The 57,671-nt window shown below is 50.3% G+C and carries 51 protein-coding genes (2 of these 51 only partly in view); 23 read left to right on the top strand and 28 right to left on the bottom strand.

Annotated elements, in window-relative coordinates; translation table 11 throughout:
• Positions 1–784, top strand: the final stretch of a protein-coding gene (gene topA, locus ACXAD4_RS13390; protein WP_475242041.1) for a type I DNA topoisomerase. The gene continues 1,862 nt to the left of window position 1, outside the view; only the last 784 of its 2,646 coding nucleotides appear in the window; its start codon lies beyond the left edge, outside the window; its stop codon occupies positions 782–784.
• A 126-nt stretch (positions 785–910) separates the two neighbouring features.
• Here the strand turns inward: topA and miaE are convergent, their stop codons facing one another.
• Complete coding sequence (gene miaE / locus ACXAD4_RS13385; protein WP_475242039.1) at positions 911–1,705, bottom strand: tRNA isopentenyl-2-thiomethyl-A-37 hydroxylase MiaE; 795 nt, start codon at positions 1,703–1,705, stop codon at positions 911–913.
• Positions 1,706–1,863: 158 nt separating this feature from the next.
• Positions 1,864–2,625: a DNA repair protein gene (locus tag ACXAD4_RS13380; RefSeq protein ID WP_475242037.1), complete on the bottom strand. Its 762-nt coding sequence runs from the start codon at positions 2,623–2,625 to the stop codon at positions 1,864–1,866.
• Between the two features lie 318 nt (positions 2,626–2,943).
• Here ACXAD4_RS13380 and cysB point away from each other — a divergent pair, with 318 nt between their 5' ends.
• From cysB to ACXAD4_RS13365, 3 genes are all read left to right on the top strand, one after another.
• The gene (gene cysB / locus ACXAD4_RS13375; protein WP_475242035.1) at positions 2,944–3,918 is read left to right on the top strand and encodes an HTH-type transcriptional regulator CysB; all 975 of its coding nucleotides are present in this window, start codon (positions 2,944–2,946) and stop codon (positions 3,916–3,918) included.
• Between the two features lie 135 nt (positions 3,919–4,053).
• Positions 4,054–5,241: a methyltransferase gene (locus ACXAD4_RS13370; protein WP_475242032.1), complete on the top strand. Its 1,188-nt coding sequence runs from the start codon at positions 4,054–4,056 to the stop codon at positions 5,239–5,241.
• The gene (locus ACXAD4_RS13365) at positions 5,242–5,970 is read left to right on the top strand and encodes a sulfite exporter TauE/SafE family protein (RefSeq protein WP_475242031.1); all 729 of its coding nucleotides are present in this window, start codon (positions 5,242–5,244) and stop codon (positions 5,968–5,970) included.
• A gap of 80 nt (positions 5,971–6,050) precedes the next feature.
• Here the strand turns inward: ACXAD4_RS13365 and ACXAD4_RS13360 are convergent, their stop codons facing one another.
• From ACXAD4_RS13360 to ACXAD4_RS13350, 3 genes are all read right to left on the bottom strand, one after another.
• Positions 6,051–8,030: a putative bifunctional diguanylate cyclase/phosphodiesterase gene (locus ACXAD4_RS13360; RefSeq protein WP_475242029.1), complete on the bottom strand. Its 1,980-nt coding sequence runs from the start codon at positions 8,028–8,030 to the stop codon at positions 6,051–6,053.
• A gap of 181 nt (positions 8,031–8,211) precedes the next feature.
• Positions 8,212–9,129, bottom strand: a complete 918-nt coding sequence (locus ACXAD4_RS13355; protein ID WP_475242027.1) for a DUF3943 domain-containing protein — start codon at positions 9,127–9,129, stop codon at positions 8,212–8,214.
• Between the two features lie 222 nt (positions 9,130–9,351).
• Entirely contained in the window at positions 9,352–10,572 is a 1,221-nt protein-coding gene (locus ACXAD4_RS13350) for an aromatic amino acid transport family protein (protein WP_475242026.1), read from the bottom strand.
• A 445-nt stretch (positions 10,573–11,017) separates the two neighbouring features.
• Here ACXAD4_RS13350 and ACXAD4_RS13345 point away from each other — a divergent pair, with 445 nt between their 5' ends.
• Complete coding sequence (locus ACXAD4_RS13345; protein WP_475242025.1) at positions 11,018–12,241, top strand: CinA family nicotinamide mononucleotide deamidase-related protein; 1,224 nt, start codon at positions 11,018–11,020, stop codon at positions 12,239–12,241.
• A 67-nt stretch (positions 12,242–12,308) separates the two neighbouring features.
• Here the strand turns inward: ACXAD4_RS13345 and asrC are convergent, their stop codons facing one another.
• From asrC to ACXAD4_RS13295, 10 genes are all read right to left on the bottom strand, one after another.
• Positions 12,309–13,325 (bottom strand): sulfite reductase subunit C, encoded by a 1,017-nt coding sequence (asrC, locus tag ACXAD4_RS13340; RefSeq protein ID WP_475242023.1) that lies wholly within the window; start codon positions 13,323–13,325, stop codon positions 12,309–12,311.
• 9 nt (positions 13,326–13,334) lie between these two features.
• Positions 13,335–14,183 carry an anaerobic sulfite reductase subunit AsrB gene (gene asrB, locus ACXAD4_RS13335; protein WP_475242020.1) on the bottom strand — a complete coding sequence of 283 codons (849 nt, stop codon included), beginning with the start codon at positions 14,181–14,183 and terminating at the stop codon, positions 13,335–13,337.
• On the bottom strand, positions 14,176–15,237 hold the full coding sequence (gene asrA / locus ACXAD4_RS13330) for an anaerobic sulfite reductase subunit AsrA (protein ID WP_475242019.1): 1,062 nt from the start codon (positions 15,235–15,237) through the stop codon (positions 14,176–14,178). The genes asrB and asrA overlap by 8 nt, the downstream gene beginning before the upstream one ends.
• Positions 15,237–16,106, bottom strand: coding sequence for a uroporphyrinogen-III C-methyltransferase (cobA, locus tag ACXAD4_RS13325; protein WP_475242017.1), 870 nt, complete (start codon positions 16,104–16,106; stop codon positions 15,237–15,239). The genes asrA and cobA overlap by 1 nt, the downstream gene beginning before the upstream one ends.
• A gap of 425 nt (positions 16,107–16,531) precedes the next feature.
• Positions 16,532–16,819 carry a class I ribonucleotide reductase maintenance protein YfaE gene (gene yfaE, locus ACXAD4_RS13320; protein WP_475242015.1) on the bottom strand — a complete coding sequence of 96 codons (288 nt, stop codon included), beginning with the start codon at positions 16,817–16,819 and terminating at the stop codon, positions 16,532–16,534.
• A complete protein-coding gene (nrdB, locus tag ACXAD4_RS13315) occupies positions 16,816–17,949 on the bottom strand; it encodes a class Ia ribonucleoside-diphosphate reductase subunit beta (protein WP_475242013.1) in 1,134 nt (377 codons plus the stop codon). The genes yfaE and nrdB overlap by 4 nt, the downstream gene beginning before the upstream one ends.
• A 48-nt stretch (positions 17,950–17,997) precedes the next feature.
• A complete protein-coding gene (nrdA, locus tag ACXAD4_RS13310) occupies positions 17,998–20,265 on the bottom strand; it encodes a class 1a ribonucleoside-diphosphate reductase subunit alpha (RefSeq protein ID WP_475242011.1) in 2,268 nt (755 codons plus the stop codon).
• Between the two features lie 404 nt (positions 20,266–20,669).
• Positions 20,670–21,335 carry an HAD family hydrolase gene (locus ACXAD4_RS13305; protein WP_475242009.1) on the bottom strand — a complete coding sequence of 222 codons (666 nt, stop codon included), beginning with the start codon at positions 21,333–21,335 and terminating at the stop codon, positions 20,670–20,672.
• 236 nt (positions 21,336–21,571) lie between these two features.
• Entirely contained in the window at positions 21,572–22,279 is a 708-nt protein-coding gene (ubiG, locus tag ACXAD4_RS13300) for a bifunctional 2-polyprenyl-6-hydroxyphenol methylase/3-demethylubiquinol 3-O-methyltransferase UbiG (RefSeq protein WP_475242008.1), read from the bottom strand.
• Positions 22,280–22,605: 326 nt separating this feature from the next.
• Positions 22,606–22,752, bottom strand: a complete 147-nt coding sequence (locus ACXAD4_RS13295; protein WP_170114916.1) for a hypothetical protein — start codon at positions 22,750–22,752, stop codon at positions 22,606–22,608.
• A gap of 491 nt (positions 22,753–23,243) precedes the next feature.
• Between ACXAD4_RS13295 and gyrA the strand changes: the two genes are divergently transcribed.
• Together gyrA and serC are read left to right on the top strand one after the other, a co-directional pair.
• Positions 23,244–25,877 (top strand): DNA topoisomerase (ATP-hydrolyzing) subunit A, encoded by a 2,634-nt coding sequence (gene gyrA, locus ACXAD4_RS13290; protein ID WP_475242005.1) that lies wholly within the window; start codon positions 23,244–23,246, stop codon positions 25,875–25,877.
• Between the two features lie 198 nt (positions 25,878–26,075).
• Positions 26,076–27,158, top strand: a complete 1,083-nt coding sequence (gene serC, locus ACXAD4_RS13285) for a 3-phosphoserine/phosphohydroxythreonine transaminase (protein WP_475242003.1) — start codon at positions 26,076–26,078, stop codon at positions 27,156–27,158.
• Positions 27,159–27,261: 103 nt separating this feature from the next.
• On the opposite strand, the gene ACXAD4_RS13280 is transcribed toward serC, so the two are convergent.
• The 3 genes from ACXAD4_RS13280 to ACXAD4_RS13270 are packed head-to-tail and all read right to left on the bottom strand — an operon-like array spanning position 27,262 to position 29,714.
• On the bottom strand, positions 27,262–27,810 hold the full coding sequence (locus ACXAD4_RS13280; RefSeq protein ID WP_475242001.1) for a lipocalin family protein: 549 nt from the start codon (positions 27,808–27,810) through the stop codon (positions 27,262–27,264).
• The gene (locus ACXAD4_RS13275; protein WP_475241999.1) at positions 27,785–29,074 is read right to left on the bottom strand and encodes a sensor histidine kinase; all 1,290 of its coding nucleotides are present in this window, start codon (positions 29,072–29,074) and stop codon (positions 27,785–27,787) included. Before ACXAD4_RS13275 ends, ACXAD4_RS13280 begins: the two co-directional genes overlap by 26 nt.
• Positions 29,046–29,714: a response regulator transcription factor gene (locus tag ACXAD4_RS13270; RefSeq protein WP_475241998.1), complete on the bottom strand. Its 669-nt coding sequence runs from the start codon at positions 29,712–29,714 to the stop codon at positions 29,046–29,048. Before ACXAD4_RS13270 ends, ACXAD4_RS13275 begins: the two co-directional genes overlap by 29 nt.
• A gap of 108 nt (positions 29,715–29,822) precedes the next feature.
• On the opposite strand from ACXAD4_RS13270, the gene ACXAD4_RS13265 reads away from it, so the two are divergent.
• The 9 genes from ACXAD4_RS13265 to ACXAD4_RS13225 all read left to right on the top strand — a co-directional run bounded on the left by ACXAD4_RS13265 (position 29,823) and on the right by ACXAD4_RS13225 (position 39,641).
• Positions 29,823–31,091, top strand: coding sequence for a DUF5666 domain-containing protein (locus tag ACXAD4_RS13265; protein ID WP_475241997.1), 1,269 nt, complete (start codon positions 29,823–29,825; stop codon positions 31,089–31,091).
• Positions 31,092–31,245: 154 nt separating this feature from the next.
• Positions 31,246–32,526 (top strand): 3-phosphoshikimate 1-carboxyvinyltransferase, encoded by a 1,281-nt coding sequence (gene aroA, locus ACXAD4_RS13260; RefSeq protein ID WP_475241995.1) that lies wholly within the window; start codon positions 31,246–31,248, stop codon positions 32,524–32,526.
• A gap of 217 nt (positions 32,527–32,743) precedes the next feature.
• On the top strand, positions 32,744–33,427 hold the full coding sequence (gene cmk, locus ACXAD4_RS13255; protein ID WP_475241993.1) for a (d)CMP kinase: 684 nt from the start codon (positions 32,744–32,746) through the stop codon (positions 33,425–33,427).
• Positions 33,428–33,527: 100 nt separating this feature from the next.
• Positions 33,528–35,198, top strand: a complete 1,671-nt coding sequence (rpsA, locus tag ACXAD4_RS13250) for a 30S ribosomal protein S1 (protein WP_475241992.1) — start codon at positions 33,528–33,530, stop codon at positions 35,196–35,198.
• A 72-nt stretch (positions 35,199–35,270) separates the two neighbouring features.
• Positions 35,271–35,561, top strand: coding sequence for an integration host factor subunit beta (gene ihfB / locus ACXAD4_RS13245; RefSeq protein WP_039468048.1), 291 nt, complete (start codon positions 35,271–35,273; stop codon positions 35,559–35,561).
• 205 nt (positions 35,562–35,766) lie between these two features.
• A complete protein-coding gene (locus ACXAD4_RS13240; protein WP_317522160.1) occupies positions 35,767–36,051 on the top strand; it encodes a LapA family protein in 285 nt (94 codons plus the stop codon).
• Positions 36,052–36,057: 6 nt separating this feature from the next.
• Positions 36,058–37,227 (top strand): lipopolysaccharide assembly protein LapB, encoded by a 1,170-nt coding sequence (gene lapB / locus ACXAD4_RS13235; protein WP_475241990.1) that lies wholly within the window; start codon positions 36,058–36,060, stop codon positions 37,225–37,227.
• 311 nt (positions 37,228–37,538) lie between these two features.
• On the top strand, positions 37,539–38,234 hold the full coding sequence (pyrF, locus tag ACXAD4_RS13230; RefSeq protein ID WP_475241989.1) for an orotidine-5'-phosphate decarboxylase: 696 nt from the start codon (positions 37,539–37,541) through the stop codon (positions 38,232–38,234).
• A 141-nt stretch (positions 38,235–38,375) separates the two neighbouring features.
• Positions 38,376–39,641 carry an MgtC/SapB family protein gene (locus ACXAD4_RS13225; protein ID WP_475241987.1) on the top strand — a complete coding sequence of 422 codons (1,266 nt, stop codon included), beginning with the start codon at positions 38,376–38,378 and terminating at the stop codon, positions 39,639–39,641.
• Positions 39,642–39,722: 81 nt separating this feature from the next.
• Here the strand turns inward: ACXAD4_RS13225 and ACXAD4_RS13220 are convergent, their stop codons facing one another.
• The 6 genes from ACXAD4_RS13220 to pspF all read right to left on the bottom strand — a co-directional run bounded on the left by ACXAD4_RS13220 (position 39,723) and on the right by pspF (position 46,216).
• Complete coding sequence (locus ACXAD4_RS13220) at positions 39,723–40,547, bottom strand: peptide ABC transporter ATP-binding protein (RefSeq protein ID WP_475241986.1); 825 nt, start codon at positions 40,545–40,547, stop codon at positions 39,723–39,725.
• A complete protein-coding gene (locus ACXAD4_RS13215) occupies positions 40,544–41,545 on the bottom strand; it encodes a peptide ABC transporter ATP-binding protein (RefSeq protein WP_107299216.1) in 1,002 nt (333 codons plus the stop codon). The genes ACXAD4_RS13220 and ACXAD4_RS13215 overlap by 4 nt, the downstream gene beginning before the upstream one ends.
• Positions 41,545–42,432 carry a putrescine export ABC transporter permease SapC gene (sapC, locus tag ACXAD4_RS13210; protein ID WP_317522154.1) on the bottom strand — a complete coding sequence of 296 codons (888 nt, stop codon included), beginning with the start codon at positions 42,430–42,432 and terminating at the stop codon, positions 41,545–41,547. The genes ACXAD4_RS13215 and sapC overlap by 1 nt, the downstream gene beginning before the upstream one ends.
• Positions 42,419–43,381 (bottom strand): ABC transporter permease, encoded by a 963-nt coding sequence (locus ACXAD4_RS13205; protein WP_475241984.1) that lies wholly within the window; start codon positions 43,379–43,381, stop codon positions 42,419–42,421. Before ACXAD4_RS13205 ends, sapC begins: the two co-directional genes overlap by 14 nt.
• Before the next feature lies 1 nt (position 43,382).
• Positions 43,383–45,011 carry an ABC transporter substrate-binding protein SapA gene (gene sapA, locus ACXAD4_RS13200; RefSeq protein WP_475241982.1) on the bottom strand — a complete coding sequence of 543 codons (1,629 nt, stop codon included), beginning with the start codon at positions 45,009–45,011 and terminating at the stop codon, positions 43,383–43,385.
• A gap of 182 nt (positions 45,012–45,193) precedes the next feature.
• Positions 45,194–46,216, bottom strand: a complete 1,023-nt coding sequence (gene pspF, locus ACXAD4_RS13195; protein ID WP_475241981.1) for a phage shock protein operon transcriptional activator — start codon at positions 46,214–46,216, stop codon at positions 45,194–45,196.
• A 171-nt stretch (positions 46,217–46,387) separates the two neighbouring features.
• On the opposite strand from pspF, the gene pspA reads away from it, so the two are divergent.
• From pspA to tyrR, 6 genes are all read left to right on the top strand, one after another.
• The gene (gene pspA / locus ACXAD4_RS13190) at positions 46,388–47,053 is read left to right on the top strand and encodes a phage shock protein PspA (RefSeq protein WP_317522150.1); all 666 of its coding nucleotides are present in this window, start codon (positions 46,388–46,390) and stop codon (positions 47,051–47,053) included.
• Between the two features lie 90 nt (positions 47,054–47,143).
• Positions 47,144–47,374, top strand: coding sequence for an envelope stress response membrane protein PspB (gene pspB / locus ACXAD4_RS13185; protein ID WP_475241980.1), 231 nt, complete (start codon positions 47,144–47,146; stop codon positions 47,372–47,374).
• Complete coding sequence (gene pspC, locus ACXAD4_RS13180) at positions 47,371–47,757, top strand: envelope stress response membrane protein PspC (RefSeq protein WP_475241978.1); 387 nt, start codon at positions 47,371–47,373, stop codon at positions 47,755–47,757. The genes pspB and pspC overlap by 4 nt, the downstream gene beginning before the upstream one ends.
• 192 nt (positions 47,758–47,949) lie before the next feature.
• Positions 47,950–49,347 carry a YcjX family GTP-binding protein gene (locus ACXAD4_RS13175; RefSeq protein WP_475241977.1) on the top strand — a complete coding sequence of 466 codons (1,398 nt, stop codon included), beginning with the start codon at positions 47,950–47,952 and terminating at the stop codon, positions 49,345–49,347.
• A complete protein-coding gene (locus ACXAD4_RS13170; RefSeq protein WP_475241975.1) occupies positions 49,344–50,384 on the top strand; it encodes a YcjF family protein in 1,041 nt (346 codons plus the stop codon). The genes ACXAD4_RS13175 and ACXAD4_RS13170 overlap by 4 nt, the downstream gene beginning before the upstream one ends.
• A gap of 163 nt (positions 50,385–50,547) precedes the next feature.
• A complete protein-coding gene (gene tyrR, locus ACXAD4_RS13165; RefSeq protein ID WP_317522145.1) occupies positions 50,548–52,083 on the top strand; it encodes a transcriptional regulator TyrR in 1,536 nt (511 codons plus the stop codon).
• Positions 52,084–52,442: 359 nt separating this feature from the next.
• Here the strand turns inward: tyrR and ACXAD4_RS13160 are convergent, their stop codons facing one another.
• Positions 52,443–52,967 (bottom strand): methylated-DNA--[protein]-cysteine S-methyltransferase, encoded by a 525-nt coding sequence (locus tag ACXAD4_RS13160; RefSeq protein WP_475241974.1) that lies wholly within the window; start codon positions 52,965–52,967, stop codon positions 52,443–52,445.
• A gap of 123 nt (positions 52,968–53,090) precedes the next feature.
• Here ACXAD4_RS13160 and rimJ point away from each other — a divergent pair, with 123 nt between their 5' ends.
• Positions 53,091–53,672 carry a ribosomal protein S5-alanine N-acetyltransferase gene (rimJ, locus tag ACXAD4_RS13155; protein WP_475241972.1) on the top strand — a complete coding sequence of 194 codons (582 nt, stop codon included), beginning with the start codon at positions 53,091–53,093 and terminating at the stop codon, positions 53,670–53,672.
• 92 nt (positions 53,673–53,764) lie between these two features.
• Here rimJ and cydC read toward each other — a convergent pair whose 3' ends face one another.
• From cydC to trxB, 3 genes are all read right to left on the bottom strand, one after another.
• Positions 53,765–55,486 carry a heme ABC transporter ATP-binding protein/permease CydC gene (gene cydC / locus ACXAD4_RS13150; protein ID WP_475241971.1) on the bottom strand — a complete coding sequence of 574 codons (1,722 nt, stop codon included), beginning with the start codon at positions 55,484–55,486 and terminating at the stop codon, positions 53,765–53,767.
• Positions 55,479–57,251, bottom strand: coding sequence for a heme ABC transporter permease/ATP-binding protein CydD (gene cydD, locus ACXAD4_RS13145; protein WP_475241970.1), 1,773 nt, complete (start codon positions 57,249–57,251; stop codon positions 55,479–55,481). The genes cydC and cydD overlap by 8 nt, the downstream gene beginning before the upstream one ends.
• 79 nt (positions 57,252–57,330) lie before the next feature.
• A protein-coding gene (gene trxB / locus ACXAD4_RS13140; protein ID WP_475241968.1) for a thioredoxin-disulfide reductase crosses the window boundary here: on the bottom strand, positions 57,331–57,671 show its end. It continues 622 nt past the right edge of the window; 341 of the gene's 963 nt are visible here — the last part of the coding sequence; the start codon falls outside the window, past its right edge; the stop codon is at positions 57,331–57,333.

The following is a 57,671-nucleotide window of genomic DNA, read 5'->3' as shown; positions in this document are numbered from 1 at the left end:
CCTGGGCTGTTCTGGCTATGCCTTGCCACCGAAGGAGCGTTGTAAGACAACGATCAACTTGGGTGATGAGGAAGGTATCGTCAATGTCTTGGAAGAGGACGTTGAAACCGCCGCCCTGCGTGCTAAGAAGCGTTGCCCGAAATGTAGCACTGCGATGGACGCTTACCTGATCGATGCGGAGCGTAAACTGCACGTTTGTGGTAACAACCCAAGCTGTGACGGTTACGTAGTCGAGAAAGGCGAGTTTAAGCTGAAAGGCTATGATGGCCCGGTTATCGAATGTGACAAGTGTGGCTCTGATATGGAGCTTAAGAATGGTCGCTTCGGTAAATACATGGGTTGTACCAACGAGACGTGTAAGAATACCCGTAAGATACTGAAGAACGGTGAGATTGCACCACCGAAGGAAGATCCGGTACACCTACCTGAACTGCCTTGTACTCAAGATCCTGATGCCTACTTCGTACTGCGTGATGGCGCGTCTGGCCTGTTTATGGCGGCAAGTACTTTCCCTAAATCGCGCGAAACCCGTGCGCCGTTGGTCGAAGAGCTTGTGCGCTTCAAAGATCGCCTGTCGCCGAAGTTCATGTACCTGACTGAGGCACCGACAGAAGACCCGGATGGCCGTCCGACAGTAGTTCGCTTTAGCCGTAAGACCAAAGAGAACTATGTTCGCTCGGAAATCGAGGGTAAACCATCAGGCTGGACTGGGCTTTACATTGACGGTAAGTGGGAAATTACCGACAAGCGCAAGAAGCCGAAGAAAGAGAAAGCTGAGAAATAAAGAAAAACCGCCGAAAGGCGGTTTTTTTATTCTAAGGAAAGGCGAGATCCTGGTTCCTAGTTCCTGGAAAAAGCAGAGGCTATACCCAGAGTGTGAAATTTCACTTGCTCTAGGATCTAGGATCTATTAAACAGCCTCTGTCTCGAATGCCGGCACACCGCTGTGGAAACGGAAGGTCTCGTCTGGGCTGTTGATCAACTCGGCTTCGCGGGCACCGATGGCTTTGACTCGCTCACTGATATCTTCGCCGGCGATTTGTTCGGCCAGTTTCAGGTAGTCCTGATAATGGCGGGCTTCAGAGCGCAGCAGGGAGATATAGAACTTCTTTAGCTCTTCATCGAGGTAAGGAGCCAACTTGGCAAAGCGCTCGCAGGAGCGGGCTTCGATGTAAGCGCCGATGATCAGCTTGTCGATAAGGGTGCTTGGCTCATGGGTGCGGACAATCTTCATCAGGCCCTTGGCATAGCGTCCTGCATTAAGGCTGGAGTAAGGAATGCCGCGGTTGTCCATGATTTCCAGAACCTGCTCGAAGTGGTGGAATTCTTCTTTGATCAAGCGGACCATTTTGTCGATTAGTTCTTCGCCGTGGGCAAATTCAGCCTTGGGTTTCAGCTTGGCGGCCAGGCCGTTTTTCTTGCCATGGAAGCTGCGGGTATCACGTTCGGTACCATAAACAAACTCCTCGTAAGGCTTAGCCCATTCGAGGAGTGCCTTACCGCTATCGGCATCGACAGCGTATTTGCGGATCAAGAACATCGCAGTCTGACTGGCTTTCAGTTCACAGTTGCAGTGATCGACTAGCAGTGCCGTGAGGTTTTCTGGCTTCCTCGCTTCGTTGATCCAGGCATCGGGCGTGTCACATTGCAGGAACTGTTTGATCGGCTCAAGCAGTGAGTCGATCATCTGTTGGGTTGTATTCATGGGCTAGGTTTTGTTGAGTCTTGTTGTAGATATGTGCCCAGTATAACAATGCTAGCGTGCAAAGTGGTAACCGCTTAATAAAACAAAGGCCACCCGATGGATGGCCTTTGTTTGGTCTTTGGCATTTGCTGTTTTGAGCTTAGTGGCTAGCGGGTGCGTTACCATTTCCGCTTAGGTTGGAACAACACATCTAGCTCGTCTTGTTCCTTCTCAATCATTTGCTGGCGTTGCTGCTCGTTAGTTACGTTTTGGCTGCTGTCGATATCTTTTAGCATCTTCTGCAGTTTCTCACGGGCTTGGTTGGCGTAGTCGTCATTCTTGCTGGCCAATACATCAATGCCTTTTTTCAGCAGCTGTTTTGCAGTACCCAGCTGTCTTTTCATACGGGCTTCATTAGCACGCTTGATGACATTCTCGATATTAATCCTAAGCTGGATACCTTCCAGGCGGGCATTTTCGGTCACGAAGGCCTGGGTAGGCATACGGCCCTTGCTGTGCTCGCTCTTAATAACATTTTTCAGGCGTTTAACTAACTGAAGCATACCAAGCGCCTGTTTGTCAGTGCTTGGTACCTTGAAGCTGGCCACATCGGTTTGTGAGTAGTTCGCCTGCAATTGGTTTATCTGCTCGGTGACATTGGTAATGCGCTGGGGCAACGACTTATCCGAAGGATCGGTTTCTTTCATTCCTTCCAGTGAGAACAGTACCCGTTTGTTCAAACAAACCAGTAGATCTTTACTGTATGGAAGGTGGTGGGCATTACTGATCAACTCTTCGGTCGCATCAATAACAGCGATAAATTTAGCTAATTCCTGCTGCTTTGCGCTTTCCAGCTTCTGTCGGTACTGAATAATGATGTTGTAACCAACAATCAAGATCAGCAGCAGGCTTACCAGGCCAATAATTAGTGGCATGCTCATGGGGTAGGGGACCGTCCGTGCTTACATCAAGCCCTATAAGATACACCATATCGATAATTGGGCATAGACGCGAGATCGCTTTCTAATAGATCAACATCGTGTAAGCGTTGATTTTGTCGCATAAAGTTGCTTGTAACGATAAGAATGCGTGACATTTTGCGGTAATTGTCGATTAACTTGCGAAAATTAGACACCCAAGGCTGGGAAACTGGGTCTATAAGTTATATAACATTATGTTATAAAGCCCTGCGGAGAGCTGAGCAGGGACCACTCCAGGGCCGGAGTAAAGATGATAAAGGACTATCATTAGGCGGAACCATGAAACTACAACAATTAAGATATATCGTTGAGGTTGTAAACCATAACCTAAATGTCTCTGCGACTGCAGAGAGCTTGTACACTTCCCAGCCGGGGATCAGTAAACAAGTCAGGTTATTGGAAGACGAGCTTGGCGTGCAAATTTTTGAGCGCAGCGGTAAGCATTTGACTCAGGTAACGCCGGCAGGGGAGTCAATCGTCAAGATCGCAAGGGACATATTATCCCGAGTGGAAAGTATCAAATCGGTGGCAGGGGAGCATACCCACCCAGAAATGGGCACGCTGAATATTGCCACCACCCATACTCAGGCCCGTTATGCGCTTCCACCTGTGATCCAAGGTTTTACGGCCCGCTACCCTAAAGTGACACTGCACATGCATCAGGGCACGCCAAACCAGCTAGCAGATGCGGTATCCAAAGGGACCACTGACTTCGCCATTGCTACCGAAGCACTGCACTTGTATCAGGATATGATCATGCTGCCTTGTTACCATTGGAATCGCTCGATCGTGGTCAAGGCTGATCATCCATTGGCTCAGAAATCTGAAATTACTATCCATGACTTGGCCGCTTATCCATTGGTCACTTATGTATTTGGCTTTACGGGCCGCTCCGAGCTGGATAGTGCCTTTAATCGCTCAGGCCTGACCCCGCGAATCGTCTTCACGGCCACAGATGCTGATGTGATCAAAACCTATGTACGCCTTGGCATTGGTGTTGGCGTTATTGCCAGTATGGCTATGGACCCTGCAACCGATAGCGACTTGGTGGCGATTGATGCCAGCCACATTTTCGAGGCCAGCACCACCAAGATCGGCTTTAAAAAGGGCACTTTCCTGCGCAGCTACATGTATGACTTCATCAAGCGCTTTGCCCCGCACCTCACTAGGGATGTGGTTGATCAGGCCGTAACGCTGAAAACCAATGCTGAAATCGAGGCGATGTTTGCCAATATGCCGTTACCGGTGAAATAACATCTCTAAGGCTGTCTTCGGGCAGCCTTTGTTCCTCTTGTTAATCTTTCTTATCATGAAATAGTCTCTTTCTGCCTATTTGGCGTGTTTGCGTTTACAATATCGGGGTTTTGCAGATAAACCCAAGAGTAAACCATGCACGCTCCACGCTTTTCCCAACTTGATCGCTTACTGACGGATACCCGTGAGTTTTGGCAGTTTATGCCATTTTCTAGTTCGCCGTCGCAATGGGAGCAGAGCCATCCTGAGCTCACAACGTGGTTGTTGAGTTTGGATGAGCAACAGCTTACCCACATCAAAGAAAATCCGACTGAGTTGGCAATGGCAGTCAGTGAATGGCTCCCTCAGGCGCGTGAGCTACAGGCATTGGCCGATCTTGAAGCGATGCCGCATGTAGAGCGTATTCCTCCTCGCGGGCTAGATACGGGTATCCCCGGAAGAAAGTGGCTGCAATTACAGGCGTTTAACGGTGTACTGCCTGCTTTGCAACTGCCATGGCTAGAATGGTGCGCTGGGAAAGGGTTCTTGGGCCGGGTATTGGCCGCAACCCACAATACACCCGTCACCAGTTTGGAGTGGCAGCAGGCACTGTGTGAAAGCGGTGAAGAAGCGGCCCGAAAGCTGTCTTTGCCGATGACCTTTGTCCACGGTGATGCTTTCTCCCCGGAAAGCGGTAAGTTTATTCTATCCCAGCAGCATGCGGTTGCCCTGCATGCCTGTGGAGATTTGCATGTTTCTTTACTGCAGCGAGTAGCCGATCGCAAAGGACGGGCAGTGAGTGTGTCACCGTGCTGTTACCACCTTATCCGCGAGAAAGCCTATCAGCCGATGTCGGCACTGGCAAAACAAAGTGCCTTGGCGCTTAGCAAACACGATTTACGGCTACCTTTGCAGGAAACAGTGACGGCAGGAAACAGGGTGCGAAACCTACGGTTTGTTGAGGTCAGCTTCCGGCTTGGCTTCGACAGCCTGCAGCGTAGCGTGACCGGGCACGATGTGTACCTGCCGGTACCTAATGTCCAGAAAGCCTTGTTCAATGATGGCTTTGCTGCTTTCTGCCACTGGGCCGCAGAGCAAAAGGGTTTGGTTCTACCGAATAATATTGATTTTGCCTACTGGCAGCAGATTGGTGAGCAGCGGTTTGATTGGGTGGAGCGTTTGGAGTTGCTGCGTCAGCTTTTCCGCCGACCTCTGGAGATGTGGTTGGTGTATGACCGGGCGTGTTTTATGGAAGAAGCCGGCTATGAGGTTACTGTCGGGACATTCTGTGACAAGCCAATCACCCCACGAAATATTATGATTCACGCGGAGTTAAAGGATTAAATGGAAATCAGCACATTAGTGTATTGTGCCATTGCCCTGGCAGCAGGGTGTTTTGTTCAGAGTACCGTAGGATTCGGTATGGCGATTGTTGCTGCGCCGGTGGTGTACTTTTTTGAACCCCGCTTTGTACCCGGAACCATTACTCTGGTGGGGTTGGTCCTGGCATTAATCAATATGTGGCAATACCGTTCGCAGTTGTCTTTTCGTGGCTTGGGGGCGGCATTTATAGGTCGGGTACCCGGCACGATTGCCGCCGGTGGATTGCTGCTATACATCACTGCCGAGTCACTGGCTTTGGTGCTGGGTATCGGGGTGCTGTTGGCTGTTGTGATCAGCCTGTTGAAGGTAAGGATCAAGCCAACCCCGAAAGCTCTGTTTTGGGCGGGGTTTGCTTCTGGTTTGATGGGAACCTCAACCTCCATTGGTGGGCCGCCGATGGCATTGGTGCTGCAGCATGCCGAAGCCAGTAAGCTAAGAGCCAACCTAGCCGGTTATTTTGCCTTTAGTTGCATTCTTTCTTTGGTGGCTCTATCGGCAACGGGCCATTTTAGTTGGTGGCATTTTAAGTACGGTATGATGATCATGCCGGCTCCGATTCTGGCTAGTGTGTTTGCATACCGGATCCAGCATTTAATCAAAGCCGAATGGCTGCGCTATGCGCTGCTGGTGCTGTGTTCTGTTTCTGGCGTTATTGCCATTTGGCAGGGAATGGCACCTAAGTTTGTCTAACAAGAGAAAAGCTAGGTAAAACAAAGGCCAGTCAATGACTGGCCTTATTTGTATCTAATACTGAAGCAACTTAAGTGCGGCTACTCGACGGTTTCCCGGGTGGCTTCCGGAATCGTATTGAGCAAGCTGAAGTTTCGCTCTTCATGTTCATGAGCCGGTAGCGGTCGGCCAAGATAATAACCCTGGCAGAAATCGAAGCCGCATTGCTGCAAATAACGCAGCTGCGCTTCGGTTTCGACCCCTTCTGCCACCACTTTTAGCGCCAGTTTTTCACAGATAGCCTGGGTGGCCTCAATAATGGCCTGGCTGCCCTTGTGTTCACCCTGGACAAAGCTTTGATCCAGTTTAACGGTACTGATTGGCAAATCCTGTAGCTGCGATAGGGACGAGTAACCGGTACCGAAATCATCGAGGTAAAGCTCAAGGCCCAGTGAGGCCAAATCGTCCAGGCATTGCTTGGCTTCATCATACTCCTGCAACATGGTGGACTCGGTCAATTCGAGGGCCAGCTGCGAAGGGGGGATCTGGTAATGTTTCAGCAGCCCTTCGATAGTCGGAGCCAAACTGGACTGTAACTGGGCGCGTGACAGATTGACGCTCATAATGAACGACTTACCGTACTTCTCTCGCCAAAAGGCCAGTTGTTTGCAGGCCGTTTTCAAGATCCATTTACCCAGCGGGACAATCTGGCCGGTTTCTTCTGCCAGCGGGATAAACTCACCCGGTGACACTTGCCCCAGCTCCTCGTCATGCCAGCGGATCAATGCCTCGAAGCCTTTGAGCGATTTTGCTTTCATATCGACAATCGGCTGGTAATAAAGCTCGAACGCTTCTGCTTCTAACGCCAATGTCAGGTGGTGGCGTAGGGTCATTTTGCGATACAGCGCATCGGCCATATCCGGAGAGAAATGATGGCTGCGGTTACGGCCCCTTAGTTTGGCCCTATGCATCGCCATATCAGCCTGGGTCACCAGGGTTTCGATGTCTTTGGCATCGGTTGGATAGTCCGACGTACCGATACTGCAACCAATCGACAGCTCGCCCACTTCTTTTAGGTGGAAAGGGCGATTCAGCGCTTTGATCAGCTGTTTGGCAAACATTGCCGAGTTCTCGATATTGCGGTGCTCTGCTTGAACGATAAACTCATCACCGCCGAATCGGGCCAGCAGCCCCTTGAACTTCACTTCTTCTTGCAGGCGAATAGCAATAGCGCGCAGTAGTTTGTCACCAATGGCGTGACCATAGGTATCATTGACCAGCTTGAACCCGTCGATATCGAGGAACAATAAGCTATATGGATGCTGGCTATGCTGGTTTTCAACAATGGCATTGGTAATACCGCGGCGGTTTAACAGCCCAGTCAAGAAGTCATGCTCAGCGTTATATTTTGCTTTGTGAAGTTGCTCTTTTTCCTGGCTGATGTTGATTAAACTCAACAGCAGCTGGTGTTTATCCGACAGCCATTTGCCATCGATATTCAGCCAATGGTGGCTTTTGCCTGTCCAGCATAGACGCTTGGTTTTCAGTACGCCCTCGGAACGGGCAGTTGTCAGCCATTTGTCAGCTAGGAGGGCGTCACCAAGGAAGCTGGCTAAATCTTGTAGATCTTCGCCAAAAGAGTGGGTAAAAGAGTTGTTGGCGCTGATTAGGCTACCACTTTCATCAAATAGCAAAGCAAGGTTAGAGCTGCCGGAAAACGCCAGTTCTCGGCGAAGGCTGGCTTCTTCTGCGATCACTTCGACCAACATAGCTGTATTGCCATCAGGGCCTGGCATACCCGAAAAATAACATAACGCTTTTTTGATGACATTGTTGGGGGAGAAGTACCACCAGGTTTTGATTTTTTCACCTTGTTGGAAGCGGCTTAGGTAGCCGTCCAGGATGGCGTCAACCGCTTCGGACATGTCGAGGCTAAGATCACGGGCCGTTAGCTCATCCGTACTCTTCGCTTCCCATAGAGATAACGAGGCAGAGTTGGCCCAGAGAATGCGTTTTTGGTGAATATCGAAAATCCAAACAGGGGTCTGTAGGAACTCGTAGAGAGAAAAATTTTGGTTCATCACCAAGGCTTTGTTATTTATTGTGATATTTATCAGATGCTATATCAAAAACGGCGTTTTAAATACGCATACGGGATAAAATCGTGAGGCTTATTCACGATTATTGAAAAAAAAGATGTAATATCTTGAAAAACAGCAAAAAAGGCGATAGAGGTCGCACTTTTTTGCTGTCCTTTTCATTTTACTGCAGAGCCAGTTTCACTTCTAGGCCGACAAATACAGGATCGTATGCGGCACCGGCGTCGAGCGCAAAGTTTGCGGCATCGGTATTGCCGAACCACGGTGTGTAGGACAAGCTGACATCTGTATCGCCTCGCCACCAGTCCGTCACCCAATAATGGATGTGGCCAACAGGGTTGAGGAAGAACAGACTGACATCACCCATGGTTTTCGATCCCATCACCTTACCGCGGTTGGCGGTGATTTCCATTTCGGTTTGGAACATCCACTCACCCACGGCGGCACCAAACAGCGGCGTAACGATAATATCCTGGATAGATGGCACTTCAGCAAAGGCTTCTACGCCGTATTCCCAGAAGAACGTCGACATGGTTGCAGAATACAGGAATGACTCCCACTCGTTAAAGCCTGAGTGACGCGCGGCGGTGTAGTAAACACCACCGAAGTATGGGTGCATAATGTAGTTCAGCCAGTGATCATCCTTATCCCATACCGGCCCTTCCGAGACATTATCCCACCATTTTTTGCCTAGACCTTTCAGGTTTGTATCTTCAGGATCCCAGTTAGTTACATCTTCAGGCAGTAGCGTCATCAAGCCGACAGTGGCGATACTCAAGCCAAAAATGGTGTAGGACTGCTCCAGCAGGTAGTCCCAGTCTTTTTCAGGGGCTACCGATAGGTGTTTTGGCAGTGTCTGGGTGGCTGGCTCGGAAGTAGCTGGTTGCAGCGAAAGGCCTTGATCCATGGCTGTATACTGATAATGGTTGGTTGACCCCAGCGCTTGGCTAGGCTGCGAAGCATAGCTGTTAAGAAACGTTGGCTGTTGGTATGAACCTGTATAGGCATTCTCATTCCATGCGAATGCAGGGGTGCTGACGGCAGTCCCCAGAACAAGTGGTAATAGAAGTGAAGTGCGCAAGATACGCTCCGCAATAGATCAAGGTGGATAGGATAAAAAAGTGCGGGAAGTATCACTGAAATGATTAAAAAATCCTAGTATCTATTCACGAAATCTGTGCAAAAAAATTGTAAAAAATTACCTGTTTATATGAATGAAAATCAAAATTAACAACATTGTTCAAAACGCTGTCTCAAAGAAAAGATAAACGGCAAGCGAAGCGCTTGCCGTTTGTTTTTTGGGTTAACCCACAGCGGGTATCAGGCCTGCCATCTGGAGGAGCTGGGCGGTAATGATGAGAACACCAGCACCGGTTGCCAGTATCAGAGCGGGCTTCCCCCCTGCTACTTGGTAACCATTATTTTGGTCATCACTATTGACTACAATTTGCTTGCGCTGGGCGCTGACCATGGCAACCGGAAGGAAAATGGCCAGAATGACCAGCGCAATGGCAGCGAAACCCAATGCCATGATAAAGCCCTGAGGGTAGAACAAGGCGAAAGCCAGCGGCGGAATGAATGTCATCGCAGCGGTTTGCAAGCGGCCATGTTTCTTATCATTTTGGTTGAAGCTGTCGGCGACAAAATCGAACAGACCCAGACTCACACCCAAGAATGAGGTAGCCAGTGCCAAGTCAGCGAAAACAGAGACGGATTGGCTAACCATTGGGTTATGTAGCATTTCGCTCAATGTGCCAATGAATGAACCTAGGCTGTTGCTTGCCATTAGATCTTGTTGGCTAAGTACCCCTTGGCTAGTCAGCTGCCAAAAAACGTAGATCAATAGCGGCAGGGAAGAGCCGATGATCATCACTTTCTTAAGAGCTTTAATGTCCAAGCCGATGTAGCGCACGATAGAAGGAATACTGCCGTGAAAACCAAACGAGGTAAAGATGACCGGCAGCGCTGAAATGATCAGCCCTTTCTCTACTGGCATATTGACTAGGTAGCCGCCTTCAACATTTGGTGCTAGCAGGCTAAGCATGACCACCAAGGCAATGACTTTCAGGGTAAACAGTACTCGGTTAACCATATCAACCGAATGGGTGCCAATCGCCACAATGCTGGCAATCACCAGGGTAAAAACGACTGTACTGGCTTGTGCTGAGATTTCCAATCCTACCCAGTTGTTCAGTTTGTCGTTGAGCTGACCACCACCACCGGCAATGTAGGCTGCGCAAAGAGAGTACATCAAAAAGCACACCGCAAAATTGGCGAGTAGCTGCCCTTTTTTACCGAGTAGATCATGGGCTAGGGAATTGAGTGTGGCTTGGTGATCGGCGTATTGGTGCACTTCCAGCATCAAGAGTGCGGTGTAGGTCATCAAAGACCAGATTCCAAACATGATCAAAGTGGCTGTGGTAAAGCCAAGTCCGGCCGAGGCCAGAGGAAGGGCCAGCATGCCAGCGCCAATGGTTGTACCGGCGATGATCAGCATACTGCCGAAAGTCTTGTTCATAGACATGGGGTTAGTTGCTCCGAGTAATCAAAAAAAGTTGTGCTCGGGAGGCGGTGTTTGCACCTGTGGTCGCTCCCTATTTGGTTTAGAGGGCCACAATGGCAAAGAGGTGTCAGATAATATTTACACGCTACCTAGCCATTGCGGCTATCGATAGGAAGTCCCTGATTGGTGTTTGCTCATGGTCTGTTCCAATTTTTATAGTGATAAATAGTGGTTTTTGGGCTTTTGATGATGATTGCATCTGGGTGTGAACAATATAGTGATTGTATTTGACTGTCAACTTTTGTGTTTTTTGGTGTAATTTTTTATTTACACTTGGTGCGGGTTATATGTCTTGATGCGATACTGCGTCGCTTTGCGCAGCTGAGATAAAAATAACGTGCTGAAATAGATAGAGATATGCTTGAATAAGCAATAAGAACCGCAGTCGGCTACACGGGGAGAAGATATGCTGAAGGTCGCGATGATTAGTACTGGTGAGGAAGTGCTTCACGGGGATATTACTGACACCAATGCTGCTTGGTTGTCGGCACTGCTGTTTCAGCGGGGCTTTCCTATGTCACGACGGACCACTGTGGGGGATCAGCTTGATATGCTGGCCAAAGAAATCGAGCACTGTAGCCTGACGGCTGATGTGGTAATTGTAAATGGCGGTTTAGGTCCTACCACCGATGACTTGACTGCCCAAGCCGCTGCCATCGCTGCCGATGTTGGTCTGGAGCTGGTCGATGAGTGGGTCGCGGCAATGGAAGAAAAATATGCCAAGCTGGGTCGTGTCATGCCCGAGACCAACCTCAAGCAGGCTATGCTGCCGGAAGGTTCGGAGGTGCTGGACAACCCTATCGGTACCGCTTGTGGCTTTGCCATGCGAATCAACCGGGCCTGGGTGTTTTTTACCCCTGGTGTTCCGAGTGAATTCAAGAAAATGGTCCATGAGCAAATTCTACCGCGGCTGGAAGGAAACTACACCCATACCAACGCCCGCGAATGCATCCGGCTTTATACCTTTGGCCTGTCGGAGTCAGGTATCGGCCAGTCACTGCAATCCATCCGTTTACCCGATGATTTCGAGCTTGGTTACCGCTCTGAAATCCCGTTCATTGAAGTGAAAGTTTTTTGCCCGCAAGGCCATCCTCAAACATCTGCGATGGTGACGGCCATTGCCAGTCAGTTGGGGGACAATCTAGTCGGCCACAACCAACCGTTATTACACACAGTAGGTGAGTTGATTGAGAAAAAGGGATATGGGCTTGCGGTTGCTGAACATTACTCAGGTGGCTTCCTGACCAGCTGGCTCTATGATGATGAGCGTCTTGCGGGGAGTGTGGCACAGTCTTGGGTACTGGGCAGAGACAATACGCCGAAAGCCCATCACCAATCGCCTGTAGAGGCCTCGTTGTCAATGGCCCAGGTGGCCAAAGAGAAAAATCAGGCGGATATTGGTTTGGCAATAGGCACAGAGCAAGACGGTCATGTGGTGGTGGCATTGGTGACACCCGAAGGGGAGTGGGCGCAGCAAGTGTCGACCAAGCGCCGCTATGCTTCGCGTGATTTCCGCTATGTGTTGTCAACGCTCGGCTTGGATATGCTTCGACGCTGGCTTGAAGGTAAACCGGTGTTTGGCCACTCGGAATCACTGCAGCGTGTTAATCACATCGAAAACAGGTACTAGTTGTTACTGTTGATAAAGAAATGGGCTGCCTATATGGCAGCCCATTTTTCAGTATGCTTGGTTTTGTTTATCTTTGTGCGATAGCCTTAACATGCATGTTGGCCACATACTCGTCCTCGGCCCAGTAGATCCGCTCGGCAACCATGGCCTCCGGGTTCAGCTCGACACCTCTGAGTACGCGTTGTTTGAACGCATGGTAGCCTGATCTGTCGATGAGGTGGCCCATGTGCAGGTACACCGGGTTGCCTTCGAGCATTTCTTTCTCAAATTCAAACAGATTGTTCAGTACCTGATGGAGGACGTCTTCGGTCACCCAGTTCATGAACAGCTTGCCGACTCTCGGTGTTTTCTTGGAGGTTCGTCCTCCTAGTTTGACCATGTAGAGCTGTTTTGGATTGCGTTGCCAGGCAAGGGTTGGGCAAGCGAGGACACACTCGCCGCAACCAATGCACTTACTTTCTTCCTTGATAGCTTTACCATTCTCAAGGCTCAGGCAGTCAACTGCGTGGTGTTGGCAGGCGCGAACACATGCCCCACAGCCTATGCAGCGATCGCTGTTGAATTCAATCTTCGCCACCCCGAGTACCCCAAAATCGCACATGTTGGCCTTGGCGCAGTCATTAGGACAGCCGGCAAGAACAATTTTTAGGTGGTAGGGCTGAGGATAGACATGATGCTCCAGTCGCTGGGCGAGGCCGGTGGTATCGGTATTGGCTTTTTGGCAAATCCGGCTGCCTTGGCAGGCGACGATATTCCGCCCGCCGATACTTTGATAACCTGCCTGGGTATCTTCTACATCAATCCCGCACAGATCGACCGTAATGTCCTTGATAAATGGCTCCAGGGCCCGGTTTACCGCTGGAATATCTTGGTATTTAATCCCCGGCATCGCCAGCTTTTGCCGTGTCGTTAAATGGATGACACCGTTACCGAATGTCTCCGCGATATGCTGGGCGGTAGAAAGTAGGTAAGCGGGCATGATCCCTCCCGGGATACGGACACTGATCATGCATTCGCCTCGCTCTTTGGATAGACGGTAGTCACCATTGGCGCGAGCTTTAATAATGTCGATATCGAGACTCATGGTCACTCCTTAGTCAATCATGTGTTGGGCTTGGTCAAAACGAAATACCGGTCCGTCGAGACATACGTATTTTTCGCCAATCCGGCAGTGACCACATTTACCCACCGCGCAGGCCATACGGCGCTCGTAGTCGACCCAGATTTGTTCTTTGCTGAGGCCGCGTTCTAGCAATGCCAGTACCACGAATTTGATCATGATAGGTGGGCCCACTACGATGGCCTGAATGGCATCGGGGACAGAAAAGTCGAGTTGGTCGATATAGTCGGTCACCCGGCCAACACGAAATTGCTCATCGGCCTCACCTTCGTCGAGAGTAACTATCAGGTTCTGCCGCTCACGCCATAACTTGAGGTCTTGTTGGAAAAGAACGGCCTCGCGGTTCTTGAAACCCAGGATCATATCGAGCTGCTTTATTGACTCGGGATGGTGGCAGAAATGCGAGAGTAAGCCTTTGACCGGGGCAACTCCGGTTCCCCCGGCAATAACAATCAGTTGCTTTTGTTTATATTCAGTCATCGGGTAGCCGTTGCCGTGAACACCGCGCATCCATACTTTGTCGCCGGGATGAAGGGCAAACAGCTTATCGGTGACTTTTCCGACTTTCCTGATCAGCAGGTCGACATAGTCATCACCGTAATCTGATACTGAGATCGGAGCTTCGCCAGCAAGCGGCAGTGATACTTCGACAAATTGGCCGTAGTGGGCATCAAAGTCCTTGGCGACTCGGAATGTCCATTCTAGCTCGGTGTGTTTTTCAATCGCCAGGATGTCATAGGCTTTAGGCAACAATGAATTAGCAGCCTCATCGTGGTGCCTGTCATGGCATTGGCAGTGGTGGGTAGAGGCTTGTTCAGTCATGTTGTAGCTCCAGCGCAGCTGAGTTAATGGCGCTTTCTACCACGTCACTCATTTTATTTATGATGTTGGAAAACGAAATGTAGTGCGGGCAGCGATCATCACAGCGGCCGCAGCCTACACACATGTGATCAATACTTTGACGAGCCTTGTAATCATTGACTTTGTGTAAGGCGCGGTAGCGAAGCCGTTCACCGGTTTTTTCTCGGAAATTGTGGCCGCCGGCCATATCGGTGAAGTTGCCAGTCATACAGCTTGCGTGCTGGCGGCGTCGCTCACCGATACGGGCTTCGGTGTTATAGCTGATATCAAATACGCTGTAGCAAGTACAGGTAGGGCATGAAGTGGTGCATCGACCACAGCCGATACAGCGTTTGTCATATTCTTGCCATAGCGGGTTTTCTGTCAGGATTTGCCTGATCTGATCTGGGTTGTCGCAAACTTGGTCCGGGGTGCGCACCTTGACCGGATTACTGGTGACATAGCCCGGCTCGAAGTTACTGTTTGTACCAAGTAGATCAAAGTAAGCCTGCAGGCTTGGATCATTTAGTTTGATGGCTACGCCGTTGTCATCAAACCGCACTGAGGCAGCATAGTTGTCAGTCTTGTTAGTGCCCATCGAGACGCAGAAGCAATTTTCAAAACTGCTTTGGCATTCGAGTAAGATCAGTTTTACTTTCTTGCGAAGGCGGTCGTAGTACCAGTCGCGGTTATTGCCGTTTTTCAAGTACATATGATCAAGTCGCTCTAGTGCATGGATATCACACGATCGGGCAAACAACAGGATAGGTTTGATGTTATCGCTTGGCTGGATGATTTCATCACCGTGGAAGTGAAACAGGGTCTGGGTGATAGGCAATACTGTTTCCTTCGGTGAGAAATGGGACTTTTCCTGCCAGACAATATCAGCGGCATTTTCGATATCCTGATAAATCAGGTTGTCGGTATGGGCGAACCGCCCGCCAAAATGCTCGTAGGCCGGTGCCAGGACGCGATACTCGGCGCGCAGATGCGTCAGCGCCTCATCGAGTTCATCAAGCGTGAGGTATTTAGCCATCAGATAGCTCCTTCAAGTGAATGTTCAAATAGGTGTTCGGTTTGCTGGTGGTTGGAGTGCCATTTGATCTGATTGGCTAAATCGACAGTCTCACCGACGACGATTAACGACGGGGCCGAAGGCTTATGTTTGAGGAGGCAGTTTTCCAGCTCGATGAGGGTGGTACTTAGCTGGTGATGCTGTGGCTGGGTGCCGTGGCTGATAATGGCTATTGGGGTGTTTTCTGCCATGCCATGCAGCATGAGGCTGGAAGCAATCCATGCCGCGCAGTGCAGGCCCATGTAAAACACCAGCGTATGATTGAGGTTAACCAGGCTTTCCCAGTTGATCTGGTACTGCTCGTTGTTGCCGCGGGCTGTCACCGCGGTAAAACCTCGCGAGACACCTCTGTGAGTGAGCGGAATACCGCTGTAAGCGCAGCAACCCAATGCAGCGGTGAGCCCTGGAATGACTTCAAACGGGATGTGTTGCTGTTCAAGGGCTATGGCCTCTTCGCTACCGCGGCCAAAAACAAATGGGTCTCCCCCCTTGAGGCGGCAAATACGTAGTCCTCTTTGCGCCATGGAAACCAGCATTGTGTTGATGCCTTCCTGAGTCGCTGAAGGGTTATTGTAACTTTTGCCTACTTCGATGATGTTGGTGCCAGGCTTGGCATTATGGATGATCGCTTTGGTAACAAGATGGTCATGCAATATGACATCGGCCGACTGGATAGCCTTTAATGCCTTCAGTGTCAGCAGCTCTGGGTCGCCGGGCCCGGCACCGACCAAGGAGACAAAACCTTGTTTGTCACGGTGCAAATTGTTGCGTGAACGGGATGGCCGGATAGGCAATGGGCTAGGGCTTGAGTTGCTATTTCGTAATTGCATAAAGGATATTTCCGAAGCGAGGGTGAACAGCCAAGCTGGTTTATCTACTTGAAAGCTAACGGCTTGAACTTTAACTGCCTGAAATGGTTGCCTAAAAAAACGGGCAAATCTATTTGGACTTTGTGAATAGGTCGTTCAGTAAAAGTGAAAGAAGGTGCATAGGGAGAGGGCGGGTAATTTGACTGGTGCCAAGCAATTGAAAAGAAAAGTTATTTTTGTGAAATGCTAGTCATTCTCAATGAAGAAAAGAACGGTGAATAATCATTGATAGCCCGCAATGTAAGTTTGCTGTAACGATACGGTTGATGGCTGGGTAAGAGGGAGAAAGAGATGGTAGGTGCAGGGCTATGCTACTGATATAGCTAACAATGGAGTAGGGGGTTATAGAGTTTGAGCTGAGAGATACAAGCAGCCCTAAAACGGGTTTACAGGCTAGCTTGTAGATCTTGCTGTTGTAGTTGGTACTCGAATTCGACCTCGACATTGCTCTTGGGGACAGAGCAACAGGCTAAAACTTCATTCGGGGCAATGAAAGCCATTGAGTCTTGCTGATCGACAGCACCAGATTTTAGTTTGCAGCGACAGGCACCGCACATACCGTTACGGCACTGGTATTCAGGTTGAAAGCCTGCTTTTTCCAACTGGTCGAGCAAAGGCTCACGGCTGTTGCCGTGAACCTCAATACCATTAACGCGAATGGCGACTCGACTCATAGTTCGAAGTCACCCAGGTCATCGGCGCTGACATCGTTGTCGATCTGGCCAACCAGGTAAGAACTGATCTCCGCTTCCTGAGGGGCAACCTGAACATTGTCAGATGACAGCCAAGAGTTGATCCAAGGGATAGGGTTCTGTGTCGCGCCAGGGTAGGCGTGCTCCAGGCCTACAGCTGCCATACGTAGGTTGGTAATGTATTCAACGTACTGGCATAGGATGTCTTTGTTCAAACCGATCATCGAGCCATCTTTGAATAGGTACTCAGCCCACTCTTTTTCCTGCTCAGCCGCATCACGGAAGATAGCAAAGCACTCTTCTTTACACTCTTCGGCAATTTCCGCCATTTCAGGATCGTCCTGGCCAGTGCGCAGCAGGTTAAGGATATGCTGGGTACCGGTTAGGTGAAGCGCTTCGTCACGGGCGATAAGTTTGATGATTTTAGCGTTGCCTTCCATCAGCTCACGTTCGGCAAATGCGAACGAACACGCGAAGCTGACATAGAAACGGATAGCTTCCAGTGCATTGACAGACATCATGCAAAGGTAAAGCTTCTTCTTGATGTTACGAAGATTTACTGTGATGGTCTCGCCATTTACCGTGTGTGTACCTTCACCGAAACGGTGGTAGTCATTGGTTGCCGCGATCAGATCATCGTAGTACTTGGAGATATCGCCAGCACGTTTGATGATGTGCTCGTTACCGACGATATCGTCGAATACAATCGCCGGATCGTTAACGATATTACGGATGATATGGGTGTATGAGCGCGAGTGGATTGTCTCGGAGAAAGACCAGGTCTCAATCCAAGTTTCCAGCTCAGGGATAGAAACAATCGGTAGCAGCGCAACGTTCGGGCTACGGCCCTGGATTGAATCCAGCAGCGTCTGGTACTTTAGGTTGCTGATGAAAATGTGGCGCTCATGATCTGGCAGGTTGTTGTAATCAATACGGTCGCCAGACACATCCACTTCTTCTGGACGCCAGAAGAAAGAAAGCTGTTTTTCAATCAGCTTTTCGAAAATCTCAAATTTTTGTTGGTCGTAACGCGCAACGTTAACAGGCTGGCCAAAGAACATTGGCTCTTTTAGTTGGTCGTTATTGGTTTGACAGAAAGTGCTATATGCCATCTTATCCTCAACATCAATGGGAGCCGAAGCTCCCACTGTTTCAAATCATTAAATCTTGCAGCTTGTGCAGTCGTCTGCGCCCACATCGCCCTGGCTATCAGAAGCACCGTCACGGGTGTTGTGGTAGTACAAGGTTTTCACGCCGAGTTTATACGCTGTTAGTAGGTCTTTTAGCAACAGTTTCATAGGCACTTTTCCGCCTGGCTGCTGGCTTGGGTCGTAGTTGGTGTTCGCCGAAATCGCCTGATCGATGAATTTCTGCATGATACCAACTAGTTGCAGGTAACCGTCGTTGCTACCGATATTCCATAGCAGCTCGTAGTTGTCTTTGTACTTGCTGTACTCAGGCACGACCTGCTTCAGGATACCGTCTTTCGATGCTTTAACTGATACGAAGCCACGTGGTGGTTCGATGCCGTTGGTCGCATTCGAGATCTGCGAAGATGTCTCAGATGGCATCAGTGCAGACAGCGTTGAGTTACGCAGGCCGTGGGTCTTGATTTCCTCACGTAGCGCTTCCCAGTCGTAACGTAGCTCGGCAGTACAGACTTTATCGATATCTTTCTTGTAGGTATCGATAGGCAGAATACCCTGGGCGTATGTTGTCTCGTTGAATGCCGGACATGCACCTTGCTCTTTCGCTAGGCCCAAAGACGCTTTCAATAGGTAGTACTGGATCGCTTCGAACGCTTCGTGGGTCAGGTTGTTTGCGCTGCCGTCAGAGTAGCGAACACCGTTCTTCGCTAGGTAGTAAGCGAAGTTAATTACGCCCACACCCAGAGTACGGCGGTTCATCGTTGAACGGTAAGCCGCAGGCAGTGGGTAGTCCTGGTAATCAAGCAGTGCATCAAGCGCACGTACTGTCAGGTCAGCCAACTCTTCAAGATCGTCCAGTGAGTCGATTGCGCCAAGGTTGAACGCAGATAGCGTACACAGGGCAATCTCGCCGTTTTCGTCTTCCACGTTGTTCAGTGGCTTGGTTGGCAGTGCAATTTCCAGACACAGGTTAGACTGGCGGATTGGTGCCACGCTTGGGTCGAACGGGCTGTGAGTATTACAGTGGTCAACGTTCTGAACGTAGATACGACCGGTTGAAGCACGCTCTTGCATCAGTAGCGAGAACAGCTCGATAGCCTTGATGCTCTTGCGCTTGATGCTACTGTCCTGCTCGTATTTCACGTACAGGCGCTCGAATTCGTCTTGGTCTGCGAAGAAAGCATCATATAGACCCGGAACGTCAGACGGTGAGAACAGGCTGATGTTCTCGCCCTTGATCAGGCGGGTGTACATCAGTTTGTTGATCTGTACGCCGTAGTCCATGTGACGGACACGGTTTTCTTCAACACCACGGTTGTTCTTCAGTACCAGCAGGGACTCAACTTCGCCGTGCCACATTGGGTAGAACAACGTCGCCGCACCGCCACGTACACCACCTTGAGAACAGCACTTAACAGCGGTCTGGAAGTACTTGTAGAATGGGATACAACCTGTGTGGAATGCTTCACCACCGCGGATTTCTGAGCCTAGGGCACGGATACGGCCAGCGTTGATACCGATACCGGCACGCTGAGACACGTAACGCACGATAGCGCTTGATGTAGCGTTGATTGAATCCAGGCTGTCGTCACACTCGATCAGAACACATGAGCTGAACTGGCGAGTTGGGGTACGGACACCAGACATAATTGGTGTCGGTAGTGAAACCTTGAACTGGGATACTGCATCGTAGAAGCGCTTGATGTAGTCCATACGGGTGTCGCGTGGGTATTTGCCGAATAGACAAGCGGCGATCATCATGTATAGGAACTGGGCACTTTCGAAGATCTCACCGCTCACACGGTTCTGAACCAAATACTTACCTTCCAGCTGCTTAACGGCAGCGTAAGAGAAGTTCATATCACGCCAGTGATCGATGTAGTTATCCATCAGATCAAATTCTTCTTTGCTGTAGTCTTCCAGCAAATGTTTGTCGTACTTGCCTTTTTCAACAAGATTCGTGACATGGTCATAAAGCTTAGGCGGCTCGAACTGGCCGTAGGCTTTCTTGCGAAGGTGGAAGATAGCAAGACGTGCCGCCAGGTATTGGTAGTCAGGCGTTTCTTCAGAGATCAGATCAGCTGCTGCTTTAATGATGGTCTCGTGAATGTCTTCAGTTTTGATCCCTTCATAGAACTGAATGTGAGATTTGAGCTCGACCTGAGACACCGATACATTTTCTAGGCCTTCAGCGGCCCAAGTGATCACTCGGTGGATTTTGTCTAGATCGATACTTTCTGTGCGTCCATCACGCTTGGTAACAGTGAGCTGTTGATTCATTTTTGGTAGTTTTCCCAGATTTCCATCAATAGCAGTGTTTTTTGTAACTTTTAGCAATAAGGTTAGCAAAGATTGTGATCTTTGTTAGATTTCTGCTTGCCTATTAAAACACTACATATTGGGGTGTTGAGCTTATGGTGTTACAAGATAGTGGTGAGAGGGGGGTAATGCAAGTTGGTAATTTTTAACCAGCTGTGGATAACATGGGGATTCATAAAATTAAGTTAGTGCCCACTAACTGATTTGCGCAGGTATGACAATATCATAGGAAAAATCAAAATTTTTTGAGGTAAAAAAAACCGCCCGTAAAAAAAAATTCCTTGATTTTTTACAGGCGATGGACGTACTGACAAACTTCATATTTTTTGGTTATTTCTTGGTTAGTTAGTGGCACGTAGCTAGGGTTACTCACTACCGACAACCGTTAAGATTTCACTAGGATGGGACAGCACACCCTGTGCGTGCCAGTCTGAAGGGGTGTGGTCATCACCTATGTATCCCCAACCGGCGACATACCCTGCCATATTGGCAGCCTTGGCCGCGATCATGTCTTTTTCGATATCACCGATGTAAATACAATCGCGATGATCAACCCCCATTTGTTGACTAGCATGCAGTAGCGGCTCGGGGTGAGGCTTGGCAACAGCCAGGGTATCCCCACAGACAACGGTTTTGGCTCGCAGCAGTTCAGGAAAGAAGGGGAGCAGCATGTCGGTCAGGAATCCGGGCTTGTTGGTCATGATCCCCCAATGGATCCCTTTTTCTTCTAGTTGTGCCAATAAAGTGGTGACACCTTGATAAAGTGACGTATTGACACAGATTTTGTCTTCGTAATAACGCAGGAACTCTTCTCTGAGCGCCATAATATCGAGATGCTCAGGTATGGTACCAAAACCCGCGGTCAGCAACCCCTTGGCCCCCATGCTGGTGTTGGCCTGAATTTGCTGTTGGTTCAAAGGCGGTTGGTCGTAGTCAGCCAGAACTCGGTTGGCAGCATCGGCCATGTCGGGGGCAGTATCGAGAAGCGTGCCATCCAAATCAAACAGTACTGCTTTTATTTTCATTGCCATATATACATGTCCTTGTACTAAACAGGGGGCTTTAATGAGTATATACGCGGGCTAAAAGGAAAAAGTGATCGTTGGTGTCAATTCCTGCATTTCCTTCGGTGGGATCTTTATGTGGATTGAAATGGAAATGAGTTTAGGATTTTGTTGTTTGCTTTGAGAGCGGATAGACAAAGGCAAGCTAGTTGTTTAAAAGGCTGGGGGATTGGCCCCAGCCTAAAAAGCATGACCTTTATATATCACTGCTTGGTGGTATGGACGATGTAGTTTACATCCACATTGCTGCCTAGCCAGTAGCGGTCGGTTAGCGGGTTATAGTGCAGGCCGGTAATATGGCGGTCTTGCAGTGGGGTGGCATCAATCATACTTAGCAGCTCGGACGGGCGAATGAACTTCTCGTGGTCATGAGTACCCTTGGGTACCAGTTTCATTACTTGCTCGGCGCCGACGATGGCGAACAAGTATGATTTGAAGTTACGGTTCAGGGTCGAGAAGAAGACATGGCCGCCTGGCTTAACCATCTTGGCACAGGAAGCTATCACCGAAGCAGGGTCAGGTACGTGTTCCAGCATTTCCATGCAGGTCACGACATCATAGGTCTCAGGATGCAGTTCGGCGTGTTCTTCGGCAGTGCGCTGGACATACTCAAGTTTGGTGCCGGTTTCCAATGCATGCAGGCGGGCAACCGTCAAAGGCTCTTTGCCCATATCAAGGCCGGTGACATCGGCGCCTTCTACTGCCATGCTCTCGGCCAAGATGCCGCCGCCGCAGCCGACGTCCAGGACTTTTTTGCCAAATAGGCCTTCTGCTCTGTCAATGACATAGTTGAGGCGCAGCGGGTTGATTTGGTGCAGCGGTTTGAACTCACCTTCCAAATCCCACCATCGGGACGCCATTTCTTCGAATTTGCTGATTTCTGCTGGGTCTACATTCAACTGCTTAGTCATGTATCTTTGCCATATTCCTTTTTGATTGCGGCATTATAACCCTAAGCCTCCATTAGGGGCAGGTATTAGCGATAATTTATTGGCTTGTTATGGTGGTGTTGTTGAAAAAGAGTGAATGGGCTCAGATTCGAATTACCGCTGCCGCCCCGGAGATGGAAGAGCGACAGAATGGACAATGCGGTGCCGGAGTGTGAAGGAAGAACAGCGTTGAAAAGGGGAAGTAAAAAGTTTTGCTGGTCCTAAAAACAATTCAGGCTTAGGAGCTGATTGCGTTATCTTCGCATTTCGCTTCTAAGCCTGGTAAACGTTCCGTGTTTGCATAGGATTTACTCAGCTGGTTCTATCATGGCTAGCTGCATCAAATCAGCCTGTGCACCGCCTGTGGTCATTGCAATACCTGCGATGATGAGCATAAGAAGATATTTGCCGCCGATGATGCACACGCCTAATGTAGTGATTACTCTGCCTAACATAATTGACCTCGCTTAACTGTATATATAGTGATTTTTGAAATCTTAGATTTTGTTCTTGCGGGTTAATTGTACCTAAATGCATAAAAGCAAAATTGATAATGATCAGTTTTTTGTTCAGCTTTTGGTCAGTGTTATACAGAAGTGGTGCAATTACGATCTTGCTCAATAATTTACAATTGGTTGCAATTTGTTCGGGTGGGAACCAAAACTAAGAAAAGTAATAAAAAACAAGCTTTGAGCAAAAAACAGGCTGTCAGTAGGGGAATACTGAGATTAGTACTTTCGATTTTTTCCCAATCCGCTAAATTACTCTCAACATAATGGTGAAAGGTGTGCCTATCTGGGCTGAAATATGCTATATTCTCGCACCTTGCACGTATGGTACCAGACGTTATAGATAACGCCTTAGATTGGCTCTCAGCCCGTTTTAGCGCTAACTATGCCGTTTGGTATACGTATACGACAGAAATTACCTGAGGGATATTGGCTCCATGAGCGATCTTGCAAAAGAGATCACGCCCGTAAACATTGAAGAGGAGCTGAAAGGCTCGTATCTCGACTACGCGATGTCAGTTATCGTGGGTCGTGCTCTTCCTGATGTGCGTGATGGCCTTAAGCCGGTACACCGTCGCGTTTTATTCGCGATGAACGTACTGGGCAATGACTGGAATAAAGCATATAAAAAATCTGCCCGTGTGGTTGGTGACGTAATCGGTAAATATCACCCGCACGGTGATAGCGCGGTTTACGACACGATCGTACGTATGGCGCAACCTTTCTCTCTTCGCTACATGCTGGTAGATGGTCAGGGTAACTTCGGTTCGATTGACGGCGACTCCGCCGCGGCAATGCGTTATACCGAAGTGCGTATGGCCAAGATCGCCCATGAACTATTGGCTGATCTGGACAAAGAGACGGTAGATTACGTTCCTAACTATGACGGTACCGAGCAGATCCCTGCGGTACTACCAACCAAGATCCCGAACCTGTTGGTTAACGGTTCGTCGGGTATCGCCGTTGGTATGGCAACGAACATCCCACCTCACAACCTAGGTGAAGTGATCGATGGTTGCTTGGCTTACATCAATGATGAAGACATCACCATTGATCAGCTGATGGAATACATTCCGGGTCCAGACTTCCCGACTGCAGCTATGATCAGTGGCCGTAAGGGTATCGTTGATGCCTATAAGACCGGTCGCGGAAAGATCTACCTGCGCTCGAAAGCGGAAATTGAAGCTGACAAGAATGGTAAAGAGACCATTGTTGTTACTGAAATCCCATACCAGGTCAACAAAGCCCGTCTGATCGAAAAGATCGCCGAGCTAGTAAAAGACAAGAAGGTTGAAGGGATAAGTGCCCTGCGCGACGAATCTGACAAAGACGGTATGCGCATTGTTATCGAATGTAAGCGTGACGCTGTGGGCGAGGTGGTGCTGAACAACCTGTACGCACAGACTCAGCTTCAGACCACATTCGGTATCAACATGGTGGCACTAGATAACGGCCAGCCGAAGACCTTCAACCTGAAAGAGATGTTGAAGTGCTTTGTGAACCACCGCCGTGAAGTGGTGACTCGCCGTACTATCTATGAGCTACGCAAAGCCCGTGAACGTGCCCATATCCTTGAAGGTTTGGCACTGGCACTGGCCAACATCGATGAAATCATCGAGCTGATCAAAAGCGCGCCGACGCCAGCTGAAGCGAAAGCTGGCCTGGTTGCACGCGGCTGGGATCTTGGCAATGTTGCAGCAATGCTTGAGCGTGCAGGCACCGATGCTGCTCGTCCGGAATGGCTGGAAGAGCAATACGGTATCCGTGACGGTCAGTACTACCTGACTGAACAGCAAGCCCAAGCGATTCTAGATCTACGTCTACACAAGTTGACGGGTCTAGAGCACGAGAAGATCCTTGGCGAATACAAAACACTGCTTGAAGAAATCGCTGAGCTGATGCACATCCTTGCAAGTTCTGAGCGTTTAATGGAAGTGATCCGCGAAGAACTTGAACTGGTCAAAGAGCAGTTCAACGATGTTCGCCGCACTGAAATTACTGCAGCGAGCCACGACATCGATTTGGAAGATCTGATCAACCAGGAAGATGTTGTTGTAACCCTTTCTCACGAAGGTTACGTCAAGTACCAGGTTCTGAGCGACTACGAAGCACAGCGTCGTGGTGGTAAAGGTAAAGCGGCAACGCGTATGAAGGATGAAGACTTCATTGAGCGTCTGCTGGTGGCCAATACCCACGATACGATTCTATGTTTCTCGAGCCGCGGCCGTATGTACTGGCTGAAAGTTTACCAGCTACCGCTGGCTAGCCGTACTGCCCGTGGTAAGCCGATTGTGAATATCCTGCCGCTGGAAGAAGGTGAGCGTATTACCGCTATCCTACCAGTGAAGGAATACGCCGCTGACAAGTTTATCTTCATGGCGACTGCAGACGGTACCGTTAAGAAGACCCCGCTGACTGACTTCAGCCGTCCTCGTAGCGCAGGTATCATCGCAGTTAACCTACGTGACGGTGACTCGCTGATCGGTGTGGATATCACCGAAGGCAGCGATGACATCATGCTGTTCTCGAAAGCCGGTAAGGTTGTTCGTTTCTCTGAAGAGCAGGTACGTGGCATGGGCCGTACTGCGGCGGGTGTTCGCGGTATCAAGTTGGCTGAGAGCGACAAGGTTGTTTCCTTGATTGTTCCTCACAACGAAGGTGACGTACTGACAGTAACCGAAAATGGTTACGGTAAGCGAACTGAGCTGGAAGAATACCCAGCGAAGAGCCGTGCGACCCAGGGTGTTGTCTCTATCAAGGTCTCTGAGCGTAACGGTAGCGTAGTTGGTGCTGTTCAGGTTGAAGACGGCGACGAGTTCATGATGATCACCAACGGCGGTACGCTGGTTCGTACTCGTGTGGCAGAAGTGAGCCGTGTCGGCCGTAATACTCAGGGTGTTACCCTGATCCGTACTGCTGAAGACGAGCAGGTTGTTGGTCTGCAGCGTATCGACGAGCCGGAAGAAGACGAGCTTATCGAAGATGCGGAACTGGTCGAAGGTGAAGCTCCAGCAGAGGGCGAAACGCCAGCTGCTGACAGCGAAGCAGACGACTCTTCTGAGCAGGAATAACTAGGTAGTTAGTTACTCTGATAAAAGCGCAGCCTACAGGCTGCGTTTTTTTATGCCTGTAGGCCAGAGCCCTGCCATTCCTCATACTATTTTCTGTTTGCCCCTTTTCAGCACCGTCATAAAGGTGTAAAAACAGACATTGGTCACAGCTTTATGACCACAACTTTATGTTTTTCCAGCAGGAGCTCGTCTTACACCATGGACAACGTTTATAACTTTTGCGCCGGCCCAGCGATGATCCCGGCAGACGTATTGAAAAAGGCCCAACAAGAACTCGTTAATTGGAATGATCTTGGTACCTCGGTGATGGAAATCAGCCACCGTGGCAAGGAGTTCATTGCGGTGGCCAAACAGTCCGAGCAAGACCTGCGCGACCTGCTATCCATCCCAGACAATTACCATGTATTGTTCTGCCACGGTGGTGCCCGTGCTCAGTTTGCCGCAGTACCGATGAACTTGTTGGGTGACGCTAAGAGTGCCGACTATATGGATGGTGGTTACTGGGCGCATAGTGCGGCCGCTGAAGCCGAGAAATACTGCCAGCCGAATGTAGTCGATATCACCTGCGAGCGTGATGGCAAAAAAGCGATCCTGCCGGCTGCCCAGTGGCCGTTGTCTGATGATGCCGCCTTTGTTCATTTCTGCCCGAATGAAACCATCGATGGATTGGAGATCCGCGACCTGCCGGTTACGGACAAGCCTATTGTGGCTGACTTGTCATCGACGATTCTGTCTCGTCCGATTGATGTCTCGAAATATGGTGTGATCTACGCTGGCGCCCAGAAAAATATCGGCCCTGCAGGTTTGACCATTGTTATCGTGCGTGATGATCTGCTGGGCAAGGCACAGTCTATCCTACCAAGTATTCTGGACTATAGTGTCCAGGTGGATAAAGAATCGATGTACAACACGCCACCGACGTTTGCTTGGTACCTAGCTGGTGAAGTCTTCAAATGGCTCAAGGAACTGGGTGGTGTGGAAGCGATGGAGCAGCGCAACGTTGCCAAAGCCAACGTGTTGTATGACTACATTGACCAGTCGGATTTCTACCGTAACGAGGTTCATTCGGACAACCGCTCACTGATGAACGTGCCGTTCCAGCTTAAGAATCCTGAGTTGGATGCCTTGTTCCTAGAGCAAGCAGATGCTGCTGGCTTGAAAGCCCTCAAGGGGCACCGTGCTGTTGGCGGGATGCGCGCTTCGATCTACAACGCAATGCCAATCGAAGGTGTACAAGCGTTGGTTGATTTCATGAAGCAGTTCGAGCAGCAGCATGGTTAAGGTTTATTCCTGAGCCTTAGCACTAGAATGAAAATTTAAAAAACGCAATAAGACATCCATGTCGCTCCGACCCGCCTTCCCTGGCGGGTCGGTTTTTATCTGCTCACTGGTAACGTGACTGCTCCGGGTAGAGCAGCTTGTCGGTTTCAAATCCCGCTTCTTTGGCAATGGCGACATAACGGGAGATTTGTGCCTTATCTAGTTCGGGCTTTCTCGCTAGCAACCACAAATAATCACTGTTGAATCCGCTGACAAGGGCAACGGAATAGTCGGGCTCGAGAAAGAACACCACATAACTGCTGTAGAAGGGGCCGAAGAATGAGACCTTGAGGTGACCTTTGTTTTCGTCATCGACAAATACGGCTCGGCCATCGGCCTGCTGCCATTTTTGCTCTTCGGTATCAAAGCCTCGGTTGATCACCTTTATAGAGCCGTCATCATTAAGGCTATAAACGGCACTGACATCACTGAGTCCACGCTCGAAGCTATGATCCAAGCGGGCGATTTCATACCAGGTTCCCAAGTATTTATCGACACTGAAGGGAGAGACTGGCTCGACGGACTTAGGCATGCCAGTACAGCCTGCCATTACCACCAATAGCCCAACAGAAATTAACCGAAATATCTTAAATCGCGCCAAAATGGTTATCATGTTCCTCGCTCCTTGCGTTGGGGGTAGATGTAAAGGCTAATGTAGTGGTGAACTTTGTGCTGTCGTCAACGGGGGTGAACTGCCACCCCATACGTTCGCAAATTCGTTCAACAATCACTAGCCCGCAACCATATCCTGCATTAAACGTTTCATTACCGTCGTGATAATTGATGATGGTCAGCTTATCCCCGGTAAGCTGGATCTGAATATCGCCTACACTGTAGCTAAAGGCATTTTTGATCAAGTTGTTAATAACAATATTAATGAAGCTCTCAGGGGCGTGAATAGTGCTTGGCGAATCGGTCTCCAACACGAAAGTGGCATCTTGTTTGGCGAAAATCGGAGCCATGGCATCGAGTTGCTGGCGCAGGTTATGCTCTAGCTCAAAATCGCCGAAATGATGCTGATCGATACTCTCTTTGCCCAATAGTAAAAAGGCTTCTGTTAACTCCCGCATTTCTTCGCTGGCTTGTTGTAATCGATTGATCGCTTTTATTGCAACAGGAGGTTGATTGGGCACTTTACCCAGCAATTCCGCTGAACCTTGTATGACCATTATCGGAGTGCGAAGCTCATGGGAAGCAAAGCGGCTGAAATCATGCTCACGTTGAAAAAAGCGTGCAATCTCCACCTTGCTTTCATGCAGGGCTTGTTCAATTTCCCGGGTTTCTTTGTATTCGGTCTCGACCAAAAAGTCCGGTTGGTCCGGGGGCATATTGCGAATTTTGTGCTCGATGGTTTCCAGCGGCCTAGAGACACTTTTTACAAAATACCAGCTGTAGATCAGCACTGCGAGAGAGACTAATCCGCCGAGGCTGAAAGTCATGAAATGCAGGCGAGCTTCATATTCATCGAGATAGTCATCGGCATCGTCCTGGAACACGATATAAAAGAGGCCGTCACCGGATGGGTGCTCGGTGACAATGAAGTGTTTATCTTCTTTGCCCAGTAGGTGCTCGTAGAATCCGGGCTCGGTATAGCTAACGAGCCAAGCCGGCGTGTTTTCTTTACTCCAGTAACTGTAAAACTCTTTTTCATTTGGTAGTTGGGCCTGATCACCAAAGCGCTGGTAATCACGGCTGTAGCGGCTTGCCTCGGTATCGAGCCAATGATGGAGACTGATAATCTCGAGTTCATTTTCGGCGAGGTAGATCACTGACCAGAATAACGTAAACATGATCAGAGTAGGGATGCCGAAGCTCCAGCGAATCTTGCGATAAATACTGGGGTAGGCTTTACGCTTTGAGTCTGTATCCTTGGCCATGAATTGTCTCTAATCGTGTTTCTACAAAGCCTTTATCGATGGCATTTCTCAGGCCATAGACATGACTGCGCAAGGCATCGCTTCCTGGTGCCTCTTCCCCCCAGACGGTATCGATGACTTCTTGCCTTGAAACGATAGCTGGTGCTCTCTTCATCAATAGTGACAGAATTTTAAGTTGGATACGGCTCAGTTTGATGGGGAGGCCGGCGCGCAACACTTCGCCTGTTGTTTGGTTGATGGTGAGATCAGCAAAGGAGAGCACCCCGACATCTTTGCGAGAGCCTCGACAGGCCAGTGCTTGCAGGCGCAGGCAGAGCTCTTCCATGGCAAAGGGCTTGACCAGGTAGTCATCGCCGCCAGCCTGAAACGCAGCGACTTTGTCTTCTAGGCTGTCTTTGGCCGTGAGAAAAAGGATTGGCGTGTCGCAGAAGACCTCTTCGCGGATTTTTTTGACTGCAGAAATGCCATCAATCTTGGGCATCATGATATCCATGATGATGACATCATAGTGGTTCTCTTTGACCAAGGTTATAGCCCCCAGTCCATGGTAGGCACAATCGATGGTGTAACCCTCGAGTTCAAGGTAATCGGCAAGGGTTTCAGCGACATGGTGGTTATCTTCGACAATCAGCACTTTCATAAGGCAGCTTATTTTTTCTCCGACGGCATTTTCTTCACGAATACTTCACGCTGTGGGCTATAAGATACCGCCAGTTTTCAATTATGCACAATTAATCATAGGTAAATTATGAAAAAAATGGCACTGGCTTCTCTGGTTGCAATGGCGTTGGTTGGCTGTGGCGGCGGCTCTGGCTCGGGTGGCTCCGAGGCGGAGAACAAAACAGGTCGTCTAGATGGACAGGTCGCGAATATATCACACAGCGACCAGACCCTGACCGTTAACGGCTATGCGCTGTACAGTGAAGGTGCCCCGGTGATGTATCGTGATGGCGTGACGGTATCTTTCGATCAGGTGGTAAACGGTATGCGCGTTCAGGTTGATGCTGACGATAGCCGGATTGAAACCATGAAGCTGGATCCTTCTCTGACCGGTGTCGTTAGTGCGATTAACGGTAATGAGTTTACGGTTAACGGTATCACCATGACGTTCGCGGGTTTGGCGGGTATCAATGTTGGCGACTGGGTGATGGTGACGACTTACCCTCTTGCGGATGGCTCGGTGGAAGTGGTTGCCGTTCAGAAAGTGCCGGATATCGGTTTTGTTGAAGTAGAGGGCCCGGTATCGCAACTCAATACTAATACTTTTAAGGTTGGTACGGTGACTGTTGATTACAGTAATGCTGATGTTGATGATCGAAAAGAATTAGTCAATGGCGCGTGGGTTGAGGTTTATGGTACGTACGATAAAGAGACCAATACTTTAAAGGCTACTGAGGTTGATGTTGAAGGTGATCATGATTATGACGATACTGAGATCGAAGGTGTTATTTCCTGGGTCAACAATAACCTGACCCAAATCGAGCTCAATGGCCGCCTGCGTATTGAAGTGAATGATGAAACCGAATTTGATGATGGGCGTCGTGAAGATCTGGCTTCTGGCCGCTGGGTTGAGGTCGAAATGGTCCATCGCAATAGCCGTTTGTTGGCGACGGAAATCGAATTCGAAGATGATGGTAGCTCAAAACCAGGTAAAGAGTTCCAGGCTGTGGGTGAAGCGAAATATCTAGATAAAGTGCTCACCATCAATGGTATCGCAATTGAAATCATTGACCAGACTGAGTTTGATGATGATTTAGATGAGAGCAATCTTGATACCAGCTGGGTAGATGTCGAAGGGCGCTACCTGAAAGATGCCGGTGGCCAGGAGCGCTTTGTCGCAATAGAAATCGAACGAGAGGATCGTTTTGATGACGAAATCGAGCTTGAAGGGCCAGTAACAGGCGGCACTATCTGGGGCTATTCTGCCGCGGATAACTCGTTGGCCAAATACGAAGGCCGTTGGGTTGACCTTGATTGCGACTTCGACGGAACCAACCTGTCCCGCTGTGAAGATTAATCGCCATCGCATTGAGTATGAAGAAAAGCGCCTCTGGCGCTTTTTTTCTACCTACGAAAAAATCGTGCTGAACTGATCAAACGGTACTAGCGAACTGAGTCAATATTGGTTAATCTGCTTGAACTGCGACCAAACAGGATTAATGAAATAACAGATGGAAAGTTTAACGTTACAGCCGATCAGTAAGATTAATGGCACCGTGAATCTGCCAGGTTCCAAAAGCGTCTCGAACCGAGCTCTGCTATTGGCGGCGTTAGCAAACGGCACCACCCGACTGACTAACCTCCTTGATAGTGATGATATCCGTCATATGCTAACAGCCCTGACCAAGCTGGGAGTGAGCTATCAGCTGTCTGATGACAAAACCGTTTGTGAAGTAACTGGCCTAGGTGGAGCGTTCAAGCCAACCGAGGCGATGGAACTCTTCTTGGGGAATGCCGGCACCGCGATGCGCCCGTTGGCGGCGGCACTGTGCCTTGGTGATGGCGAGTTCGTCCTGACCGGTGAGCCGCGCATGAAAGAGCGCCCAATCGGCCACTTGGTGGATGCGCTGCGTACCGCAGGTGCAGAAATCACTTACCTTGAGAATGACAACTACCCACCACTTAAGATCAAAGGCACAGGCCTGACAGGTGGCGAAGTGGAAATTGATGGTTCGATTTCGAGTCAGTTCCTCACCGCATTCTTGATGTCGGCGCCGCTAGCCTCGGCAGATACGGTGATCCGCATTAAAGGTGAGCTGGTATCGAAGCCGTATATTGATATCACCCTGCATATCATGGCTCAGTTCGGTGTCGAGGTGGAGAACCGCGATTACCAGGAGTTTGTGGTGAAAGGTAACCAGGCTTACCAGGCACCGGGTGACTTCTTGGTTGAAGGTGATGCTTCATCGGCGTCATACTTCCTAGCGGCGGCAGCGATTAAAGGCGGTGAAGTGAAAGTGACCGGTATTGGCAAGAAGAGTATCCAGGGTGATGTTCAATTTGCTGATGCGCTAGCGGCAATGGGCGCTGAAATCGAGTGGGGCGATGATTATGTGATTGCCCGTCGTGGTGAGCTTAAAGCGGTTGATCTTGATTTTAATCATATCCCAGATGCGGCGATGACGATTGCTACCGCGGCGCTGTTTGCCGAAGGCACTACGTCGATTCGCAATGTTTACAACTGGCGTGTGAAGGAAACTGACCGTCTGGCTGCGATGGCAACTGAACTGCGCAAAGTAGGTGCTGAAGTGGAAGAAGGTGAAGACTACATCACGATTACTCCGCCTGCACAGCTTACCCATGCTGCTATTGATACTTACGATGATCACCGTATGGCAATGTGCTTCTCGCTGGTGGCACTGAGTGATACGCCGGTGACGATTAACGATCCTAAGTGTACCTCCAAGACCTTCCCGGACTACTTCGACAAGCTGGCGATTTTGAGCAACTAATTGGCAAAATCATCAATAGTCGTGACAAACCCGCCACCTGGCGGGTTTTGTTTTTTCCTTCTCAGTATTTGTCCCAAAGCCGGATTACTGATTGGTATCACAACTTTTTTCTCGTATAATATGCCCCCGTTTGAGAGCGGTAATAAGTATCGGTATGTCCCTGCAGGCGTGTCGATGGGTATTACTGCTTAGATTTAAACAAGTTTGGAGATTACCTATGTCTACTCACGCGCCAGTGATCACTGTCGATGGACCAAGCGGTGCCGGCAAAGGCACGCTATGTATGCTGTTGGCAGAAAAACTGGGCTGGAAGCTATTGGACTCTGGTGCCATCTACCGTGTGCTGGCGCTTGCTGCGTTGCACCACGGTGTTGACCTTGAGTCTGAAGACGCACTTGTACCTTTGGCTGCTCACCTGGATGTGCAGTTTGTGGCTGAAGGTGAGTTGGTAAAGGTGATTCTTGAAGGGGAAGACGTATCGGGTGAGCTTCGTAAGGAAGAAACCGGTATGGCGGCCTCTAAGGTGGCTGCATTGCCGCGTGTGCGTGAAGCCTTGCTTCGTCGCCAGCGTGCTTTCAGCGAGGCACCGGGTCTGGTCGCGGACGGCCGTGACATGGGCACCGTGGTGTTCCCTCAGGCAGAAGTCAAGATCTTTCTCGATGCCAGTGCTGAAGAACGTGCGAATCGTCGCATGAACCAGTTGCAACAGAAAGGGTTAGATGTTAACTTTGACCACCTTTTGAAAGAAATTCAGGAACGTGACGACCGAGATCGCAACCGTGCGGTCGCGCCGTTACGTCCCGCGGCTGATGCATTGGTGCTAGACTCTACAGAGATGTCTATCGATCAAGTCATCGAACAGGCATTGGCCCATATTGAAACGAAATTGTCTGTCGAATAATTCGGCATGATGGCGTCGGTGTCACGGATGATAACTGACATTACTACCAACCCCATGCGGTAGGATACCCATGGTTGTTAATCACATTGAAGATTAAATAATGACTGAATCTTTTGCTCTACTTTTTGAAGAGTCTCTAAACGAACTAGAAACACGTCCAGGCGCGATCGTTAAAGGTACTGTTGTAGCTATCGAAAACGGTTACGTACTAGTTGACGCAGGCCTTAAGTCTGAGTCTTCTATCCCTGCTGATGAATTCAAGAACGCTGCTGGCGAAATTGAAATCGAAGTTGGTGCTGAAGTTGACGTTGCACTAGACGCAGTTGAAGACGGCTTTGGTGAGACTAAACTTTCTCGCGAGAAAGCTAAGCGCCACGAAGCTTGGATCGTTCTTGAAAAAGCTTACGAAGACGCTGAAACTGTTGTTGGTATCATCAACGGTAAAGTTAAGGGCGGCTTCACAGTTGAACTTAACGGCATCCGTGCGTTCCTACCAGGTTCTCTAGTAGACGTACGTCCAGTTCGTGACACTGCTCACCTAGAAAACAAAGAGCTAGAGTTCAAAGTAATCAAGCTAGACCAGAAGCGTAACAACGTAGTTGTTTCTCGTCGCGCAGTTATCGAATCTGAAAACAGCGTTGAGCGTGATGAACTTCTTGCTTCTCTACAGGAAGGCATGGAAGTTAAAGGTATCGTTAAGAACCTTACTGACTACGGTGCGTTCGTTGATCTTGGTGGTGTTGACGGTCTTCTACACATCACTGACATGGCTTGGAAGCGCGTTAAACACCCATCTGAAATCGTTAATGTTGGCGACGAGATCAACGTTAAAGTTCTTAAGTTCGACCGTGAGCGTACTCGCGTATCACTAGGTCTTAAGCAGCTAGGCGAAGATCCATGGGTAGCTATCGCTAAGCGTTACCCAGAAGGTACTAAGCTTTCTGGCCGCGTAACTAACCTAACTGACTACGGCTGCTTCGTTGAAATCGAAGAAGGCGTTGAAGGTCTTGTACACGTTTCTGAGATGGATTGGACTAACAAGAACATCCACCCATCTAAAGTTGTTAACGTGGGCGACGAAGTTGAAGTTATGGTTCTTGATATCGACGAAGAACGTCGTCGTATCAGCCTAGGTCTTAAGCAGTGTAAAGCTAACCCATGGCAGTCATTCGCAGAAATGCAAGCTAAGGGCGATCGCGTAACTGGTAAGATCAAGTCTATCACTGACTTCGGTATCTTCATCGGTCTTGAAGGCGGCATCGACGGTCTAGTTCACCTATCTGACATTTCTTGGAATGTTGCAGGTGAAGACGCAGTTCGTGACTTCAAGAAAGGCGACGAAATCTCTGCAGTTGTTCTAGCAGTTGACGCTGAGCGTGAGCGTATCTCTCTAGGTATCAAGCAGATCGAAGAAGACCCATTCAACGGCTACGTTGCAGTTAACAAGAAAGGTGCTCTAGTTACTGGTACTGTTACTGCAGTTGACGCGAAAGGCGCAACTATCGAGCTAGCTGAAGGTGTTGAAGGTTACCTACGTGCTTCTGAAGCATCAGTTGACCGTGTTGAAGACGCAACTCTAGTTCTTTCTGTTGGCGATTCTGTTGAAGCTAAATTCACAGGCGTTGACCGTAAGAACCGCGTAATCAACCTATCTGTTCGCGCTAAAGACGTTGCTGAAGAGCAAGAAGCTATGGCTAACCTGAACAAGCAAGAAGATGCTTCTTTCGGTAACGCAATGGCTGACGCTTTCAAAGCGGCTAAAGGCGAATAATTGAGCTCGGGGGGATCACTTTTCCCCCCAAGCGGTTATACTATTGAGAAACATACTAAAAACGGAGTGTTTATGACAAAGTCTGAATTAATTGAAAGACTATGTAGTCAACAAACACATCTTTCTGCCAAACAGGTAGAAGATGCAATTAAGGAAATCCTTGAGCATATGGCTACGACACTTGCTGAAGGTGACCGTATCGAAATCCGTGGCTTTGGTAGCTTCTCTTTGCATTACCGCGCTCCACGTGTAGGTCGAAACCCGAAAACAGGTGACAAAGTTGAGCTGGACGGCAAGTACGTTCCTCACTTCAAGCCAGGTAAGGAATTGCGCGACCGTGTTAACCAGTCTATTGCTAGTTAAGCACGTTTAGAACAAAAAAACGGCATGCTGTTAAGTATGCCGTTTTTTTATGCGTATTGATCATGGTCTGATGAGGCAAAATCTTGCATAATCAGGCCATACCCATCTGTGCTTATACCAGATGTTTTTTCGGTTTAGGGGCATTGCCTTTACCAGATAGGTATCATCTAAAATCTACATTTCGTTCAAGTGAGAAGGATTCACGATGAAGATACTGACTGTACTCTTACTGGCTGCGTGTTTCTTGGTTACCCTAGCGTTGGGTGCCCAAAATCAGCAGTTGGTTAACTTTGACTTTCTGATCGCCCAGGGAGAACTCCAGCTTTCCACATTGCTGGGTATTGCCTTCGGTTCCGGGTTTGTGATCGGCTGGCTGATCTGTGGCCTGCTATACCTTAAAGCCCGCTTCACCAAAAACCGCCTGAGCAAGAAAGTACAAAAGCAGCAACAAGAATTGGATCAGCTACGCGCCGAGCCAATTAAGGAATAACATTTAATGCTAGAACTGTTGTTCCTGCTATTGCCTATCGCAGCCGCCTACGGCTGGTACATGGGTAACAGGAGCGCTAGTAACAAGCAACAAGAGCAGTCTCATCATATGTCACGTCAGTACGTGACAGGCCTGAACCTGCTGTTGTCGGACCAATCCGACAAAGCAGTGGATGTGTTTATTGAGTTGCTCCAGGTTGATAGTGAAACCATCGATACTCACCTGGCTTTGGGAAATCTGTTCCGGAGCCGGGGAGAAGTTGATCGTGCAATTCGTATCCACCAAAATTTGATTGCCCGCCCCAACCTTACTATCGACCAGCGTAATCTTGCTTTGCAGCAGCTGGCGCAGGACTACATGGCAGCTGGTTTTTTTGACCGCGCCGAGAAGATCTTCGAACAGCTACTGGATGAACCAGACCACCGTAAAGGCGCACTTCAGCAACTTCTGACCATTTATCAACAGACCAGGGAATGGGAAAAGGCCATTAATATTGCCAACCATCTGGTCAAGATGGGCAAGAGTAAGCTCAAGCATGATATCGCCCATTACTGGTGTGAAATGGCGATGCTCGAAATGAGCGCCCAGAACCCGGATAAAGCAAAACAGCTACTGAAGAAGTCGCTATCAGCAGACAAGACCTGTGTTAGAGCCAGTATTATGCTGGCAAAGATCTTGATTGCCGAAGAGGACTTCAAAGCCGCTGCTAAGCAATTGGAGCGTGTGGCCGAGCAAGACATTGAATTCATCGGTGAAGCGCTGCCGCTCTTGTTGCAGTGCTATGAAGCGATGGACAATGAATCTGCTTGGCTCAAGTATCTGCGCTACTGTGTCGAACAGAAGGCAGGCTCGACGGCAGAACTTATGCTAGCCGATGAGATTGCCAAGCGGGAAGGGGCAACCATGGCCCAGACCTTTATGACCCGTCAGTTGCAGAAGAACCCGACTATGAAGGGCTTTTACCAGTTGATGGACTATCATTTGGACGAAGCTGAGGACGGCAGGGCAAAAGACAGTTTGACCACACTGCGTGGCTTGGTTGGAGAGCAGCTTAAAATTAAGCCTCATTACCGTTGTCGCCAATGTGGGTTTGCTACCCATTCCCTGTATTGGCAATGTCCTTCCTGCAAAGGGTGGGGTGCCATTAAGCCAATACGTGGATTGGATGGTGAATAAGCACAAGATGACCGTGTAAATTACATTGAAAAGCCCGCTTGAAGCTCAAGTGGGCTTTTTTTGTAATAAAACTATGCTATTTTGACCTCAAACGAGCTAGTTAAATAATTTAGGTTGAATTTATATAAAGCAAAACACCTTAAAAAATATTCTCCCTATATCAAACGATTGGCTACTTGTATTGAGTGTAACTTTTGGCTGTTTGGTGTGAAATATCAATTAATACTCGATAAAAAACTATTTTGCTGTACAATCCTGAGCGCGCTCAGCAAGCTGGGCTAGTTTGACCTTATAACTAAGCAGGAGATGCCATGTTAGATCCAAAAGTAATTGTCGCTCTCGACTACCCAAGCCAAGACGAAGCGTTAGCCTTTGTTGACCGAATTGAACCGGGAAGTTGCCGATTGAAAGTTGGCAAAGAGATGTTTACTTTTTTTGGCCCTGACTTTGTGCGTAAGCTGCATGAGCGGGGCCATTCTGTATTTCTCGATTTGAAATTCCACGATATCCCGAACACTTGCTCACGCGCTGTGGCGGCAGCGGCCGATCTGGGTGTGTGGATGGTGAACGTACATGCTAGCGGTGGCGAGCGTATGATGACGGCGTCTCGTGAAATCCTTGAGCCGTTTGGCAAAGATCGCCCGTTACTTATCGGTGTGACGGTTCTGACCAGTATGGAAGCCTCAGACCTTCAGGGGATTGGCATCACGGCAGAGCCAAAAGATCATGTTTTGAACCTTGCTCGCCTGACCAAAAACAGTGGTCTTGATGGGGTAGTATGTTCAGCACACGAGTCGACCATGCTGAAGACTGAGCTGGGCAGTGAGTTTAAGCTGGTTACTCCTGGTATTCGTCCTGCAGGCAGCGCTGCTGGCGACCAACGCCGAGTAATGACCCCTGTTGAAGCCGTTCAGGCTGGCTCTGATTACTTGGTGATCGGCCGTCCAATTACCAAAGCCGCTGATCCGGCAGCGGTACTGGCGGAAATCAACAAGACGCTGGCGTAAGCGCCTGCTAACAAATACCAGAGAATACAGGCCCTCATCGAGGGCCTGTTTTTTTATGTCTACCAAAAACGTGACAAACCAAGCAGTTACCTTTTACAGACAGACCTAAACTAAAAAGTGTGGGTCATTGAGGTCACTGACATGGACTCGGAGCTTGCGTTAACTTCCCCCTATATCCGGTTGGGCATCGCCTTGTTGCTTGGTGCCATCATAGGTATCCAACGAGGCTGGGTTGATCGAAACGAAGCGGCCGGGAGCCGCATTGCCGGGATCAGAACCTATTCGCTGGTTGGCTTGCTAGGTGGGATTTGCGGCCTGCTGGCCGAACTGTTTTCTGAGCTTTTTCTGGGCTTATCGTTTGTTGCCCTGACCATAGTATTGACTGTCGCCTACTCGCAACGGCTCAAATGGCAAACCAATCTTAGTATCACTGGCTTGGTGGGCACCTTAATTACCTTCCTCCTCGGCGCGTTGGCGATTGTTGGGGAACCTGCGCTGGCGATCTCTGCTGCGGTGATCACCGCAATTATCCTCGACAACAAACAAGAGCTGCACAATGCATTGCAACGATTGCAGGAGTATGAGCTTGATGCTGCGCTTCGTTTGCTACTTATCTCAGTAGTAATGCTGCCACTGTTGCCCAATGAGCCGATGGGGCCATGGGGAGCGATAAACCCCTATGAGATTTGGTGGATGGTGGTGTTGATTGCCGGGATCTCTTTTGTCGGCTACTTCGCGATGAAAATCGGTGGAGCGCAAAAGGGGATCCTGCTGACATGCCTATTCGCGGGGCTTAGCTCATCGACAGCACTGACTTTGCAATTCTCCCACCTGTCAAAACAGCAGCCCCAGCTCAATGGGTTGCTGGCTAGTGGCATCTTGCTTAGCTGCGGTACCATGTTTCCTCGTATCTTGTTCGTCTGCTCGGTGGTTAACCGGCAACTGATTGAGTTGCTGTGGCTACCTATGCTACTGATGATGCTTGGCTTCTACCTTCCAGCTTGGTGGATATGGCAGCGTAACAAGGCTGAGGGTCAAACCAGTCCTGAAATGAAGCAAAATCCGCTGGCACTGACGTCTGCCCTTGGATTCGGCCTGATTTTGATGTTGATTATTCTGTTGGCCAATGGTCTTCAAGAATGGTTTGGTGATACCGGTACCCTGGCACTGGCTGCGATTTCGGGGATCACCGATGTGGATGCCATCACCCTGGCCCTAGGAAGACAAAGTGCCGGTGGCGAGATGCTTGCCCTTGCTGCGATGGGGATCTTTATTGCCGCAGCCGTTAACAGCTTGGTGAAAATGGGCATGGCTTGGTTCATCGGTGAGCAGGGCTTGCGTAAGTATGTTGCCTTGCCCGTCATTGGTTCGGTATTACTGGGTGGTTTGGCTGTGCTTCTGGTTTGAGGAGCTAGGGTGTTGGGCGGGGTATTGCGTATACAGGTAACAAAAACGGGCATGTCGCCCGTTTTCATGTTACCTGCTTTGTTAGCACTCGATTTTTGGCGTTGCCCGGCTGATCCGGTTGCTTCGGTCATGGGACGGTGCTGAGAAATGGCTATCAAGCAGCTTTTGGGTTAACGCATGTTGCGGGCTGTTGAACACCTCATCCGTTTTACCTTGCTCAACAATTTCGCCATGCTGCATTACAATGATTTTATCCGAGAAGTGCTTAATCACCCCCATATGCTGGGATACGTAGATATATGACAGGCCCATCTCTTCCTGAAGCTCTAGCAACAGGTTGAGGATTTGCGAACGCATCGACATGTCCAGTCCATTCAGCGCTTCGTCGGCGACAATGATACAAGGTTGAAGGATAAGTGCACGGGCGAGCGAGACACGTTGCTTCTGACCGGTAGCCAGCATTTGCGGATAGAAATACGCATGCTCCGGCAGCAAACCGACTCGTTTTAGTGTTTCCATGATCCGGCGCTCACGGGCTTGCGGCGTCATGTTGGTATTTCGCTTCAGCGGCCCCTCAAGGATCTTGCCGATTTGGATCCTAGGGTTAAGCGAGGTGTTGGGATCTTGGAAGATCATCCTGATCAGCTTACAGCGGGTTTGAAAGTCGCGATGTGCCAGCGGCTCGCCGTTTACCCGGATAACGCCTTCGGTCGGCTCGACCACCCCAGCAAGCATACGTGCCAGGGTTGATTTACCCGAGCCGTTTTCACCCATAAAGGCAATAGTTTCGCCTGCTTCTAGGCTGAATGAGACCGGTTTTACGGCCTCAATAGTTCGGCGGCGGAATAGTCCTGAGCGGTAGTGGTAGTCTTTCTTCAGGTTCTCGACTTCAAGTAACGCACTCATTTGGTATTGCTCTCCATGTTCAGAGGGAAGTGGCAGCTGAACTTGTGATTCTTGATTTTTCTGCGTTTCGGTACTTCGACACATTTTCGCTGGGCGTGCGGACAGCGAGGCCCCAATCGGCAGCCAATTGGCAAATGCTGCAGTGGCGGGATAGAGCCCGGCAGAGTTTCCAGTTTGCTCTTGTGGGCAAGCTTGTCGAGGTTGAAGTCCGGCATAGCCCGCAATAATGCTTCGGTATACGGGTGGTGCGGTGACTCCAGCAGCTGCTGGCGATTCGCAGACTCTACGGATTGACCACAGTACATCACGGTGATCCTGTCTGCCCACTGGGTGACGGTAGTCAGATCGTGACTGACCAACAAAATCGTAGTATTGCCAAGCTGATTCATCCGGCTTAGCAGGCGGAAAATCTGTGCCTGAGTGATCGGGTCAAGGTCATTGGTCGGCTCATCGGCAATAAGCAGGCGAGGGCGGTTGGCAATGGCCATGGCGATCATGACCTTCTGACACTCACCGTCGGTCAGCTCGTAAGGGTAGCTGCGCATCACGCGGCGGTGATCTTTAATACCTACTTTGTGCAGCAGGGCAATCGCCTGCTTCTGGCGCCAGTGGAAGCGCTGCCAGAAATAACCGTCGAATGATGATGACGGGATCGCTTCTTCCAATTGCTCACCGACTTTTTCTGACGGATCAAGGCAGGAGGACGGCTCCTGGAAAATCATTGCGATCTCGCGCCCGACTACGCGGCGACGTTCACGTGGTGACAGGGTCAGCAGATCAATGTCTCCCAGACGGAGGCGATCGGCACTCACACGCCAGTTGCTCTTGGTTACCCCGGCAATGGCTTTGGCGACTAGGCTTTTACCCGAGCCGGATTCACCTACCAAACCACGGATCTCACCTTCGTTAATCGTTAGGCTCATGCGGTCTACCGCTTTCACCATGCCCTGTGGTGTATCGATCTCAATAGTCAGGTTTCGAATATCTAATAGTGGCATCAGTCAATCCCCGCGTTAATGGCTTGGCGGAGTCCTTCTCCTACTAAGTTTACTACCAAAACACTGAATGTAATGGCCAGTCCCGGTAAGGTGACGGTCCATGGTGCAAGGTAAATCAGTTCAATGGAGTCGCCCAGCATCGCACCCCATTCCGGCATCGGGGCTTGGGCACCGAGGCCGAGGAAGCCCAGTGCGGCAATATCGAGGATGGCGATGGAAATCGCCCGGGTGAACTCATTGGTCAGCACGGTCAGGATATTGGGTAAAATAGAGTTGTACAGCAGGTAGAAATCGTTGGCGCCATCTAGGCGGGCGGCCATGATGTAGTCTTTTTCTACCTCGTTGTGTACCGCCGTGTAGACCGCACGGATGAATCGTGGGATCAACGCTAACCAGATAGCAAGCAAGATATTGGTCTCTCCCGGTCCCATGTACGCGACAACAATAATGGCCAGCAGTAGGGAAGGAATAGAGAGCACGGTATCAAGCACGTGATTGAGGAAACTGGACTTCAACCCTCGAGTCATACCAGCCAACACACCGATCAGGATACCGATGGCAGCCGATGCCAACGCCACTAAAACTGCGTAACCAAACGTCAGGCGCGAGCCGAGCAGCAAGCGGCTGAGCATATCGCGGCCGAGATCGTCGGTACCGAAGAAGTATTCGACTTTACCTGCAGTATCCCATGACGGTGGCATCAGAAGTTCGCCGACCTGGCTGAACGAATCATAAGGTGTCAGCCAAGGGGCCAGTAGCGTGATCAGGGTGAGTAGCACCAAACACCACAGGCCAAACATGGCTAGGGAGTTGTTTCTGAAATTTTGCCAAGCTCGCTCGAGCTGGGTCGGGATCTTAGTCTCCTGATAGATGTTATTTGATAGCATACCATTCCTTGCGAACCAGTGGATTGACAAAGGCACCGGCCAAGTCAGACAGGATGTTGGCAATCAGAATAAAGCTACCGACGGTGATCACACCGGCCTGGATAGCGACATAGTTCTGGGTTGAGATGGCATCGAGCAACCAGCGCCCGATCCCCGGCCAGTTGAAAATAGACTCAGTCAGCATGGCGAAGGTCATCATGGTCGAAAATTGCATACCCAGTTTCGGGATAATCGGCGGAATGGCGTTTCTCAGTACATGGCGGGTGATGATTTCAAACATCGACAGGCCTTTGGTTTGCGCCACCTTGATAAAGTTCTGCTCCATGACGTCCGATACCGAGGCTCGGGTCAGGCGGATCACTTCGGTGGTCGGTGCCATTGCTAGCACAACAGTTGGTAACACCAAGTGCCTGATGGTATCCATCAAGGCTTCTGCACGGTACGGCTTGTCAGACAGCATCACATCGATAAGTGCTACACCGGTAACGTGGTCAATTTCATACAGTAGGCTGTAGCGACCAGATACAGGTAGCCAGCCTAGCTCCAACGAGAACAGCATGATCAGCAGCATTGCCAGCCAGAACAGCGGGATAGAGTAGCCGACCAGAGTAATCGATGAGATGGCGGTATCAATGTACTTACCGCGCTTGACACCGGCAAGGGTACCAACAGGGATACCGATGATCAGTGATAGCACAAAGGCGAAGAAGCTCAGTTCAAGGGTGGCCGGAAAGACTGCCATGACCTCGTTGACGATAGGCTCGCCCTGGAGGTTCAGCCCCAAGTGACCTGATATCAGGTTGTCGAGATAGATAGCCCAACCGGAGAAAAAGGGTTGGGTACTCCAGAGTGATGCACTATCGAGGCGCAAGATGCTGTAGCCGATCAAGGTTAAGATCAGCAGGGTGATCAGGAAAAGGTTTAGCCTACGGATGGTATAGATAAACATATTAGATCTCGCTCCGGCGGAAGACTGTCGAGAAGGAGCGGGTGCCAAATGGGCTCATCTGCAATCCCTCAAGGGAGCGGTGATGGACCTGGAAGTGGACGCCATGGGCCAGCGGGACAATCGGTACCTCGGTGTCCAAGATATCTTGGGCAAGGTGGTAGTAATTGAGGCGCTGGTTAAGTTTCGGGGTGCGAGAGGCCAGCTCCAGCAGGTTATCAAAGCTGAGGTTGCACCAGTTCGCTACATTCAGGCCGGCTTGCTTGGCATCGCAAGAGAGCAGCGGGCGCAGGAAGTTATCCGGATCGCCGTTGTCTGCTACCCAGCCGGTCAGGATTAAATCACTGTTGAATTTGTCGATGGCACTGAAGCGATTGACTGTATCTTGGGTAATAATGTCGACCTTGACGCCGACCGCATTGAGATCGGCTTGGATTAACTCAGCGGTTTTTCTCGGGCTCGGGTTATACGGGCGAGGCTCAAGCGGTACCCATAGGGTCAGGCTGAGGTTCTTCTCAAAACCAGCTTCTTTGAGCAAGGTACGGGCTTTAACCGGGTCATAGTCCAGCGCCTGGCTGCCGTGGTTATAGGCCCAGGACATCGGCGGCAGGATACTGCGGGCCTTGGTGCCTGTTCCGTAGTAAACCGAATTGAGCAGGTTCTCACGGTTAATGGCATGGTTGATCGCCTTGCGGACCCGGACATCGCTGAGCTCTGGCTGGTTGTTATCCAGTGCCAAGAAAGCCACATTCATGCCGGTTTGGGCATTGAGGTTGAAGTCATCGTCAGCACTGATGATAGGCAGCTGGCTGGCGACCGGCGATGACAATACATCACACTCATTGCTCAGCAATTTAGCCAGTGTTCCGGTACCGCGGCTGGCAATATCGAACACCACCTGCTCCATCGGCGCGGCGCCCAGCCAGTAGCCTTCATGGCGGTTTAGGCGGACAAAGTCATTGGCTTGGTAGCTGTCGAGATAAAACGGCCCGGTACCGACAGGAAGAGAGTCCAATTGATCGGGTTTGCCGGCACGTAGGGTCTGCTCGGCGTACTCCTGCGAGTGGATAACTGCGTAGGTTGTCGCTAAGTTGGACAAAAAGGCGTTATCAGGTCGGCTGAGGGTAAATCTTACCGTAAGCGGGTCAACCACCTCGATATCTTCAATCAGGTTAGCAAAGCCCTGGCTGTCAAACCACGGGTAGCGACCGCCGGATACCGAATGAAAAGGGTGATCAGGCTTGATGACTCGCTTAAAGCTAAACACTACATCCTGAGCATTGAACTGGCGCGTCGGTGTAAACCAATCGGTTGTCTGAAACTCGATTCCTTCTCGCAGGGTAAAGGTATACACCAAGCCATCGTCGCTGATAGTCCAGCCATTGGCCAGTGATGGCAGTGGTTGATGGCTGACAGGATCAAGCAGTAACAGGCGATCGAAGAGTTGCGCAGCCAAGGTATCAGCCGTCAATCCACCGTCGATTAACTGTGGATTAAAGGTGGTTGGCTTATCTTGTCCGCAATAGACGAAGCCGCGGCTGCGAATATCGCTATCCTGCTGCGGGTCATCACTACAGCCAATCAGGCCGGCAAGGCTGACGCACACAAGCAAAAGACGAGTATAGGCGCTCATAGGATAAGGAAATTTTTTGGAAACAAGATTATAAATTTACCATTAACCCACTCTGTCACCAAGCCACCTCACTAAAATACCTGTTATTTCTGGGCTCTTTATGGCCAGAAAGTGTGCAAATTGTGCTTCTATGCCCGACGGCATATCTCGCAGCCCTATCAGTAATAGTGTTTGCGTGGGGCTTACTCGTTGCCAACCAGTTGGTATTTGCGCAGCAGCCCCCTCAGTTGATGGTAGCTCAAGCTGAGTAATTCAGCGGCCTTGCGTTGATTAAACTGTGCTTGTTCAAGGGCCTGCTGCAATATGGCAACCTCCTGATCTTGTTGCCACTGACGGAAATCAAGGGGGAATGCCCAGTCTGCGCTGCTTATCGCGTTTAATGGACTCGTTTCTGACTGGTCTGCGAGTGTGTGTTGCTCATCATCTTGTGCCCAAGGTGGCCTGAACGGGTCGATGATGATGGTATCGACCGGCTCATCTTCCTGGCTATGGCGAAATACCGAGCGTTCCACTACATTTTTCAACTCTCGGATATTGCCCGGCCACGGGTAGCTCTGCAGTTGCTGTTGAGCATGTTGGCTGAAACCGGCAAAAAAGCTGAAGTTGAGCTCGCGGCACATCTTCACTGCGTAGTATTCAGCCAGTGGCAGAATATCTTCCTGACGCTCACGGAGGGGAGGCAGGTGGATGATGTCGAAGGCCAGCCGGTCGAGTAAATCCGAGCGGAATTTTCCGTCAGCAGCCAGTTGCGGCAGGTTTTCGTTGGTCGCGCAGATCAAGCGGACATTGGCTTGGCAGGTTTTGCTGCCGCCTACTCGCTCGTATTCGCCGTATTCAATGACCCTTAGCAGTTTCTCCTGCACACCCATAGGCGCCGTCGCCAACTCATCGAGAAATAAAGTGCCGTTCTCTGCTCGTTCAAAACGCCCTTGGTGACGGCCTTTCGCGCCGGTAAATGAGCCTGCTTCATGGCCGAACAGTTCCGAATCAATTACGCCTTCGCTTAATGCCGCGCAGTTAAGTGAAACCAGTGGTTGGTCCCAGCGGCGGGACAGATAATGCAGGCGTTGGGCAATCAGCTCTTTACCAGTTCCCCGCTCACCGATGATCAGGATAGGGCGATCCAGTGGGGCAAGGCGGGAAGTTTGATCCAGAACCGTGAGAAAAGCCTCTGACTCGCCGATCAGATTATCTGTTTTGCGCATGGTTAATCTCGCTAATAGTTGGCGTAATTAGTTACACCTTAGCAGGCGGGCTGTCGAGGTGTAAAGGTAACTCCATGATATATAAAAGACAAAAAGTTGGCATGCTTGTTGTAATAGTAGATGCAGTCACAGTAATGGGACCGAACGCAAATAAATCTAGGAGATGTAATTATGGGCATTTTTTCTCGCTTTGCTGACATTGTTAACGCCAACGTCAACTCTTTGTTGGATAAGGCTGAAGATCCTCAGAAAATGATCCGTCTTATCATCCAGGAGATGGAAGACACGCTGGTAGAAGTTCGTACTTCTTCAGCGCGTGCTTTGGCTGACAAGAAGGAGCTACAGCGTCGTATTCAGGCTATCGAATCACAAAGCCGTGATTGGCAGGAAAAAGCCACTCTGGCGATTCAGAAAGGCCGTGAAGATCTTGCTCGTGCCGCTTTGATTGAAAAGCAGAAGCTGAACGATGTTGCGCTGACTTTGCACGAAGAATATAAGCTGGTGGAAGAAACCATTGAAAAGTTGGCGGCAGAAGTGGCTGAGTTAGAACGTAAGCTGCAGGAAACCCGAGCTCGCCAGCAGGCGTTGGTAATGCGCCACAAGGCTGCCGATACCCGCCGTGATGTGCGTCGCCAGCTGGATACCGGCAAGGTAGATGAAGCACTATCAAAATTCGAGCAATACGAACGCCGTATCGATGAGATGGAAGCAGAAGCTGACAGCTACAGCATCGGTCGCGGTAAGAATCTGCAAGACGAGTTTGCCGATCTGCAAGCACAAGACGAAATCGAAAAAGAGCTTGAGCGCATGAAAGCCAACCTCAAGGACAAAGAGTAATTCACCTTAATGGATATTGGTTGTTATGATGGCTGTAGCTATTGTGACAATCTAATGAATTGAATCTGCGCGAATTAAAGGAGAAAAATAATGTCTATGGGGTTTATTGTTTGGCCGTTAGTCGTATTCATGATCTTTGTTGCCCCGCTGTGGTTGATCCTCCACTATCGTAGCAAGAAGCACGCAAGTGAAGGGCTGTCTGGTGATGACCAGCAGAAGCTGCAGGAGCTGGTGGCTCGCGCAGAGCAGATGCAAGAGCGGATTGTCACCTTGGAGCGAATTCTGGATGCGGAAGTGCCGCAGTGGAGGCGTAAATCATGAGTAAAACCCTCTATCGCGATCCGAAAAACGGCAAGTTAGGTGGCGTTTGTGCCGGTGTTGCAGAATACTTTGGTATGGAAATCTGGTTGGTGAGGATCCTCACTGTGTCAGCGTTTTTACTTGGGGTAGGCTTCTTCGTCACCGTGGCCTATATTGCAGCCTGTTTCATCCTTGAAAAGATGCCGGAAGAGCGGAGCCAGCAACAGACCATCTTCCGCGAGCATCATGTCAAGCAGAAGCCCTGGCAAGCAGGAAAACCTGCAGGGCAAATTCTGCAGAATGTCGAAGTCGAACTCGACAAAATAGAGCAGGAACTGCGAGATATGGAGTCCTATGTCACTTCCTCGGCCTTTAAGGTGGATCGCGAGTTCCGCAACCTCTAGCGGGCAGGTACGCACGAAAGCAGGCAATCGCCTGCTTTTCTTTTTCCGGCAAGGAACATTTTCTTTTTATAAACAAAGAGTTTGTACCCGGTGATAGGTGAACGTGATGGTTCATCAAGGGTTAATACCGGCCAGCGTATATTTTAGTTATGGGCCGTTTCGTGCTGTGAGTGAATTTTTTCAGGAAAGTTTATGAATCGATTTAGCAATGGATTGAACAAACTGGTGAACCGGAGTTTAGACCGCCATGTCCGTTTGGCGGTGACGGGCCTGTCCCGGGCGGGTAAGACTGCTTTCATTACTTCACTGGTCAATCAGCTTATGCATGTGAGCACCAATCCAAGGTTGCCACTTTTCACCGCTGTCAGGGATGATCAGCTATTGGGCGCCAAGCGGGTGCCGCAAATTGATATGCATGTGCCGAAGTTTGCCTATGAAGAGGGCATGGGCGCTTTGTTATCGGCACCGCCAAGCTGGCCCGAGCCGACCCGAGATGTTAGCCAGACCCGCTTGGCCCTGCGCTACAAGCCGCAGCGTGGGCCGATGAAGCTGCTGCAAGATACTGCCACCTTGTATCTAGATATTGTTGATTACCCTGGTGAGTGGCTATTGGATTTGCCACTGCTGGAATTGGACTTTATGGCGTGGTCGCGCCAGCAAGCCCAAATCTTGAAAGGCAAGCGTGCCGAGCTTGCAGCTGATTGGCTGGTGATGGCCGAGGAGTTTGATCCTCTGGCACCGGCTGATGAGCCGATGATAGAGCGTATCTCGGCGCGATTTACCGAGTACTTGTACAAGTGCAAAGCCGAAGGTGGCCTGCATTGGGTACAGCCGGGGCGTTTTGTATTGCCGGGCGAACTGGCTGGTGCACCGGTACTGCAGTTCTTCCCTATGGTTTGGCTGGAGAAAATCACTGAGCAACAGTGGAATGATGCCAGTGATGAAACCAACCTCGGTATGCTAAAGAGCCGCTACCGCTATTATCAGCAGCACGTGGTGAAGGCATTTTATAAAGAGCATTTTTCCAAGTTTGACCGCCAGATCATCCTGGTTGACTGCTTGCAGCCGCTCAATGCCGGGCCTGAGTCTTTCAATGATATGCGTCAGGCTCTGGATCAGTTAATGCAGAGCTTCCGTTACGGCCGCAGCTCGATGCTAAAGCGTCTGTTCTCGCCACGAATAGATAAGGTGCTGTTTGCCGCGACCAAGGCAGATCATGTTACGCCGGAGCAGCACCCCAACCTAGTCAGTTTGCTGCAGCAACTGGTGAACGAAGCATGGCAGACCGCGTCGTTCGAGGGGATCAAGATGGATTGTGTCAGTCTGTCGTCAATTCAGGCCACCGAGCCGGGCTTTGTTGACTACCATGGCCGTCAGGTTCCCGCACTGAGGGGGCATCAGCTTGACGGGCAAGCCAAAACCTTGTTTCCCGGTGAAGTACCGCGCCGATTGCCGAATGATGCCTTTTGGCAGCAGTCAGGCTTTGATTTTATTAATTTCCGTCCGCTTGAAATGCAAAGCGACGAGCCATTGCCGCATATCCGAATGGATAAGGCGATGGAGTATCTGCTAGGGGACAAACTGCAATGAGTGAGCCGCTGAAAAGTAAAATTGTCTTTGATGAACCGGTCAAACCCGAGCCGGCTTCCGCCGAAGTAGAGTTGACCTCCCAGCTCCAGTTTGCCGAGCAGGAAAAGAGCTTTTTGCCAGAGGCGACAGACAACGACCAAGCCGAGGTCGAAGTTGAACTCGATAGGGCACTGCGTGGCAAGCCTAAACGCCGCGCAGGTTGGCTAAAGGGTTTGTTGGTCGCAGGTGCTGCAATGGTGGGCTGGCAGACGGTAGATTACGTCGTGACGGCCTATCAGGGGGGGGACTGGTTGGCCCTTGGTTGGAGTGTGATTGTTGCCGGTATTGCCGGCGCCGGTATTACCGCGCTGGGCCGTGAGCTACTGAGCCTTCGCCGCTTAAAGCAGCGCCAGAGCGAGCGCGAACAGGCGCAGGCATTGCTCGAAGCTGACGGTATCGGCCAGGCCAAGGCGTTTTGTACCAAGCTGGCGAAACAGGGCAAGATCATGGAGGAGCATGCTGGCTATGACAAGTGGCTCAGCTCTTTGGCGGCCACCCATAATGACCGTGAAGTGATGCAACTATACGACCGTATGGTATTGGGCCAGCAAGATAAGCTTGCACGTAAATTGGTGGCGAAGTACGCCAGCGAAGCCGCTGTGATGGTCGCGGTCAGCCCACTTGCCTTGGCTGATATGCTGCTGGTGGCCTGGCGTAACTTCCGCTTGATTGACCAGATCTCCAAAGTGTATGGCGTTGAGCTGGGTTATTGGTCGCGGATCAAATTGGTGAAACTGGTGTTGGCCAACATGGCTGTAGCCGGTGCCAGTGAGGTGATTGCCGATAGCGGAATGGATATGCTGTCGATGGACTTGGCGGGAAGAATGTCTACCCGGGTTGCGCAAGGTGTCGGGGTAGGTTTGTTGACTGGCCGTTTGGGGCTCAAGGCGATCAGCTTAATGCGGCCAATGCCGTGGCAGCCTGAGCAGCAGCCTAAACTGAGTGAAATCCGCAAGGATCTGTTGAGCAGGTTGACCCATAAGGAACGCCAAGACTAAGACGAAGATAAAACATGAAGGCCCATTACGGGCCTTTATTTTTCTGGCGATGGATTGATAGTGCGCAACCTCTCAGGTACGGACGTCAATGACTTGACTCCACTACGGGTAAAGCGCAAACTTCTTGTGTCAACAATTCCTGACACCTTGGAAGATAATAAATATGAGGCTACAAGTCTTTTGTGAAGACCGACTTGGCATGACCCGAGAGTTGCTGGATATCCTTGCGAGCCGGCAAATTGACTTGCGGGGCATTGAAATTGACCGGGTTGGGATTATTTACCTGAATTGCCCTGAAATTGAATTCGAGCAGTTCAGCCAGTTGATGTCGCAGATCCGCCAATTGGACGGGGTAACAGATGTCAGAAAGATCCAGTTCATGCCGAGTGAGCGTGAACATAAAGAACTAAAAGCATTGCTGGAAGCCTTACCTGATCCGTTTTTCTCTGTTAGCTTGCAAGGCAAGATTGACCTCGCCAATGATGCTGCAGAGGTACTGCTTGGCAAAAGCCGAGAAGAGATTGTCGGTGAACATATTCAGACCTTTGTTGGTTTCAATATTCACAATTGGCTCGAGAAAGAGAAGGCGAGCCGTCGCAGTGAACTGGTGGTGTTGTCCGGCCTTGATTACATGATGGAAATCATGCCGGTGTATGTCACCGACGAGACCGAGGAGCAGGTACTGGCCAGTGCGGTTATCTTGCTGAAATCCCTATCGGAAGCCAAGATGCCATTGGCGATGCGCCAGCTCAGCGGCGATAACGGTTTCGAGCACCTCGTGGGCCAGTCATCTCGCTTCAAGCAGTTGGTTTCCCAGGCCAAGAAGCTGGCGATGCTGGATGCACCGCTGCTTATCCAGGGTGAAACCGGTACGGGTAAGGAAATGCTGGCGCGAGCCTGTCATCAACGCTCGCTGCGCCGCGATAACCCGTTCTTGCTGGTTAACTGTATGTCGATGCCAGACAACGCGGCAGAAACTGAACTGTTCGGTATGGCCGCAACAGCCACCGAGCCGGGTAAGAAAGGTATCTTCGAGCAGGCCGATGGTGGTATCGCCTTCCTGTACGAAGTAGGCGAGATGTCCGAACATCTGCAAATCAAACTGCTTCGCTTCCTACAGGACGGTACATTCCGTCGTGTCGGCGAAGAGAAGGAAATGAAGGTTGATGTGCGGGTGATTTGCTCGACCCAGAAGAAGTTACCTGAACTGGTCGCGACAGGGCAATTTAGGGAAGATCTCTACTATCGCCTCAATGTTCTGGCGTTGAACGTACCGCCGCTTCGCGAGCGAACCGCTGATATTGTGCCTCTCGCTGATCTGTTCCTGAGCCAGTTTGCCCAGGAGTTGCAGCAGCCTAAGCCGTCTATCTCGCCAGAGGTCGCCCAGTATCTGAGTCAGTATGCGTGGCCGGGTAATATTCGCCAACTGCGCAATGTCCTGTTCCGCGCGATGACGCAGCTGGAGGGGACGGAAATCAGCGTGGATGATATCCAGTTGCCGGAAAACGAGTCGGCAACGGTGATCAGCGAGGAAACCTTGGATGGCTCGCTGGATGAAATCATGAAGCGCTATGAGTCGGGGATCCTCAACAGCCTCTACCGTAGCTACCCGTCAACCCGTAAGCTGGCGAAAAGGTTAGGTGTCTCGCACACCGCCGTTGCTAATAAGCTACGTGAGTATGGGATCGGAAAACACTAAGTTGCCGATTTAGTAATTGATATAATGTCAAAGGGAGCCTGAGTGCTTCCTTTGTCTTTTTTAGGTCCTATGGTACTGAGGTCCTATGGTTTGAAGAGCGGCAATGTGGTGCTATGGCACTAAGGTTCTATGGGGTAAAAGCGGAATTCTGGAAATTAGCAACACTGCCGTTTTTAAGTAGTAGGCTTTGATTCTTATATGGATATTTGATTTAGAATCATAGCTTGACCGTGAAGTTTCGCTCGGGGAGTATCCCCACAGAACCACAGAACCACAGAACCACAGAACCACAGAACCACAGAACCACAGAACCACAGAACCACAGAACCACAGAACCACAGAACCACAGAACCACTCAATTACTTCAACAACTTCAGCTTCCCTTGCTCCAGCTCTCTAAGCTGGCAGATCAGGTCTTGGCCATAGCGGCAGCTTTGCTGCGCTTCTACTTCGGTGGCGACTCGGTGGCACGGGATGATAATCGGGATAGGGTTGACGTTTTTGGCCATGCCGATGGCGAGGACGGCAGTCGAATGCTCGATGTGGGTGGCGATTTGTTGGTAAGAGCGATGGCTGTTGTAGGGAATTTCGCTAATGGCTTGCCACACTTGTTGCTGGAAGTCGGTACCGGGAGGTGCGAGGGGAATGGTGAATTGTTTTCTTTTTCCGTCGAGGTATTCAGCTAGCTGGATGATATAAGGAGCCATGAAGTCCGGGTCATGTTCCCAGTTGCTGTCGGGAGAAAATCCGCCACTGGCGATAGTTAGTTGTCTTAATCCCTGCTCGTCTGCTAATAAGTATATCTTTCCCAATACCGTATCAAGGTGGTCGTAATACATAATCATCACTGTGTTGGTTAGCGTCAAACGCGGCGCGGCTATCACAATGATAGCTCAAACATAGGGGCAAATCTTTGTCCTGAAATAAGTTTATCGTCCGGGTGTATTCATCGTTGATTGGCTGTGCTAACGTTTCAACATCGCATGTAGCATAAGGATGATGTGCTGTTGTTTCATTCTATTATCAGCCGGGCAACGTCAATCGATATTGGCGATGCGACTGTCCGGCTTATTACCACCAAAGATGTGGCGGCCATTACCGCATACTACCAACGTAACAGGGCGTTCCTTCAGCCTTGGGAGCCGTTGCGTGAAGAAGCTTTTTTTACCGAAACCGGGTGGCATCGTCGCCTTGAGCAACTGATGCAGTTACACAAGCATAAAATGGCTTACTACTTTGTGATCCAACAAAAAGGCAGTGACGAGATATGCGGTGTGGTCAATTACAGTAACCTCGTACGGCATCCATTCCATGCTTGCCATGTTGGTTATTCGCTGGATCAGGATTGCCAGGGGCAGGGCTTAATGAGCAGATCGCTGGCTGCTGCCAACCGCTGGATGTTCGAGGATCAGAGTTTCCACCGTATTATGGCGGCTTATATGCCGCGCAATGCCAAGAGTGCTGCGGTACTGGAAAAATGCGGTTTTGAGATTGAGGGAGAGGCGAAGGACTATTTGCTGATCAACGGTAAGTGGGAAGACCATATTCTGACCGCTTGTATCAATGAAGACTGGACGATGCCGATTTAATTCCAAGCTATCGATGAGTCATGTCGCAAACAAAAAACGAGAGCCAAGTGGCTCTCGTTTTGGTTATAGGCATATCCAATGCCAAGTAATGGCTAGATACGCTGCCAAAGCTCGGTGTAGCGACCATTTTGGCCCAGCAGGGCTTGGTGCTTGCCTTGCTCGATGATCTCGCCTTCATCCATCAAGCAGATGTGATCCATTTGCTCTAGGCCAACCAGTCGGTGGGTAATGAACAGTACCGTCTTGTCTTTGGCGTGTTCCAGCAACAAGCTCATGATCTGCTGCTCGGTACGGCGATCAAGACCTTCGGTCGGCTCATCCATCAATAGGATTGGCGCATCATGCAGCAGCGCACGGGCGATACCTATACGGCGGCGTTCACCACCAGAAATCTGGCGGCCACCTTCGCCGAGCCATGTATCCAAACCTTTGCCTTCCAGCAGGGCTTCAAGGCCAACTTTCTCAAGCACTTCGCAGAATTCCTCATCAGATCCAGCTGGTTTGGCAAGCAGCAGGTTTTCTCGTAGGGAACCGTTGAAAACATCAACGCGCTGGCTGACGACAGTAATGGCCTTGCGCAAAGGAGCTTCCTGCCACTGTGGTAGCGAGACACCATCGAGGGTGATCTGCCCTTGCTGCGGATCCCAGTTACGGGTGATGAGCTGCAATAAGGTCGACTTACCACAGCCCGTTCTGCCAAGTAACGCAACCTTCTCACCAGCACCGATAGTCAAAGAGATATTCTTCAGTACCGGCTCATCACTACCGTAGTAGGTGTAGCTGATGTTCTGGATATCCAGCGCCCCTTTTGCCTCGGCACTATGGCCGTTGGCATCAAACGGGGTATCTGGCGTTGCTTCAATGATTTCATTGAGGCGGCGGGCTGACGTCAGGGTTTGACCTAGATACTGGAATGCGCCAGCTACAGGCATCATCAACTCGAAGCTGGCCATGGTTGCGAAAGCCACCATAGCCACAAATGGGTCCGGTGCTTGGCCCGCAATACCATCGGCAGCCATCCAGGTGATCAACACCAGAGTCCAACCGGTTGCCGCCATTAAGATGGCATTGGCAAGGCCGGTCAGGTTAGCCATCTTGCGCTGGGCATTCAGTAGTGATTGTTGCTCATCAAGGGCAGCTTGATAGTAGCGGTCCTCGGCATTGAACAGTAATAGTTCGGCATTGCCCTGGATCCAATCGAGCATCTTCACCCGGTAGTTGGCCTTGGCCATAGTCAGGGTTTCACCGTTGGCTTTACCCAGGCGATAGAAGATGATCGGTAGGATCAACATCAGGGAAAGCAAAATGGCACCCAAAGTCAGGCCGATTGTTGGGTCGAACCAAGCCAAGAAACCGGTAATTGCCAACAGGCCAATAATGCCAATCAGTAATGGGCTGACAAGGCGCAGGTAGACGTGGTCCATAGCATCAACATCAGCCACCAAGCGATTAAGCAGGTCAGCATCACGCAAGTTGGTCTGGCGACCCGGGATCAACGGTGTCAGCTTGCGGAAGAAGAACAAGCGTAAATCCGCCAACAGCTTGAAGGTCGCATTGTGGCTGACCACACGCTCACCCCAGCGTCCTGCGGTTCGGGCAATTGAGAAGCCACGCACGCCAGCACCCGGCAACATGTAGTTGAAGGTTTCGCGGGCAATTGTCAGGCCAGCTACCGCAGAAGCGGCAATAAACCAGCCTGATAGGGTCAATAGGCTCATGGCAGCCAGTAGGGTACCTAACCCCAACAGCATACCCAGTGTTAGACCAAACCAGTGTTTACGGTATAGCTTGAGATAAGGGATTAAATCACGCATCGAGATCCCTCTTGTCGGTATGGGCTAGCATATCAGCCAGCAGGCCTTGCTGGCGGATCTGTTCGAAAGGACCATTCTGGACCAACTTACCATTTTCCATCACCAAGACACGGTCCATGGCGGCTAGTTGATCTAGGCGGTGGCTGACCATTAGGGTGGTTTGGCCATTAACCGCATTTTTCAAACTTTCTAGTACCAAATGTTCAGAGTTGGCATCAAGGCTGGCTGTTGGCTCATCCAGGATCCAGAAGGCACCACTTTGCAGCATGGCACGGGCGACGGCGATACGCTGCGCCTGGCCAACTGACAGACCACCGGAACGGTCTCCAACCTGATGCTGGTAACCTTTCTCCAGACGCTGGATAAATTCATCAGCATAGGCTTGCTGCGAGACTTGCTTGATGTGCTCGTCGGTTGCCAAAGGATTGCCCAGCGTGATGTTGTCGCGGACTGTGCCGTGCAGCAGCAGTGGATTTTGTCCCACCCAGCTGATTGCCTGGCGCCATTGGCTATGGTCAAGCTCGCTAAGCTCAGTACCGTTGATTTTCAAACTGCCACGGTAAGGTAGGAAACCCAATAGGGCATTAAGCAGACTGGTTTTACCGGCACCGCTTGGGCCAACTAGTGCCACTTGCTCATGGGCATTGATAGTGAAGTTCAGTGGGCCTGCCAAGACTTGGCCTTGCGGGCTCAGTACTTCCAACTGCTCGGCACTGATGGAGATAGTCTCCGGCGAGTCTAGGTTGGTTTGGCCTTGGCTCATACCATCGACTTCGCTATCGAGAAACTCAACAATGGACTCCGCCGCACCGATTGCTTGTGCTTTGGCATGGTAAAAGGTACCCAAATCGCGCAGTGGCTGGTAGAACTCCGGTGCCAGTACCAAGATGAACAGACCGGTAAACAGGCTGATAGGTACGCCGTAGTGGCCGAAATTCAGCTCACCAATGAATGAGAAACCAAAGTAAACCGCCACGATTGCGACTGAGATTGCCGAGAAGAACTCCAATACTGCCGATGACAGGAAGGCCATACGCAATACTTCCATAGTGCGCTTGCGCAATACATGGGAAGCGGCGTGAAGGTTTTCTGCTTCGGCTTCAGCGCGGTTGAACAAACGCAGGGTCGACAGGCCTTGCAGGCGGTCATAGAAGTGACCGGACAGGCGTTGCAGAGCCTTGAAGTTACGGCGGTTGGCATCAGCAGCACCCAGGCCGACCAGTGCCATAAACATAGGAACCAGCGGTGCGGTGATGAGGAAGATCAGACCGGCAGCCCAGTTCAGCGGGAAAACGGCAAACAGGATCACCAAAGGAACCAGTACCGCAATCGACATCTGTGGGATATAGCGGGAGAAGAAGTCTTGCATCTCCTCTACCTGCTCAAGTACCAGGCTGGCCCAGACGCCTGCAGGCTTGCCTTTGATATAGGCCGGGCCTAACTGTTGTAAGCGTTGCAGGATCAGCTGGCGGATATGTAGCCGGATTTGCTCGCCGCAGCGGTAGCCAAAAATCTCGCGGCCCCAGCTACAGGCTGCACGCAGGCCGACGACGACGAACAGGCCGACGAAACTAGAAACCAGCTGGTATTTATCTGTGTGTTCAATAATGAGTTGGTGCAGGATATGGGCAAGCAAAGCCGCTTGGCCAACGAGTAGCAACCCCGACAAGAACCCCAGGCCGACACTGAGCATGAGCCAGCGCTTGGCAAGCTTACTCTGTGATTTCAACCATTTGGTTAAATCGCGTTGTAATTGTTTATCCATATTAAATTCTTGAGCCGCTAAGGGCAGCCGGCTTAAAGGTGAAGGCTAAAAAGGCCACCTTGAAAGGTGGCCATAAGTATTATTTTTGTTCTTCTAGCGCGTCAAGGAAGCGCTCGGCATCAAGGGCTGCCATACAGCCTGTACCTGCAGATGTAATGGCCTGACGGTAGGTATGATCCATAACATCACCCGCCGCGAAGATACCTTCGACGCTGGTTTGGGTGGCATTACCTTCGGTACCTGATTGTACTTTGATGTAGCCGTTGCTCATTTCAAGCTGGCCTTCAAAAATACCCGTGTTTGGCTGGTGGCCGATTGCGATGAATGCACCCATTACGTCCAGAGTCTCAGTCGCATCAGATTGGGTATCTTTGATACGTACGGCTGTTACACCCATTTCGTCACCCAGTACCTCATCCA

Source organism: Photobacterium sp. AWH4_225, assembly GCF_056158405.1.
This window is presented reverse-complemented; position numbering and strand designations above follow the sequence as displayed.

Bases quoted from the DNA above. Each gene is read 5' to 3' on its own strand.
- ACXAD4_RS13240 (WP_317522160.1), top strand. From the start codon at position 35,767: ATGAAGATACTGACTGTACTCTTACTGGCTGCGTGTTTCTTGGTTACC.
- cysB (WP_475242035.1), top strand. From the start codon at position 2,944: ATGAAACTACAACAATTAAGATATATCGTTGAGGTTGTAAACCATAAC.
- ACXAD4_RS13225 (WP_475241987.1), top strand. From the start codon at position 38,376: ATGGACTCGGAGCTTGCGTTAACTTCCCCCTATATCCGGTTGGGCATC.
- ACXAD4_RS13345 (WP_475242025.1), top strand. From the start codon at position 11,018: ATGCTGAAGGTCGCGATGATTAGTACTGGTGAGGAAGTGCTTCACGGG.
- cydD (WP_475241970.1), bottom strand. From the start codon at position 57,251: ATGGATAAACAATTACAACGCGATTTAACCAAATGGTTGAAATCACAG.
- ACXAD4_RS13170 (WP_475241975.1), top strand. From the start codon at position 49,344: ATGAGTGAGCCGCTGAAAAGTAAAATTGTCTTTGATGAACCGGTCAAA.
- asrC (WP_475242023.1), bottom strand. From the start codon at position 13,325: ATGAGTCTCGATATCGACATTATTAAAGCTCGCGCCAATGGTGACTAC.
- ACXAD4_RS13275 (WP_475241999.1), bottom strand. From the start codon at position 29,074: ATGGCCAAGGATACAGACTCAAAGCGTAAAGCCTACCCCAGTATTTAT.
- rpsA (WP_475241992.1), top strand. From the start codon at position 33,528: ATGACTGAATCTTTTGCTCTACTTTTTGAAGAGTCTCTAAACGAACTA.
- pyrF (WP_475241989.1), top strand. From the start codon at position 37,539: ATGTTAGATCCAAAAGTAATTGTCGCTCTCGACTACCCAAGCCAAGAC.
- cydC (WP_475241971.1), bottom strand. From the start codon at position 55,486: ATGCGTGATTTAATCCCTTATCTCAAGCTATACCGTAAACACTGGTTT.
- ACXAD4_RS13205 (WP_475241984.1), bottom strand. From the start codon at position 43,381: ATGTTTATCTATACCATCCGTAGGCTAAACCTTTTCCTGATCACCCTG.
- pspB (WP_475241980.1), top strand. From the start codon at position 47,144: ATGTCTATGGGGTTTATTGTTTGGCCGTTAGTCGTATTCATGATCTTT.
- nrdA (WP_475242011.1), bottom strand. From the start codon at position 20,265: ATGAATCAACAGCTCACTGTTACCAAGCGTGATGGACGCACAGAAAGT.
- lapB (WP_475241990.1), top strand. From the start codon at position 36,058: ATGCTAGAACTGTTGTTCCTGCTATTGCCTATCGCAGCCGCCTACGGC.
- ACXAD4_RS13215 (WP_107299216.1), bottom strand. From the start codon at position 41,545: ATGCCACTATTAGATATTCGAAACCTGACTATTGAGATCGATACACCA.
- ACXAD4_RS13370 (WP_475242032.1), top strand. From the start codon at position 4,054: ATGCACGCTCCACGCTTTTCCCAACTTGATCGCTTACTGACGGATACC.
- ubiG (WP_475242008.1), bottom strand. From the start codon at position 22,279: ATGACTAAGCAGTTGAATGTAGACCCAGCAGAAATCAGCAAATTCGAA.
- nrdB (WP_475242013.1), bottom strand. From the start codon at position 17,949: ATGGCATATAGCACTTTCTGTCAAACCAATAACGACCAACTAAAAGAG.
- ACXAD4_RS13295 (WP_170114916.1), bottom strand. From the start codon at position 22,752: ATGTTAGGCAGAGTAATCACTACATTAGGCGTGTGCATCATCGGCGGC.
- pspC (WP_475241978.1), top strand. From the start codon at position 47,371: ATGAGTAAAACCCTCTATCGCGATCCGAAAAACGGCAAGTTAGGTGGC.
- sapA (WP_475241982.1), bottom strand. From the start codon at position 45,011: ATGAGCGCCTATACTCGTCTTTTGCTTGTGTGCGTCAGCCTTGCCGGC.
- ACXAD4_RS13280 (WP_475242001.1), bottom strand. From the start codon at position 27,810: ATGATAACCATTTTGGCGCGATTTAAGATATTTCGGTTAATTTCTGTT.
- miaE (WP_475242039.1), bottom strand. From the start codon at position 1,705: ATGAATACAACCCAACAGATGATCGACTCACTGCTTGAGCCGATCAAA.
- cobA (WP_475242017.1), bottom strand. From the start codon at position 16,106: ATGCAATTACGAAATAGCAACTCAAGCCCTAGCCCATTGCCTATCCGG.
- ACXAD4_RS13220 (WP_475241986.1), bottom strand. From the start codon at position 40,547: ATGAGTGCGTTACTTGAAGTCGAGAACCTGAAGAAAGACTACCACTAC.
- ACXAD4_RS13350 (WP_475242026.1), bottom strand. From the start codon at position 10,572: ATGTCTATGAACAAGACTTTCGGCAGTATGCTGATCATCGCCGGTACA.
- tyrR (WP_317522145.1), top strand. From the start codon at position 50,548: ATGAGGCTACAAGTCTTTTGTGAAGACCGACTTGGCATGACCCGAGAG.
- ACXAD4_RS13380 (WP_475242037.1), bottom strand. From the start codon at position 2,625: ATGAGCATGCCACTAATTATTGGCCTGGTAAGCCTGCTGCTGATCTTG.
- cmk (WP_475241993.1), top strand. From the start codon at position 32,744: ATGTCTACTCACGCGCCAGTGATCACTGTCGATGGACCAAGCGGTGCC.
- ACXAD4_RS13270 (WP_475241998.1), bottom strand. From the start codon at position 29,714: ATGAAAGTGCTGATTGTCGAAGATAACCACCATGTCGCTGAAACCCTT.
- pspF (WP_475241981.1), bottom strand. From the start codon at position 46,216: ATGCGCAAAACAGATAATCTGATCGGCGAGTCAGAGGCTTTTCTCACG.
- ACXAD4_RS13365 (WP_475242031.1), top strand. From the start codon at position 5,242: ATGGAAATCAGCACATTAGTGTATTGTGCCATTGCCCTGGCAGCAGGG.
- serC (WP_475242003.1), top strand. From the start codon at position 26,076: ATGGACAACGTTTATAACTTTTGCGCCGGCCCAGCGATGATCCCGGCA.
- sapC (WP_317522154.1), bottom strand. From the start codon at position 42,432: ATGCTATCAAATAACATCTATCAGGAGACTAAGATCCCGACCCAGCTC.
- ACXAD4_RS13360 (WP_475242029.1), bottom strand. From the start codon at position 8,030: ATGAACCAAAATTTTTCTCTCTACGAGTTCCTACAGACCCCTGTTTGG.
- asrB (WP_475242020.1), bottom strand. From the start codon at position 14,183: ATGACTGAACAAGCCTCTACCCACCACTGCCAATGCCATGACAGGCAC.
- ACXAD4_RS13305 (WP_475242009.1), bottom strand. From the start codon at position 21,335: ATGGCAATGAAAATAAAAGCAGTACTGTTTGATTTGGATGGCACGCTT.
- aroA (WP_475241995.1), top strand. From the start codon at position 31,246: ATGGAAAGTTTAACGTTACAGCCGATCAGTAAGATTAATGGCACCGTG.
- ACXAD4_RS13175 (WP_475241977.1), top strand. From the start codon at position 47,950: ATGAATCGATTTAGCAATGGATTGAACAAACTGGTGAACCGGAGTTTA.
- ihfB (WP_039468048.1), top strand. From the start codon at position 35,271: ATGACAAAGTCTGAATTAATTGAAAGACTATGTAGTCAACAAACACAT.
- ACXAD4_RS13265 (WP_475241997.1), top strand. From the start codon at position 29,823: ATGAAAAAAATGGCACTGGCTTCTCTGGTTGCAATGGCGTTGGTTGGC.
- asrA (WP_475242019.1), bottom strand. From the start codon at position 15,237: ATGGCTAAATACCTCACGCTTGATGAACTCGATGAGGCGCTGACGCAT.
- gyrA (WP_475242005.1), top strand. From the start codon at position 23,244: ATGAGCGATCTTGCAAAAGAGATCACGCCCGTAAACATTGAAGAGGAG.
- pspA (WP_317522150.1), top strand. From the start codon at position 46,388: ATGGGCATTTTTTCTCGCTTTGCTGACATTGTTAACGCCAACGTCAAC.
- yfaE (WP_475242015.1), bottom strand. From the start codon at position 16,819: ATGAGTCGAGTCGCCATTCGCGTTAATGGTATTGAGGTTCACGGCAAC.